63 protein-coding genes and 3 pseudogenes (1 of these 66 cut by a window edge) are annotated in these 53,372 nt (G+C 70.4%); 22 read left to right on the top strand and 44 right to left on the bottom strand.

Annotation, left to right across the window (positions count from 1 at the left end; genetic code table 11):
• Nucleotides 1–3 precede the first annotated feature (3 nt).
• The 3 genes from KVT45_RS10855 to mshA form a co-directional block, all read right to left on the bottom strand.
• Nucleotides 4–1,656, bottom strand: a complete 1,653-nt coding sequence (locus KVT45_RS10855; RefSeq protein WP_254646590.1) for a glycoside hydrolase family 55 protein — start codon at nt 1,654–1,656, stop codon at nt 4–6.
• A gap of 132 nt (nt 1,657–1,788) precedes the next feature.
• On the bottom strand, nt 1,789–2,298 hold the full coding sequence (locus KVT45_RS10850; RefSeq protein WP_217546374.1) for a YbjN domain-containing protein: 510 nt from the start codon (nt 2,296–2,298) through the stop codon (nt 1,789–1,791).
• Nucleotides 2,291–3,628, bottom strand: coding sequence for a D-inositol-3-phosphate glycosyltransferase (gene mshA, locus KVT45_RS10845; protein WP_217546372.1), 1,338 nt, complete (start codon nt 3,626–3,628; stop codon nt 2,291–2,293). The genes KVT45_RS10850 and mshA overlap by 8 nt, the downstream gene beginning before the upstream one ends.
• A 356-nt stretch (nt 3,629–3,984) precedes the next feature.
• Here mshA and KVT45_RS10840 point away from each other — a divergent pair, with 356 nt between their 5' ends.
• From KVT45_RS10840 to KVT45_RS10830, 3 genes are all read left to right on the top strand, one after another.
• Nucleotides 3,985–4,752 carry a class I SAM-dependent methyltransferase gene (locus tag KVT45_RS10840; RefSeq protein WP_217546370.1) on the top strand — a complete coding sequence of 256 codons (768 nt, stop codon included), beginning with the start codon at nt 3,985–3,987 and terminating at the stop codon, nt 4,750–4,752.
• 197 nt (nt 4,753–4,949) lie between these two features.
• Nucleotides 4,950–6,062, top strand: a complete 1,113-nt coding sequence (locus tag KVT45_RS10835; RefSeq protein WP_217546368.1) for a C40 family peptidase — start codon at nt 4,950–4,952, stop codon at nt 6,060–6,062.
• 290 nt (nt 6,063–6,352) lie between these two features.
• On the top strand, nt 6,353–7,663 hold the full coding sequence (locus tag KVT45_RS10830) for a PP2C family protein-serine/threonine phosphatase (RefSeq protein WP_217546366.1): 1,311 nt from the start codon (nt 6,353–6,355) through the stop codon (nt 7,661–7,663).
• A gap of 134 nt (nt 7,664–7,797) precedes the next feature.
• Here the strand turns inward: KVT45_RS10830 and KVT45_RS10825 are convergent, their stop codons facing one another.
• From KVT45_RS10825 to KVT45_RS10810, 4 genes are all read right to left on the bottom strand, one after another.
• On the bottom strand, nt 7,798–8,148 hold the full coding sequence (locus tag KVT45_RS10825) for a DUF2516 family protein (RefSeq protein WP_217546364.1): 351 nt from the start codon (nt 8,146–8,148) through the stop codon (nt 7,798–7,800).
• Between the two features lie 111 nt (nt 8,149–8,259).
• On the bottom strand, nt 8,260–8,892 hold the full coding sequence (locus KVT45_RS10820) for a hypothetical protein (protein ID WP_217546361.1): 633 nt from the start codon (nt 8,890–8,892) through the stop codon (nt 8,260–8,262).
• A 77-nt stretch (nt 8,893–8,969) separates the two neighbouring features.
• On the bottom strand, nt 8,970–9,440 hold the full coding sequence (locus KVT45_RS10815) for a helix-turn-helix domain-containing protein (RefSeq protein ID WP_217546359.1): 471 nt from the start codon (nt 9,438–9,440) through the stop codon (nt 8,970–8,972).
• Between the two features lie 243 nt (nt 9,441–9,683).
• Nucleotides 9,684–10,115, bottom strand: coding sequence for a DUF1062 domain-containing protein (locus tag KVT45_RS10810; RefSeq protein WP_308310700.1), 432 nt, complete (start codon nt 10,113–10,115; stop codon nt 9,684–9,686).
• 233 nt (nt 10,116–10,348) lie between these two features.
• On the opposite strand from KVT45_RS10810, the gene KVT45_RS10805 reads away from it, so the two are divergent.
• Nucleotides 10,349–11,008 (top strand): class I SAM-dependent methyltransferase, encoded by a 660-nt coding sequence (locus KVT45_RS10805; RefSeq protein WP_217546355.1) that lies wholly within the window; start codon nt 10,349–10,351, stop codon nt 11,006–11,008.
• A gap of 44 nt (nt 11,009–11,052) precedes the next feature.
• Here KVT45_RS10805 and KVT45_RS10800 read toward each other — a convergent pair whose 3' ends face one another.
• Together KVT45_RS10800 and KVT45_RS10795 are read right to left on the bottom strand one after the other, a co-directional pair.
• Nucleotides 11,053–11,424, bottom strand: a complete 372-nt coding sequence (locus KVT45_RS10800) for a VOC family protein (RefSeq protein WP_217546824.1) — start codon at nt 11,422–11,424, stop codon at nt 11,053–11,055.
• Nucleotides 11,425–11,475: 51 nt separating this feature from the next.
• Nucleotides 11,476–12,027 (bottom strand): annotated as a pseudogene (locus KVT45_RS10795) (DUF6817 domain-containing protein); the annotation flags it as partial.
• 179 nt (nt 12,028–12,206) lie between these two features.
• On the opposite strand from KVT45_RS10795, the gene KVT45_RS10790 reads away from it, so the two are divergent.
• Nucleotides 12,207–13,115 carry a LysR family transcriptional regulator gene (locus KVT45_RS10790; RefSeq protein ID WP_217546353.1) on the top strand — a complete coding sequence of 303 codons (909 nt, stop codon included), beginning with the start codon at nt 12,207–12,209 and terminating at the stop codon, nt 13,113–13,115.
• 4 nt (nt 13,116–13,119) lie between these two features.
• Here KVT45_RS10790 and KVT45_RS10785 read toward each other — a convergent pair whose 3' ends face one another.
• The 4 genes from KVT45_RS10785 to KVT45_RS10770 form a co-directional block, all read right to left on the bottom strand.
• Nucleotides 13,120–13,596 (bottom strand): HAD domain-containing protein, encoded by a 477-nt coding sequence (locus KVT45_RS10785; protein WP_217546351.1) that lies wholly within the window; start codon nt 13,594–13,596, stop codon nt 13,120–13,122.
• 154 nt (nt 13,597–13,750) lie between these two features.
• Nucleotides 13,751–15,754 (bottom strand): AAA family ATPase, encoded by a 2,004-nt coding sequence (locus KVT45_RS10780; RefSeq protein ID WP_217546350.1) that lies wholly within the window; start codon nt 15,752–15,754, stop codon nt 13,751–13,753.
• Nucleotides 15,755–15,806: 52 nt separating this feature from the next.
• Complete coding sequence (locus KVT45_RS10775; protein ID WP_217546348.1) at nt 15,807–16,412, bottom strand: TetR family transcriptional regulator; 606 nt, start codon at nt 16,410–16,412, stop codon at nt 15,807–15,809.
• A 194-nt stretch (nt 16,413–16,606) separates the two neighbouring features.
• Nucleotides 16,607–17,710, bottom strand: coding sequence for an aminoglycoside phosphotransferase family protein (locus KVT45_RS10770; protein WP_217546346.1), 1,104 nt, complete (start codon nt 17,708–17,710; stop codon nt 16,607–16,609).
• Nucleotides 17,711–17,964: 254 nt separating this feature from the next.
• On the opposite strand from KVT45_RS10770, the gene KVT45_RS10765 reads away from it, so the two are divergent.
• Entirely contained in the window at nt 17,965–18,708 is a 744-nt protein-coding gene (locus tag KVT45_RS10765) for an HAD family hydrolase (RefSeq protein WP_217546345.1), read from the top strand.
• A gap of 192 nt (nt 18,709–18,900) precedes the next feature.
• The gene (locus KVT45_RS10760) at nt 18,901–19,794 is read left to right on the top strand and encodes a hypothetical protein (RefSeq protein ID WP_217546343.1); all 894 of its coding nucleotides are present in this window, start codon (nt 18,901–18,903) and stop codon (nt 19,792–19,794) included.
• A 5-nt stretch (nt 19,795–19,799) separates the two neighbouring features.
• Here the strand turns inward: KVT45_RS10760 and KVT45_RS10755 are convergent, their stop codons facing one another.
• The 3 genes from KVT45_RS10755 to KVT45_RS10745 all read right to left on the bottom strand — a co-directional run bounded on the left by KVT45_RS10755 (nt 19,800) and on the right by KVT45_RS10745 (nt 22,429).
• Nucleotides 19,800–20,672 carry a winged helix-turn-helix domain-containing protein gene (locus KVT45_RS10755; RefSeq protein ID WP_217546341.1) on the bottom strand — a complete coding sequence of 291 codons (873 nt, stop codon included), beginning with the start codon at nt 20,670–20,672 and terminating at the stop codon, nt 19,800–19,802.
• A 144-nt stretch (nt 20,673–20,816) separates the two neighbouring features.
• A complete protein-coding gene (locus tag KVT45_RS10750; RefSeq protein WP_308310699.1) occupies nt 20,817–21,530 on the bottom strand; it encodes an HAD-IA family hydrolase in 714 nt (237 codons plus the stop codon).
• Nucleotides 21,531–21,559: 29 nt separating this feature from the next.
• Nucleotides 21,560–22,429 carry a FadR/GntR family transcriptional regulator gene (locus KVT45_RS10745; protein ID WP_217546338.1) on the bottom strand — a complete coding sequence of 290 codons (870 nt, stop codon included), beginning with the start codon at nt 22,427–22,429 and terminating at the stop codon, nt 21,560–21,562.
• A 145-nt stretch (nt 22,430–22,574) separates the two neighbouring features.
• Between KVT45_RS10745 and KVT45_RS10740 the strand changes: the two genes are divergently transcribed.
• Nucleotides 22,575–22,766, top strand: a complete 192-nt coding sequence (locus tag KVT45_RS10740; protein WP_217546336.1) for a hypothetical protein — start codon at nt 22,575–22,577, stop codon at nt 22,764–22,766.
• Between the two features lie 46 nt (nt 22,767–22,812).
• On the opposite strand, the gene KVT45_RS10735 is transcribed toward KVT45_RS10740, so the two are convergent.
• The 3 genes from KVT45_RS10735 to KVT45_RS10725 all read right to left on the bottom strand — a co-directional run bounded on the left by KVT45_RS10735 (nt 22,813) and on the right by KVT45_RS10725 (nt 26,030).
• A complete protein-coding gene (locus tag KVT45_RS10735) occupies nt 22,813–23,733 on the bottom strand; it encodes a winged helix-turn-helix domain-containing protein (RefSeq protein WP_217546334.1) in 921 nt (306 codons plus the stop codon).
• A gap of 356 nt (nt 23,734–24,089) precedes the next feature.
• Nucleotides 24,090–25,334 (bottom strand): GNAT family N-acetyltransferase, encoded by a 1,245-nt coding sequence (locus KVT45_RS10730; protein ID WP_217546333.1) that lies wholly within the window; start codon nt 25,332–25,334, stop codon nt 24,090–24,092.
• A gap of 102 nt (nt 25,335–25,436) precedes the next feature.
• Nucleotides 25,437–26,030, bottom strand: coding sequence for an aerial mycelium formation protein (locus KVT45_RS10725; RefSeq protein WP_217546331.1), 594 nt, complete (start codon nt 26,028–26,030; stop codon nt 25,437–25,439).
• Between the two features lie 158 nt (nt 26,031–26,188).
• On the opposite strand from KVT45_RS10725, the gene dtd reads away from it, so the two are divergent.
• Complete coding sequence (gene dtd, locus KVT45_RS10720) at nt 26,189–26,614, top strand: D-aminoacyl-tRNA deacylase (protein ID WP_217546329.1); 426 nt, start codon at nt 26,189–26,191, stop codon at nt 26,612–26,614.
• Here the strand turns inward: dtd and KVT45_RS56195 are convergent.
• The 9 genes from KVT45_RS56195 to KVT45_RS10675 form a co-directional block, all read right to left on the bottom strand.
• On the bottom strand, nt 26,592–28,421 hold the full coding sequence (locus tag KVT45_RS56195; protein WP_308310698.1) for a helix-turn-helix transcriptional regulator: 1,830 nt from the start codon (nt 28,419–28,421) through the stop codon (nt 26,592–26,594). The two genes, dtd and KVT45_RS56195, sit on opposite strands and share 23 nt — an antisense overlap.
• A gap of 156 nt (nt 28,422–28,577) precedes the next feature.
• The gene (locus KVT45_RS10710; protein ID WP_217546328.1) at nt 28,578–29,543 is read right to left on the bottom strand and encodes a folate-binding protein YgfZ; all 966 of its coding nucleotides are present in this window, start codon (nt 29,541–29,543) and stop codon (nt 28,578–28,580) included.
• A 10-nt stretch (nt 29,544–29,553) separates the two neighbouring features.
• A complete protein-coding gene (locus KVT45_RS10705) occupies nt 29,554–30,030 on the bottom strand; it encodes a Fur family transcriptional regulator (RefSeq protein WP_089101763.1) in 477 nt (158 codons plus the stop codon).
• A 34-nt stretch (nt 30,031–30,064) separates the two neighbouring features.
• A complete protein-coding gene (locus tag KVT45_RS10700; protein ID WP_217546326.1) occupies nt 30,065–30,640 on the bottom strand; it encodes an FABP family protein in 576 nt (191 codons plus the stop codon).
• A gap of 226 nt (nt 30,641–30,866) precedes the next feature.
• On the bottom strand, nt 30,867–31,838 hold the full coding sequence (locus tag KVT45_RS10695) for a hypothetical protein (RefSeq protein ID WP_254646588.1): 972 nt from the start codon (nt 31,836–31,838) through the stop codon (nt 30,867–30,869).
• Nucleotides 31,835–32,704 carry a hypothetical protein gene (locus tag KVT45_RS10690; RefSeq protein ID WP_308310697.1) on the bottom strand — a complete coding sequence of 290 codons (870 nt, stop codon included), beginning with the start codon at nt 32,702–32,704 and terminating at the stop codon, nt 31,835–31,837. The genes KVT45_RS10695 and KVT45_RS10690 overlap by 4 nt, the downstream gene beginning before the upstream one ends.
• On the bottom strand, nt 32,701–33,348 hold the full coding sequence (locus KVT45_RS10685; protein ID WP_308310696.1) for a hypothetical protein: 648 nt from the start codon (nt 33,346–33,348) through the stop codon (nt 32,701–32,703). Before KVT45_RS10685 ends, KVT45_RS10690 begins: the two co-directional genes overlap by 4 nt.
• Nucleotides 33,349–33,602: 254 nt before the next feature.
• The gene (locus KVT45_RS10680; protein ID WP_217546324.1) at nt 33,603–33,962 is read right to left on the bottom strand and encodes a DoxX family protein; all 360 of its coding nucleotides are present in this window, start codon (nt 33,960–33,962) and stop codon (nt 33,603–33,605) included.
• On the bottom strand, nt 33,959–34,456 hold the full coding sequence (locus KVT45_RS10675) for a cupin domain-containing protein (RefSeq protein ID WP_217546322.1): 498 nt from the start codon (nt 34,454–34,456) through the stop codon (nt 33,959–33,961). The genes KVT45_RS10680 and KVT45_RS10675 overlap by 4 nt, the downstream gene beginning before the upstream one ends.
• Before the next feature lie 80 nt (nt 34,457–34,536).
• On the opposite strand from KVT45_RS10675, the gene KVT45_RS10670 reads away from it, so the two are divergent.
• From KVT45_RS10670 to KVT45_RS10660, 3 genes are read left to right on the top strand one after another with little or no spacing between them, the layout of a single operon-like run.
• A complete protein-coding gene (locus KVT45_RS10670; protein ID WP_217546321.1) occupies nt 34,537–35,394 on the top strand; it encodes a LysR substrate-binding domain-containing protein in 858 nt (285 codons plus the stop codon).
• Between the two features lie 42 nt (nt 35,395–35,436).
• Nucleotides 35,437–35,685 (top strand): antitoxin MazE7, encoded by a 249-nt coding sequence (locus tag KVT45_RS10665; RefSeq protein WP_217546319.1) that lies wholly within the window; start codon nt 35,437–35,439, stop codon nt 35,683–35,685.
• A 2-nt stretch (nt 35,686–35,687) separates the two neighbouring features.
• Nucleotides 35,688–36,080, top strand: a complete 393-nt coding sequence (locus KVT45_RS10660) for a toxin Doc (RefSeq protein WP_217546317.1) — start codon at nt 35,688–35,690, stop codon at nt 36,078–36,080.
• On the opposite strand, the gene KVT45_RS10655 is transcribed toward KVT45_RS10660, so the two are convergent.
• Both KVT45_RS10655 and KVT45_RS10650 read right to left on the bottom strand, forming a co-directional pair.
• Entirely contained in the window at nt 36,052–36,342 is a 291-nt protein-coding gene (locus KVT45_RS10655; RefSeq protein WP_217546316.1) for a DUF397 domain-containing protein, read from the bottom strand. The genes KVT45_RS10660 and KVT45_RS10655 overlap by 29 nt on opposite strands.
• Nucleotides 36,324–37,166, bottom strand: coding sequence for a helix-turn-helix transcriptional regulator (locus KVT45_RS10650; protein WP_217546314.1), 843 nt, complete (start codon nt 37,164–37,166; stop codon nt 36,324–36,326). The genes KVT45_RS10655 and KVT45_RS10650 overlap by 19 nt, the downstream gene beginning before the upstream one ends.
• 176 nt (nt 37,167–37,342) lie before the next feature.
• Between KVT45_RS10650 and KVT45_RS10645 the strand changes: the two genes are divergently transcribed.
• Both KVT45_RS10645 and KVT45_RS10640 read left to right on the top strand, forming a co-directional pair.
• Entirely contained in the window at nt 37,343–37,717 is a 375-nt protein-coding gene (locus KVT45_RS10645) for a hypothetical protein (protein WP_217546312.1), read from the top strand.
• The gene (locus tag KVT45_RS10640) at nt 37,714–37,947 is read left to right on the top strand and encodes a hypothetical protein (RefSeq protein WP_217546310.1); all 234 of its coding nucleotides are present in this window, start codon (nt 37,714–37,716) and stop codon (nt 37,945–37,947) included. The genes KVT45_RS10645 and KVT45_RS10640 overlap by 4 nt, the downstream gene beginning before the upstream one ends.
• Before the next feature lie 44 nt (nt 37,948–37,991).
• Here KVT45_RS10640 and KVT45_RS10635 read toward each other — a convergent pair whose 3' ends face one another.
• From KVT45_RS10635 to KVT45_RS10615, 5 genes and pseudogenes are all read right to left on the bottom strand, one after another.
• Nucleotides 37,992–38,588: a hypothetical protein gene (locus KVT45_RS10635; RefSeq protein WP_217546309.1), complete on the bottom strand. Its 597-nt coding sequence runs from the start codon at nt 38,586–38,588 to the stop codon at nt 37,992–37,994.
• A 348-nt stretch (nt 38,589–38,936) separates the two neighbouring features.
• A complete protein-coding gene (locus tag KVT45_RS10630) occupies nt 38,937–39,677 on the bottom strand; it encodes an SDR family NAD(P)-dependent oxidoreductase (RefSeq protein WP_217546307.1) in 741 nt (246 codons plus the stop codon).
• A gap of 120 nt (nt 39,678–39,797) precedes the next feature.
• A complete protein-coding gene (locus KVT45_RS10625; protein WP_217546305.1) occupies nt 39,798–40,229 on the bottom strand; it encodes an Rrf2 family transcriptional regulator in 432 nt (143 codons plus the stop codon).
• Nucleotides 40,230–40,296: 67 nt separating this feature from the next.
• Nucleotides 40,297–40,428, bottom strand: a pseudogene (locus KVT45_RS10620) (transcriptional regulator); the annotation flags it as partial.
• An 80-nt stretch (nt 40,429–40,508) separates the two neighbouring features.
• Nucleotides 40,509–41,561 carry a LacI family DNA-binding transcriptional regulator gene (locus KVT45_RS10615; RefSeq protein WP_217546304.1) on the bottom strand — a complete coding sequence of 351 codons (1,053 nt, stop codon included), beginning with the start codon at nt 41,559–41,561 and terminating at the stop codon, nt 40,509–40,511.
• 212 nt (nt 41,562–41,773) lie between these two features.
• Between KVT45_RS10615 and KVT45_RS10610 the strand changes: the two genes are divergently transcribed.
• Complete coding sequence (locus KVT45_RS10610; RefSeq protein WP_217546302.1) at nt 41,774–42,556, top strand: TIM barrel protein; 783 nt, start codon at nt 41,774–41,776, stop codon at nt 42,554–42,556.
• 8 nt (nt 42,557–42,564) lie between these two features.
• On the opposite strand, the pseudogene KVT45_RS56190 reads toward KVT45_RS10610, so the two are convergent.
• Nucleotides 42,565–42,810 (bottom strand): annotated as a pseudogene (locus KVT45_RS56190) (RNA polymerase subunit sigma-24); the annotation flags it as partial.
• A gap of 70 nt (nt 42,811–42,880) precedes the next feature.
• Between KVT45_RS56190 and KVT45_RS10605 the strand changes: the two are divergent.
• Nucleotides 42,881–43,243: a DsrE family protein gene (locus tag KVT45_RS10605; protein WP_217546300.1), complete on the top strand. Its 363-nt coding sequence runs from the start codon at nt 42,881–42,883 to the stop codon at nt 43,241–43,243.
• Here KVT45_RS10605 and KVT45_RS10600 read toward each other — a convergent pair.
• The 8 genes from KVT45_RS10600 to KVT45_RS10570 form a co-directional block, all read right to left on the bottom strand.
• Complete coding sequence (locus KVT45_RS10600) at nt 43,237–43,497, bottom strand: DUF3099 domain-containing protein (RefSeq protein WP_217546299.1); 261 nt, start codon at nt 43,495–43,497, stop codon at nt 43,237–43,239. The two genes, KVT45_RS10605 and KVT45_RS10600, sit on opposite strands and share 7 nt — an antisense overlap.
• Before the next feature lie 137 nt (nt 43,498–43,634).
• Nucleotides 43,635–43,922, bottom strand: a complete 288-nt coding sequence (locus tag KVT45_RS10595; protein ID WP_150956794.1) for a DUF1416 domain-containing protein — start codon at nt 43,920–43,922, stop codon at nt 43,635–43,637.
• 33 nt (nt 43,923–43,955) lie between these two features.
• Nucleotides 43,956–44,795, bottom strand: coding sequence for a sulfurtransferase (locus tag KVT45_RS10590; RefSeq protein WP_089101745.1), 840 nt, complete (start codon nt 44,793–44,795; stop codon nt 43,956–43,958).
• Nucleotides 44,796–44,914: 119 nt separating this feature from the next.
• Nucleotides 44,915–44,995 (bottom strand): Ms5788A family Cys-rich leader peptide, encoded by an 81-nt coding sequence (locus KVT45_RS58385; protein ID WP_350751515.1) that lies wholly within the window; start codon nt 44,993–44,995, stop codon nt 44,915–44,917.
• Between the two features lie 201 nt (nt 44,996–45,196).
• Nucleotides 45,197–45,934 carry a DUF2993 domain-containing protein gene (locus KVT45_RS10585; protein ID WP_217546297.1) on the bottom strand — a complete coding sequence of 246 codons (738 nt, stop codon included), beginning with the start codon at nt 45,932–45,934 and terminating at the stop codon, nt 45,197–45,199.
• Between the two features lie 279 nt (nt 45,935–46,213).
• Nucleotides 46,214–47,308: a hypothetical protein gene (locus tag KVT45_RS10580; RefSeq protein ID WP_217546295.1), complete on the bottom strand. Its 1,095-nt coding sequence runs from the start codon at nt 47,306–47,308 to the stop codon at nt 46,214–46,216.
• A 9-nt stretch (nt 47,309–47,317) separates the two neighbouring features.
• Entirely contained in the window at nt 47,318–47,572 is a 255-nt protein-coding gene (locus tag KVT45_RS10575) for a MoaD/ThiS family protein (RefSeq protein ID WP_217546294.1), read from the bottom strand.
• An 83-nt stretch (nt 47,573–47,655) separates the two neighbouring features.
• Nucleotides 47,656–48,504 carry a S9 family peptidase gene (locus tag KVT45_RS10570; protein ID WP_217546292.1) on the bottom strand — a complete coding sequence of 283 codons (849 nt, stop codon included), beginning with the start codon at nt 48,502–48,504 and terminating at the stop codon, nt 47,656–47,658.
• A 179-nt stretch (nt 48,505–48,683) separates the two neighbouring features.
• Between KVT45_RS10570 and KVT45_RS10565 the strand changes: the two genes are divergently transcribed.
• The 6 genes from KVT45_RS10565 to KVT45_RS10540 all read left to right on the top strand — a co-directional run.
• Nucleotides 48,684–49,463 (top strand): response regulator transcription factor, encoded by a 780-nt coding sequence (locus KVT45_RS10565; protein WP_217546290.1) that lies wholly within the window; start codon nt 48,684–48,686, stop codon nt 49,461–49,463.
• Nucleotides 49,464–49,570: 107 nt separating this feature from the next.
• On the top strand, nt 49,571–50,593 hold the full coding sequence (locus tag KVT45_RS10560; protein WP_217546288.1) for a LacI family DNA-binding transcriptional regulator: 1,023 nt from the start codon (nt 49,571–49,573) through the stop codon (nt 50,591–50,593).
• A gap of 240 nt (nt 50,594–50,833) precedes the next feature.
• On the top strand, nt 50,834–52,018 hold the full coding sequence (locus KVT45_RS10555; protein ID WP_217546287.1) for a S1C family serine protease: 1,185 nt from the start codon (nt 50,834–50,836) through the stop codon (nt 52,016–52,018).
• Nucleotides 52,019–52,053: 35 nt separating this feature from the next.
• A complete protein-coding gene (locus KVT45_RS10550) occupies nt 52,054–52,287 on the top strand; it encodes a hypothetical protein (RefSeq protein WP_217546285.1) in 234 nt (77 codons plus the stop codon).
• 116 nt (nt 52,288–52,403) lie between these two features.
• Nucleotides 52,404–53,138 carry a response regulator transcription factor gene (locus KVT45_RS10545; protein WP_217546283.1) on the top strand — a complete coding sequence of 245 codons (735 nt, stop codon included), beginning with the start codon at nt 52,404–52,406 and terminating at the stop codon, nt 53,136–53,138.
• Nucleotides 53,135–53,372, top strand: the start of a protein-coding gene (locus KVT45_RS10540) for a HAMP domain-containing sensor histidine kinase (protein ID WP_217546281.1). The gene runs 1,190 nt beyond the window's last position; only the first 238 of its 1,428 coding nucleotides appear in the window; the start codon lies at nt 53,135–53,137; its stop codon lies beyond the right edge, outside the window. Before KVT45_RS10545 ends, KVT45_RS10540 begins: the two co-directional genes overlap by 4 nt.

Below are 53,372 nucleotides of genomic sequence, written 5' to 3'. Positions count from 1 at the left end.
CGCCTAGAGCCTCCGCTGGGCCTCGTACAGGTTCCGCGGCCGTACCGCGTCCCAGGTGCCGTACAGCTCCAGGCGGGAGTTCAGGTCGCCGGTGAAGTCCGGTACGTCGATCTGGTCGAACTCGGTGACCGTGTTGAGGCCGACCGTGGCGGAGTACGGGGCGAGTCCGTCCAGTCTCATCAGGCCCGCGCGGCCGTTGGTCACTCGAACGTTCCAGTGGGTGAAGCGGGCGCCGAACAGCGGCCCGGCGTTGGCGTCGCCGCCGTGCCGGCCGTTGTTGTCCACGGTGATGTCGGTGCGGACGTTGGCGAAGGGCAGCCCGCGGTGCGAGTCGAAGGTGCCCATCTGCATCTCGCCGCGCGACCAGACGTTGTAGGAGGACAGGCCTTCGACGTTGATGCCGTGGAGCTGGGTGTCGGCGGGGGCCGGGACCGTGCGCTGTTCGACCGTGAAGTCCTCGATCAGGTTGTCGTGCGAGCCCTCGCGGCAGAAGTAGGGGTGGTGCTCGCCCCGGCCGCCGACCCGGGTGCGGCGCAGGGTGCAGGCGGAGGCGGCGACCAGGCCGAAGCCGTTGTCGACGTTGCGGACGGTCACGTCGTCCACCCAGCAGTCGTACGCGCACTGCAGGACGACCCCGTTGTAGCCCTTGTCGAGGAGGTGCGGGGACTGCGGGGTCTCCATGACGTCGAGGGTGAGGCCCTCGACGCCGGATCCGGTCAGTTCACGGACGTGGGTGGTGAGCAGGGGGTTCCACTCGGGGCGCAGGTCGACCGGGAGAGGCCGCTCCAGCGTCACCCTGCGGCCGCGCACCGCCGTGACGCGGACGGGCCACTCGTAGGGGACGTACGACAGCAGCTTGGTCTTGTCCTCCCAGTAGTACGACGCCGGGCCCGGACCGCCGCCGGACATGTGCTGGAGGAGGGTGTGGGCGGTGTCGTCGGCGACCCGGAGCAGGACCAGGCGGCCGGGGCGCAGGCGGGAGGGGTCGGTGACGGTCACCGTCCGGTCGCCCTGCCGGGCCGGTTCGACGGGCGTCAGCTGCTCCCACTCGTCCCGTTTGTTGCCCGTCCAGCCCTCGAAGGGCCAGGCCTGCGCCTTGATCGCCGCGACCAGGGAGTCCCAACGGGACTTCGGCGCCAGCCAGATGAGCCCGCCCGCCCAGGACCACGCCGACTTCGTGCCGCCGTAGCGGGAACCGTACGGGCCGATCAGCTCGGTGAGGTTCTTCGTCGCGTACAGCGTGGTACGACCGCTGCCGGCGCCGCGCAGCACCACGTTGTCGTGGCCGAGGAGGATCAGGCCGTCGATGCGGAAGGTGCCGGGCGGGATGGTGACCGTGCCACCGCCGGCCCTTCCGGCAGCGGCGATGGCACGGTTGATCGCGGGGGCGCAGTCGGTGACGCCGTCGGCCACGGCGCCGTACGCGCGGACGTCGGCCACCACGGGGAGCCGGCGGATACGGGCGGCCCCGGCCCGGCCGATGTACGGGATCTGCGGGTGGGTGAAGGGGGTGCGGGTGAACTCCCGCCAGAGGGAGGGGACTTCGGCGTCCGATGCGCGGGCCGTGCCACCGGCCACGGCGGTCGCGGCCACCGCGGTGGCACCGGCGAGGAGGCTCCGTCTGGTCATGCCGTGGTCGTGGTGCGTGGTGCTCATTCCGTACGTCCTTCCCATGGCGGCTTTCATGGTTGTGAACGACGTTCATATCTGCGTCGGCCGCGAGCATGCCATGGCGTCCCTGCGCCCCGAAAGAGTCGTGCAGGGGTTATTCAGGTACGGACCCGTACGTCAGTCAGCGGGACGTTCGATCAGATGGGTGAACGCGTCCAGATTCCGCGTCGACTCGCCCCGGGACACCCGCCACGCGTACTCCTTGCGGATCGCGGCGGCGAAGCCGAGCTCCAGGAGGGTGTTGAAGGCGCCGTCCGCGGCCTCCAGGACCTGGCCCAGGAGGCGGTCGACCTCGTCCGCGGTGACGGAGGCGAGCGAGAGCCGCCCGGTGAGGTAGATGTCGCCGAGGCGGTCGACGGCGTAACTCACCCCGTACAGCTTGAGGTTGCGCTCAAGGAGCCAGCGGTGGACGGCCGGTTCGTTCTCGTCCGGGTGCCGGATGACGAAGGCGTTCAGGGAGAGGGAGTGGCGGCCGACGAGGAGGGAGACGGTCGTCTTCAGCTTGCGGGTGCCGGGGAGCTGTACGACGTAGGTGCCGGACTCGGGGCTCTCCCACTCCAGTTCGGCGTCCTTCAGGACACCCTCGATGACCTGCGCGGCCTGCCGTTCCTGTGAAGCATCACCCATGGGCCGAGCGTACGCGACGGCGGTGCGACTGGGTCGCGGCCAGGTAGACGTCGGCGGTGGCGGCGGCCGCCGTGTCCCAGCCGAAGCACTGGGCGTGCCGGGCGGCGGCGCTGCCGAAACGGTCCGCCAAAGACGCGTCGTCGGCGAAACGGCTCAGCACGCGCGCGTAGTCGGCCGGATCGTGACCGCACACCAGGAAGCCGGTCTCGCCGTCCCGTACGGCCACCGGGAGGCCGCCGACCGAGGCGGCGAGGACGGGGGTGCCGGCCGCCTGGGCCTCTATCGCCACCAGGCCGAAGGACTCGCTGTAGGAGGGCATGACCAGGACGGAGGCCGCCCGGAACCAGTCCGCGAGCTGCTCCTGGCCGACCGGCGGGCGGAACCGGACGACGTCCGCGACACCGAGCCGCGCGGCCAGCTTCTGCAGGCCCTCCGGCTTGGCGAGACCGCTGCCGCTGGGGCCGCCGACGATCGGCACGACGATCCGGGAGCGGAGTTCGGGGCGCTCGTCGAGGAGGACGGCCACGGCGCGGAGCAGCACGTCGGGGGCCTTGAGGGGCTGGATGCGGCCCGCGAACAGCGGGATCAGGGCGTCCTGGGGGAGGCCGAGGCGGGCGCGGGCGGCGGCGCGGCCGTCGGCGGGGCGGAACCGGTCGAGGTTCACGCCGGGGTGGACGACGGCGACCTTGGCGGGGTCGGCGCTGTAGTGGCGTACGAGTTCGTCGGCCTCTTCGGAGGTGTTCGCGATGAGGCGGTCGGCGGCGGCCACGATCTGGGTCTCGCCGATGACCCGGGCGGCGGGTTCGGGGGTGTCGCCGTCGGCCAGGTTGGCGTTCTTGACCTTGGCCATGGTGTGCATGGCGTGCACCAGGGGGACGCCCCAGCGCTGCGCGGCGAGCCAGCCGACGTGGCCGGAGAGCCAGTAGTGCGAGTGGACGAGGTCGTAGTAGCCGGGGCGGTGGCCGGCCCAGGCCTGCATCACACCGTGCGTGAAGGCGCACAGCTGGGCGGGGAGGTCCTCCTTGGCGAGGCCCTCGTAGGGGCCGGCGTCGACGTGCCGGACGAGGACGCCGGGGGCGAGCTCCACGGTGTGCGGGAGGCCGCCGGAGGTGGCCCGGGTGAAGATCTCGACCTCGATGTTGATCGCGGCGAGGCGCTGCGCGAGCTCCACGATGTAGACGTTCATGCCGCCGGCGTCGCCGGTGCCGGGCTGGTGGAGCGGTGAGGTGTGCACGGAGAGCATCGCGACGCGGCGGGGGCGACGGGCCCGGCGAAGCCGGGTGGCGGCCGACGGGGAGTGGCGCCCGAGCCTGCTGATGTACTGGCTCACGTGGCGGTCCTCCTTTGTGCGGGCATGCCGGTGGGAGGACGTCGAGGGCCCTCCAGGGGACTGCAACGCGGAGGGGAGGATTCCCATTCCGGGGGAGGGCGATTTTGCCGACACATTGCCTGCGGTCGCTCAACCGTTCGAGGGGTCGGTGCGTAGGGGCGGTTCGGTTGTGGGCCGGGTGCGGGTGGGTGGGGGCTGGTCGCGCTCACGCGGCGGTAGCCGCATGTCGATACAGCCCCGCGCCCCTTACGGGGCGCCTCACCTCGGGGCGTTCACTGTTTACCCTCTTAGGCATGAATGCCCGCGCCGCTTCCCTCCCCCACTCTCGGCTTCGCTCGAGCGGGGGGACCCCCATCGTGGGAACGGTGACGCGCGGGACCACCAATCCCAATCGGCTGCGCCGTATGGACCGGTGGATCGCCGCCGTGCACGGCGGCGCCCTGCGTCGCGCCGTCGACCCCGTCGCCGTCGACCTCGGTTACGGCGCCGCCCCCTGGACCGCCGTCGAACTGCTCGGCCGGCTCCGTACCGTCGCTCCGGGCGCGCGTGTCGTCGGGGTCGAGATCGAGCCCGCGCGGGTCGCCGCCGCCAGGCCGTACGAGCGCGAGGGGCTCGCCTTCCGGCACGGCGGGTTCGAGATTCCCGTCTCCGCGCGGCCGTTGCTCATCCGCGCGGCCAACGTGCTGCGGCAGTACGACGAGGGCGAGGTCGCCGACGTGTGGCAGCGGCTGTGCGGGCGGCTCGCGCCCGGCGGGCTGCTGGTGGAGGGGACCTGTGACGAGATCGGGCGGCGGCACGTGTGGGTCGCACTCGGCCCGGAGGGGCCCCGGACGGTGACCTTCGCGACCCGGCTCGGCTCCCTGGAACGCCCTTCGGACCTCGCCGAACGACTGCCGAAGGCGCTGATCCACCGCAATGTGCCGGGCGAACCGGTACACGCGTTCCTGCGGGACTTCGACCGCGCATGGGCGGCGGCCGCGCCCTACGCGTCGTACGGGGCCCGGCAGCGCTGGATCCGGGCGGTCCGGGATCTGACGGCCGACTGGCCGGTGACGGACTCGGCGGTGCGCTGGCGGCAGGGCGAAGTGACGGTGGCGTGGGAGGCGTTGGCGCCCTCGGACTGACGGGGCGGCCGGCCGGGAACGATCTCGATGAGTCGTTCGTCACAAAGGCGGGAAGATCGTCATGCTCGGGGGGAAACCGGGGAGGAAACCGCCTGTCGTCACCCCTGTCGCACCTCTGTCGCTTTGCGGCACTACGTGGCACGATCCTCCACGTACCGTAAGTTACTGACGGTTAATCAGTTTTGGGGGGTCGGGTCATGGGACCGGACAAGCACACCGTCCGGCCGAGTGGGCGCGGGATCCTGGCGACGGCGGTGACCGTGGTCTGCGCGGTGACGGTGCTGGCGGCACCCGGCACGGCGTTCGCGGCACCCAGCCCGACACCCTCCCCCACCGCCTCGGCCTCGGCCGGCGCTTCCGCGACCCTCCCGCCGGACAAGGACCTTGAGGCCGTACGCGAGAAGCTGGACGACCTCTACCACGACGCGGCCGTCGCCACCGACGCGTACAACGCCGCCGAGGAGGCGGCCCAGAAGCAGTCCGCCGAGATCGTCGACCTGGCCAAGAAGATCGTCAAGGGGCAGCAGAAGCTCGACGAGTTGAAGGAGCGGGCGGGCCGGGCGGCCGCCGCCCAGTACCGCACCGGCGGACTGCCGGACACCGCCCAGCTGATACTGAGCGACAGCCCCTCCGAGTTCCTGGACGGGGCCGGGCGGGTGCTCCAGGGCCAGCGGGCCACCAAGGCCCTGATCAGGGAACTGACCCAGACCCAGCAGGACTTGAAGCAGTACGCGGCGGACGCGGCCTCCCAGTGGAACAGGCTGGAGGCCGGCCGCAAGGCGAAGGCCGCCGCGAAGAAGAAGATCAAGCAGCGGATCGCCGCCGCGGAGAAGCTCGAGTCGACGCTGGAGAAGAAGCAGAAGGAGCGTCTCGCCGAGCTGGAGCGGGAGGCCGCCTACAAGGCGCAGACCGCCTGGCTGGACACCGGGATACTCGACGAGATCCACACCAAGGCGTCGGCCGCGGGCAAGAAGGCGGTCGCGTTCGCCACCGCCCAGCTCGGCAAGCCGTACGTGTGGGGCGCCGAGGGCCCGGACTCCTACGACTGCTCCGGGCTGACCTCGCAGGCCTGGGCGAGCGCCGGGCAGCCGATCCCGCGCACCTCCGAGGAGCAGTGGAAGCAGCTCAAGCACATCGACGCCAAGGACATGCGCCCCGGCGACCTGATCATCTACTACGACGACGCCAGCCATGTCGCGATGTACATCGGGGACGGCGCGATCATCCAGGCCCCGCGTCCGGGGCGGACGGTGTCGATCGGCGGCGCGGGCTCGATGCCGATCCTCGGGGTGGTACGACCGGACGCCTGAGCGTTGCAGTCGAGTTTGAGCGTGATGTCCCTTTCGTGAGTTGCGCCATGTGACCCAGTGCACGCCAACGCCCTCTCAAACCCGGGCGGCACGTGACCTTCGTCATTCCCGCCGGGCGACTCTCTTGCCCAACTGCGGTAGGGCACGCGGCATATGACAGAGGCCTGAGACAGAGCGACGCGGCTCACACCATTCCGTTGCGGTGGCCAGTACCGCTATGGTCCCCCCTCGGGTGGGTCGAGGTCCCTCGCCCCGCCATGCCCTCGGGGGGAGGGAAGGAACCCAACACGATGCCCGTACCCGTACCGCGGCAGAGAGCGATCCCGGCCGTGGAGAGTGGTCAGGCGCCGGCCGCAGCGCCCGCACAGGACGGCGGCCCCCTCAAGGAAGAGGCCAACCGCACGGAAGCCGTCGCCCAGAACACCGGCGGCACCACTCTCACCCTGCTGCTGATCGAGGACGATCCGGCCGGTTCGCCGGTCCTGCCCGAATTGCGCGACGCGTCCGGCACCTCGATCCGCGTCCGCACCGCGCGCAACCTCACCGAGGCCGAGCGGCTGCTGACCGACGACGTCAACTGCATCCTGCTGGACCTGGCGCTGCCGGCGCCGGGCGGCAAGGACGCGGAGGGCGAGCTGGCCGTGCTCAAGCACGTCCTGGAGCTCGCGCCCCGGCACGCCGTGCTCGCGCTCACCGCCTCCGGTGACACCGAGCGCGGCACCGAGGCCGTGCGCGTCGGCGCGCAGGACTACCTCTTCCGGGACGAACTGGACGGACGGCTGCTGAGCCGTGCCATCCGGTACGCCGTCGAGCGCAAACGTTCCCTCACGACCGAGCGCAAGCTCGCGGAGGGGCGGCTGCGCGCGCAGGAGAACCGCCGTCTTGAGCGGGGCCTGCTGCCCACACCCCTGCTGGAGGGTTCCTCGCTGCGGTTCGCCGCCCGCTACCGCCCCGGCCGCTCCCGTGCGCTGCTCGGCGGTGACTTCTACGACACCGTGCGCACGCCCGACGGGACCGTGCACGCGATGATCGGTGACGTCTGCGGGCACGGCCCGGACGAGGCCGCGCTCGGCGTGGAGCTGCGGATCGCCTGGCGGGCGCTGACCCTGGCGGGGCTGAGCGGCGACGAGCTGCTGGGCACGCTGCAGGAGGTGCTGGAGCACGAGCGCTCCGACGAGGAGATCTTCGCGACGCTCTGCACCGTCGACATAGCGCCGGACGGGCGCCGGGCCGGGCTGTGCCTGGCCGGTCATCCGGCGCCGCTGGTGGCCAGGCCCGGGCGGCCTGCCGAACTGCTGCCGTACGAGAACAACGGCCCGGCGCTGGGGCTGCTGAAGGGGGCCCGCTGGCCGCGGATGCAGGTGAAGCTGGGCGCCGAGTGGAGCCTGATGCTCTACACCGACGGCCTGATCGAGGGCCGGGTGGGCTCGGGCGGGGAGCGGCTGGGGCAGGACGGGATGGTCGAGATGGTCCGGCGGCAGCTGGCCTCCGGCCTGACCGGGGAGGCGTTGTTGCGGGCGGCGGTGAATGAGGTGCGGCAGCTCAATGGGGGCGAGCTGACGGATGACGTGGCCGTGGTGCTGCTGGATCGGGGAGTCTGATCGGCTGCTCGCCGTGGGGGACCTGTCGCCAGCCGGATGCGGGTGCGTCGTGGCTTGTCGCGCAGTTCCCCGCGCCCCTTACGGGGCGCGTTGTTGCGGGCGCGTCCTGAAAGTCGACGGCAAAATCACTGAGGTCAGCGGCCGCCGTTGTACGGGCCGTACGGGCCGTCGCTGCTGCTTCCGCCGCGGCGGCCTCGCCAGCCGCCGCCACCGCCCGACACCTGCTTGACCGCGGGCCGGACGTCGACGAGGTAGACGATGCTCGCCACCAGGCCCGCGATCGGGAGGATGGAGAGGATCGAGAAGAGGTAACTGACGACCAGGGCGATGGCCAGGATGATCAGCCAGAACATCTTGTTCTGCTTGTCGGCCGCGCGGAAGGCGTCCTCACGCCGGAACACGGCGTCGACCAGCCCGAACGCGGCCAGGACCATCAGGACGATCTTCAACAGTCCCAGGAACCCTGCGAACCCCAACATCAGCATGCTGCCACCGCCCGCTCTCTCCCGATCCCTACTCGGCCACCGTACCCGTAGAACGGACCGGGCACCCTCAAGGTGCCCGGTCCGTACGTTCTGCTGACGCGCACGCCGCGGTTACTTGGCCGGCGGGGTGGTCTTCCTGACCGGGGTGGCCTTGCGGGGGGCCGGGGTCTTCTTGGCGGCCGGGGCCTTCTTCACCGCGGTCGGCTTGGCCTCGGCGGCCTTCGGCTCCTCCGCCTTCTTCTCCTCTTCCTTGACCACGACCGGCTCGGGCTTGCCCTCGACGGCGATGGCCAGGTCCTCGATCTCGTCGGCGGCCTCACCACGCCAGGTCTTCACGGCCTGCTCGCCGTGCTCGGCGACCTTCTCGTAGGTCTCACGGGCCTTGACCGCGTACTCGGCGGCCACGCCGACCCCGCGCAGGGCGAAGTCCTGGGCGGACTCGCCGAGCTTCTTGAGGTCGCCGTCGAGGGAGACGATGAAGTCGTTGACCTTGGACTGGAGGTTGACCTGCGCCTCCTTGGCCTTGGCACCGGCCTCCTTGGCGCGGGCGGTGGCCTTCTCCTGCACGGCCTTCGGGTCGGTGTGGCGGACCGCCTCGATGCGGGCCGGGGCCTCGGCGCGCAGCTGCTCGACCAGGCCGGGGACCTTCTTGGCCTGCTGGAGGGCCAGGTCGGCGGTGCCGGCGGCGAAGTAGAGCGGAGTCGGGTCGCTGAGGGTCTTGCGCAGGTCGTCGGTGATGGCCATGGTGATGGTCCTCCCGTATTAAAGTTCGGCTGAGGGTTTTGTGGTCCGCGGCGCGGCGGCCGGCGCGCTTGGCCGGCTCATCCGGCCGTCCGCCGCGGATCGGTCTCGCTGTCGTCGGTGTCGCTGTCACCGGTCTCGCCGCCGGCGTCACCCTTGGCGCCGGGGGTGTCCGTGTCGCTCGCGCGCTCCTCGCCCGACCCGAAGCCGTTCTCTTTCCTGAACGACTCGTAGATCTGCAGCAGCACCTGCTTCTGCCGCTCGTCGAGGGTGGGGTCGGCGAGGATGACCGCACGGGTCTCCACCTCGTTCAGATCCCGCTCGGCGTCGAGGATTCCGGCGCGGACGTACAGCGTCTCGGCGGAGATCCGCAGGGCCTTGGCGACCTGCTGCAGCACCTCCGCGCTCGGCTTGCGCAGCCCGCGCTCGATCTGGCTCAGGTACGGATTGGACACCCCGGCGGCATCGGCGAGCTGCCTGAGTGACAGCTGCGCGTTGCGCCGCTGTTCACGCAGATACTCACCGAGATTGCCGACGTTCAGCGATGCCATGTCTCCACAGTGCCCCACCCCCGCTAACAATTGCAAGCACCCGCTTGCAAAAGTGTGCCGCGCCATACCCGGATGGCCGTGCGGCCGAGCCCGTAGACGTCGCAATTGCGGGCCGACCGACATCGCCCCGGCTCCGGCGTGCCGCCAGGGCCTGACCGGCGGATCGGATACCGCCGGACAGGCCCCGGGCCGGAAGGACTCAGCGCTTGAGCATGAAAGCGGAGTCGCCCGGGAGCTCGCCGCTCAGACGCACCGGTCGCACAGGTATCCCCGCCGCAAATCGGACGGGGACCAGGCCACCCCCGGCACAGGCGCCCACCGGCCGCGGTGTGCCCGGCGCCGCGGCGGACCGTACGGCGACTGCCAGGCCGGCCGCCCGGTCCGCCGCGAGCCGCCCACGTCGCGGCGCCGTACGACCGGCCACTGAAGCAGCCCGGCAGCCGGGCCGGGGGCGCTGCCGTACAGCAGGTTCAGAACCTCGGGCCGTACGGAGCGCACGTTCATCCGCTCCAGGACAGCGGCCTTGGTGGTGCCCCCGCGCCCGGTGCACAGCGCGAGGAGCCAGGCGTCGAGGGGCTTGTGGTTCGGGTTGACCCGGAACTCGCCGTTCGCCCGGAAGCACCCGGAGGCGCACCTGTGGCAACGGCGGAGGACCAGCGATAGGCAAGTGGGCACGACCACCCGGTTCTTGGACACAGAAATACACCGGTTCCAGTGAGAAGACCGCAGCGAAAAGGAGCGCGTGGCACATGTGCGACGCGCGACGGATCAGCGCTCGGGGGTTCTCACTTGGTGTACAACGGCACGTCCTTGACGGGGTGACTACGGGCAGATTGACGGTAACAGCCCACGAGGGTGCGGTTCCACGGGTTTCCGGGCTGTTCCAGAGTGCGACGGAGGTATCCGCCATGTCCGCCCCAGACAGCCAGACCGCCTACTGGGACGCCGCCGCGACGACCAAGACGTTCACGCACCCACTGCACATGCCGTGGCTGGACGGCATCGACCGGCATGCCGCGCTGCTGGACTACGGGTGCGGCTACGGCCGGACCATGCACGCCCTCGAACAGCGGGGCTTCACCGACCTCTCCGGCGTCGACACCTCACCGGGGATGACCTCCCGGGCACGCACCCTGCATCCCACGATGCGCTTCGCCGTACTGGACCCGCCGCCGGAGACGGCCCTCCCGGACGCGAGCATCGACGTGGTCCTCCTCTTCGCGGTGCTGACCTGCGTACCCGGCGACGACGCACAGCGACGACTGGTCGGCGAACTGAGCCGCGTGCTCAGGCCGGGCGGAATGCTCTACCTCAGCGACCTGCTGCTCCAGGACGACGAGCGCAATCGTGACCGCTATGCCAGGTTCGCGGAACGCCACGGCACCTACGGGGTGTTCGAGACCGGCGACGGCGCGGTCTGCCGCCACCACCCGGGCGAATGGTTCACCTCCCTGCTCGCGGACTTCGAGATCGCCGGCACCCGCCGCATCACCGTCGCCACCATGAACGGGCACGAGTCCGAGGGAATCCAGATCCTGGCTCGCAAGCCGACCCGCCTCGCCCGCTGACGCCACGCATGCGCACGCGGAGGTGCGTCAGCCGGCAGCGCCGATCAGCGCGTGGTGATGCAGAACGGATGGCCGACCGGATCGGTGAGGACCCGTGCCTTGTCGCCGTGCGGCTGGTGATCCGGCTTGCCCGCGCCCAGCTCCAGCAGCCGGGCTTCGGCCTCGGCCAGGTCCTCGTCGACCTTGAAGCAGATGTGGAGCTGCTGGGGAACGGTCTGGCCGGGCCAGTTCGGCGCCCGGTAGTCGTCGACCCGCTGAAAACCGATGAGAAGTCCGTGCTCACCGTTGAGACCCGCGAAGTCGGCGTCCGACTTCGGATGCGGCTCAAGACCGGTGGCCTGCTGATAGAACGCCGCCAGAGCCAGCGGATCAGGGCAGTCGAGCGTTATAGCGACCAGCTTCATCTGCAGGGACATGGCGCCTCCGGGCCGATCAGTGGACTTCCGCGCTGAACACCCTAGGTGCGGAGCGAGAACGGCGCGGCACGCGGACCAGGCCGGCCGGCTCAGCAGGGGGCGGAAGCGGGTGAACAGGGCCAGGAGTCGGGCTCCCCACTCCTCGCGGAAGGACGGGTCGACGCGGGCGAGATCGAGTTCGTTGGCGGCGGACAGCTCGGCGAAGTCCCGGCGCAACCCGGGTTCGGGAACACGGGCATGTCCGGTGAAGCGGTCGTGGAAGGCCCCGTCGGGGTTCGCGAGCGCCGGGTAGGTGGCCTTCCGGTCGCACGAGGCGTAGAGGTACACGATCGCCTCGGCCTCCGCACCGATCACCGCCACGAGTTCGGTACGGCGGTCCAGCGGGAGCAGGGCGGTGGGGAAGCCGTCGGTGCCGTAGAACGCGTGGCACAGGCCCGCGAGTTGGAGGGCGGGGCGGGCGCCCCAGGCGGCGAGTAGCTCCTGGACGCGCTGGAGGTGCACGAGAAGCGTGCCGCCGGGGTGGTCGATCTCGGCGGCACCGAGCGCACGCAGGAGCGCGACGGCACGAGCTGAGGCATCAGGAGGTACGGGGGAAGCGGACACGAGGCGGGTTCCTTCCGTCGCTCGGGTCGGCACCCGTCCGTGCCTCCGCCAGGGGTCCGGACCCCGCGAAGGCGCCGGACGGGTTGCCGCCCAGGGCCCTGCGCCGATCATCGCGAGTACCGCCAACCCCAGTCAATCCTAAGGATTTCTAGACAGACCCAAGCTGTAGCTTGGGGTACATGACTCTGGACGACCTGCGTGTCTTCGTGGCCGTGTGCCGGGCGGGCAGCCTCAGCGCCGTGGCCCGGGAGCTGGCCTGCACCCAGTCCGCGGTCAGCCAGCACGTGAAGCGGCTGGAACGGGAGACCGGCGTGAGCCTCCTGGAGCGCCAGTCACGAGGCGTCGTACCCACCCACGCCGGACGGATCCTGTGGGACGCGGCCGCCGACGGCATCGCCGGTCTGGACTCGGCGCTGCGGCGCCTCGGCGACCTCGTCGACGGCGACAGCGGCTCGGTACGCGTCACCACGGGCGGAACGACCGTACGGCACTTCATGTCCGAGGCCATCGTCGCCTTTCGGCAGCGCTACCCGAAGGTGAGCCTGGAGTTCCAGACGGAGACCTCCAGCCGCAGCTGCTTCGACGCCCTCGCCGCCGGCCACCTCGACCTCGCCTGGGTCACCCTCGGCAGCCCGGTCCGCGGCATCGAGCAGCGCCCTGTCGTGGACCTGCCCTGGGTACTGGCCGTCCGCACCGACGACCCGCTCGCGCATCGGGCCCGTATCGAGGTGGCCGATCTCGCCGGCATCCGCCTCATCCGGCTGCCGCAGAGCTCCACCTCGGGTGCCCGCCTCGACGCCGCGTTCACCGAACTGGGCGTCCGGAGCAGCTCCGACACCGGCGTCGCCGACTGGGACACCGCCCTCCTGCTGGCGGAACTCGGCCTCGGCCACGCCGTCGTACCCGCACTGCCCGGCCGCCGGGCACCCGGCGGCGACGACCCTCTCCGGCTCATCCCTGTCCCCGACCTGCCTCCCCTGACCGTCGGCTGGGCGGTGCGCCGCTGGGACGCGCTCTCCCCGCTCGCCCGGGTCTTCGCCGACACCGTCGCGGACTGCGTCACCGCGAGCGCGCCGCGCCGGGTGTGAGGCGTCAGCGCCGGCTGGCCAGCCAGTCCTCCAGCACCGCGAAGTCCGCCTCCGTCAGACCGAACTGGTGGTCGACGCGGTGCAGCAGGGCGGGCGCGTGGTGGTGGGCGGCGACCCAGGCGCGGTCGGCCTCGGTGAGCTCGTCGTCGATCCAGATGAACGGCCGCTGCCCGGCCCACGCCACCAGGGGCCGGGTCTTCCAGTGCAGCAGGGCCGGCGGCGCCTCCTCGTCCGGCCACTCCACGACCGGCAGCGGGGGCAGGCCCAGCCAGGGGGCGACGCAGTCGTTGGCGTCGTCCATCCAGGTGGTGGCCCAGACGAGGTCGCAGCGGAGGGCGGCCAGGCGGGGGCCGAGGGCGGGGTCGATGCGGGTGAGGAGGGGGGCCGATGAGGTTGGGGCGGCCCCGTAGACCGGGTAGGGGTGGTCGGCGGGGGCGCCGAAGGGGATGAGGGTTCCGTCGATGTCTAGGAAGAGGAGCATCGGGGGACAGGATCGCATCGCAGAGAGTGCCGGGAAAGGTTGCAGGGCGGCTGCGGGTGCGTGGGGGCTGGTCGCGCCCACGCGGCGGAGCCGCATATTGATACGGCTCCGCGCCCCTTAAAAGCCAGAAGCAGGGCGTTGCCCCCACCGTCCCCTAGAACGGCAACGGTCTCGCATGCACCACGTCCAGCCGGGACACCGCCCTCGTCAGGACCACGTACAGCCGGTGCAGCCCCCGTTCCTCCCCCTCCGCCACCGCCGCCGGTTCCACGGCCACCACGTGGTCGTACTCCAGGCCCTTGACCATGCTCGCCGGGACCACGGCCACCCGTGCGCCCAGTTCGTCCGGTCCCGCCGGTTCGACGCCGGCGGCCGTCAGCGCCTCGCGTACGGCGGTCACCTGGGCGTCCGCCGCCACGACCCCCACCGACCCCTCGTGGGCCAGGGCCTCCCGGACGGCGGTGACCGTCGCCGCGTGCACGTCGTCGGCCGGGCGGATCCGCACCTCGCCGTCGCCGCGGTACGACTCGGCCGGGGGTACGTCCGTGCCCAGGCGTTGCAGCAGCCGGTTGGTCAGGGCCACGACCGCCGCCGGGACGCGGAAACCGGTGGTGAGCGGGACGACGGCTGCGTCCGGCTTGCCCAGGTGGCCCAGTACTGTGTCCCAACTCCGCGCCGACCAGGGCGTGGTGGCCTGCGCGAGGTCGCCGAGGACGGTGAGGGAGCCGAAGACGGCCCGCCGGGCGATCGCCCTGCACTCCATGGGAGACAGGTCCTGGGCCTCGTCGACGACGATGTGGCCGTACCCCTCGGGGTGTTCGACGAGCCCCGCGACCTCGTCGAGGAGGACCAGGTCGGCGGCCGACCAGCGGGCGGACTTGTACGAGCGCGGCGGGCGGGCCCAGCGCAGGTCACGCTGTTCGCCGGAGGTCAGGAGCCCTTCGGCGGCCGCCGCCAGCACCCCCTCGTCCGTGAGGAGTTCGGCCACCACCTCCTCCGGGCGCACCTTCGGCCAGACGGTGTCGAGGTAGGCGCCCATCGCACGGGAGCGTTCCAGGCGCCGGGTCCAGGCGCCGGGCTGCGGACCCGCCCGCCGTTCGGCCTGGAGCTGTACGGCCCGCATCGCCCGCCCCCGCACCCGCTCCCGTCCGACGGCGTACGGCGGCTCCTCGTCCCGTACCCCCTCGACGATCGCCGTCAGAGTGCCGGCCGGCACCCGCCAGGTGTACGTGCCGTCGGAGAGCGAGAGGGGGGTGACGGCGTCCGTGCGGATGTGGGCGTACAGGGCGCGGCGCAGGACCTCGGCCATCCGCGGGTCGTGCTTGAGCGCGGCGGTGCGGTCGGGGTCGGTGCCGGTGACCGGGTGGCGGCCGATCTCCTCGGGCAGGGTCGTCTGCCGTACGCCGGTCTCGCCCAGGGCGGGGAGGACCTCGGAGATGTAGGAGAGGAAGGTGCGGTTGGGGCCGAGGATCAGGAGGCCGGAGCGGCGGATGCGCTGCGGGTGGGTGTAGAGGAGGTAGGCGGCGCGGTGCAGGCCGACGGCGGTCTTGCCGGTGCCCGGGGCGCCCTGGACGCAGACGGAGTCGGCGAGGCCGGCGCGGACCAGGTCGTCCTGGTCGGGCTGGATGGTGGCGGCGATGTCGCGCATGGGGCCGACGCGGGGCCGTTCGATCTCCCGGGTGAGCAGTGTCCCGGTCCCGGACTCCCCCTTGCCGAGCCGCTCGTCCTCCATCCCCGTGAGGTCGGCGGAGGCACCGCGGCTGCCGGGCGCCCAGCCGAACCGCCGGCGTACCGCCACGCCCTGCGGGTCGTCGGGGCCGGCCTGGTAGAAGGCGCGGGAGACGGGGGCGCGCCAGTCGACGACGAGGGGCGGGGCGGTCGGCTCCTCGCTGATCCGCAGCCGGCCGATGCGGTAGCTCTGCCCCGCGTGCTCTCCCGCGTCGAAGTCCAGTTTGCCGAAGAACAGCGGTCCTTCCGGGAGCTCGCGCATCTCCTTGGCCCGGCTGCGCAGCCGGTACCCGAGCACTTCGGCGTCGGCACCGGACGCGGAGACGTCCTCACCGGTGACGACGTGCTCGACGGCGCCTTCGACCATGCGGGCGAGGGCGGCTCGGCAGATGTCGTGGTAGGCGCGTTCGCGGTCGAGTTCCTGCTGCATGGGGAACAGCGTAAACGAGAAATCGTGACCGGGTTAAATTTTTTACCGGAACTCAGCCGGGGTCCGCCAGTGACCGCTCCAGCCGTCCGAACGCCTCCTCCGCCGCCCGCACCGCGCCTTCCCGCACGTCCTCGACCCGCTCCCCCGCCGCGATCCGCCGCCAGTTGTCCTGCGCGAGGATCCGCTGTACGGCGATGATCTGGCCGGCGGCCAGCCTGGCCTCCAGGGTGCCGCCGAGGGCCTCGGCGAGCGCGGCCTCCGACCGCTCCAGGTAGGCGTACTGCCGGGCGACCAGGGTGGGGGTGCTGTTGAGCAGAGTGTGGAAGGCGAGGACCTGCGGGTGGTCGTTGAGCCCGGTGATCGGGTCGCTGCGCCGGAGTCCGTCCAGGAAGTGGGCCCTCAGCACGCCGACCGGGGAGTCGGCCCCCGCGACCAGCCGCGCGGCCTCCGTCTCGTGGTCGGCGATCCGGTGCAGGACCAGGTCCTCCTTGGCCGGGAAGTACCGGAACAGCGTCGGCTTGGAGATCCCGGCGGCGGCGGCCACCTCGGCGACCGACACCGCGTCGAACCCCTTCGCCAGGAACAGCCGCACGGCGATGTCCGACACGTCCTCGTACATCCGCCGCTTCTTGCGCTCACGCAGGCCCATCTCACCCATGGGGGGAGCCTACGCAGCGGTGGTCAGAGCGAGGTCTCCTGCCGCCGCTGCGGGAGCTTCGCGAGGCTCCACAGATCGTCGAAGTGTTTGGTTCAGGTCGCCGCCGCGGCCTCGGCCGCGCCCTCCCGGGACCACACGTTCAGGTCGGTCCGGAGAGCCGGTACATGGCGCACGAGTCCACAGCCCGTCCGGTGTCACGGCACGTTCTCAGCGGGGGCGGAGCCGTGTTCGCGACACCATCGCATCAATGCCGTCACGATCCTGCGGGTTCCGGGAACCTCTTCGAGTCCCAAGGACGACGCGGCGACGGCCAGCACCTTGCGAACCTTGAATGCGGCGGGCGCGATCTGCCACCAGCTCGGCTCCGGGTCGGTGTCCAGTTCCAGGGCGGTGCGGATCACGTCGGTGAAGACGGACTGGGCCTTCTTGTAGGTGAGCAGACGTTCCAGGTCGTCCCCCCAGCCGTTCGAGCTGCCGGCACGGACGCCTTCAACAGTCTCGCACCAGCGCTGGGCGACAACACGCTCCTGTCGTGCCGGATAGCGCATCAAATGGAGATGCGTTGCCAGGTCGTACAGCGGGTCGCCCAGCATCGCGAGTTCCCAGTCGATCGTCCACAGCGTGGACTCGGCATCAACGATGAAGTTCTCGCGATGCAGATCGGCGTGGAGCAGGCAGAAAGGGCGTCTCTCCAGCCCGAAGACGTTTTTCCGGAGATGCCTGAACGAATCTTCACCCAGCCAGAGATCCTCGAACAGGCTGGCGAACCTCTCCAGGTTCGCCCGGTAGACCCGCTGCTCGGCGAAAAGGACGAGCCGCTCCAGGAAACCGTCCGTGTCACCGTCATCGGGACGGTCGTCGAGCTTGCACCGCCGTTCGACCGAAAGGGAATCGGGCCGAATGCCGACCATCTGCCGGAACAAGTCCATGATCTGATCAAGAAAATGACCGGGGATCACGGTCCCCGATTTATGAAAATAAGCGAGGGTATCCCCCTCGATAAAACTCTGCAACCCGATTCCATCAACATCGATAATATCCGGAATTCGGAGAACCTGACCGTGGAGAGCTCTCAGCAAGTTCTCCTCGGAAGAGAAGCATCGACGATCGAACCAGAGAAGGTCGGCACGCGGCTCCCGGCATTTCCAGCGCCCCGATCGCCCACCCTCCATTTCCCCGGACAGCGGAAAGACATACGTCTCGTGGTGGTAACCGTGGAGCGGCCCTTCGACCACACCCTCGTCGCCACTCATCTCGACCGCGTGCAGCCGAGCAAGGGAAGCCAGTTCGAGTGACATTGCCCGTTTCTTTCGCCGTGACCCTTCCGAAGGGTGCAGAAGTGGGAGCACGGTACTCCTGTGCTGGCGTGCATCGTGCCAGACGTCCACGACTCGTCGAACCTGGTCTCGCGGGACAACGATTGGACGCACGTATGTGCAACGATGAATCACCCTGCGTCCGCTCACTCCGGGTCCCTCGCGCGCCATGAGCTGCGGTGCTGGCCGCCGCGCGCGACGTGGTCCACACTGGCCGAGGCGACAGGAGGAAGCCCATGAGCAGCGCAGCCGATCACGGTGCGGCTCTGCGGGAGTTGCTGACGGACGTGCATGCCGTACTGCTCGACTTCGACGGACCGGTCACCGACCTGTTCCGCGGTCGGTCGACGGCCCCCGTGGCCCGCGAGATCAAGGCGGCCGTACGGGTGGTCTGGGGCTACGTCGATCCAGAGGTCGACGCATGCGACGATTCGCACGGCATCCTCCGCCTGCTGCGGGAGATGTACGACCGGTCGGCCCCCGAACGGCTCGATCCCCAGGGACTCGTCGAAGCCGAAAAAATCGTCACCGGATACGAGTACGAAGCCGTCAAGACAGCGATGCCGGCACCCCATCTGGTCCGCCTCGTCGACGTGCTTTCCAAGCACGGTCCGCCCCTCGTCATCGTCAGCAACAACTCCGACGGGCCCATCTGGGAGTTCTTCAAGGGCGAGCGGGTCCAGCGGCAGGAGAAGGTCTACGCCGTCGCAGGCCGCGACCCGCTGCTACGAGACATGAAGCCCCACCCCGGTTCGGTGGAGCGCGCCCTGAAGTACGTCGGCCTGCCGCCCGAGGCGGCTCTTCTCATCGGCGACCAGTTGACCGATCTCAGTGCGGCACAGCAAGCCGGAACCCCCTTCCTCGGTTACACGCAGTCGCCCGAGCGCGCGGCGCAGATGCTGGACCTCGGCGCGAAGTACGTCGTGTCCTCCCATAAACCCCTCATCGAGGCCGTGGAAGGCAGATCGAGTCCCAACTGACCTTCTGGTGCTGCGAAGTGACGCCGGGCATGATGGCTGCACGGAGAGCTACCGGGCAGCGTCGGCGCCACGAAGCCGCGGCGCCCACAGGGGGTTTGGGTGTCTTCTCGCAGTCCAGCCGGCAATGGCCCGACCAGACTCGACCGTATCCGGTCCACGCTGAGCAGCTGGAAACCCCGCATCGTCAAGTCGGTGCTGGGACTGACCGCCGTCCTGCAAGGCGCCGGCGCTCTGATCGGTCCGCTCGGCGACGCCCTCAAGGATCAGCAGCTACTGGGGGGTTCCTTCGCATCGCTGATCGCCCTCATCCTCTACGACGCCATCAGCGAGTCCGGCTCCAAAGAGGCCGCGGGTGTCTATGTGTTCGCCGACTCGGACACATTGCACGATGAATTCAGGGAAGCCTTCAGCGCCCGCAGCGTACACGTCGATTTCTCCGGCTTCACCATGGAGACACTGCTTGAGGCGATTGCCGTACCGATGCGGAAGATGGCCGACCGAGAAGTACACACGGTCGAGCTGCATCTTCGCATCATCATCGCCCACCTGAACCTTCCGATGGGGCTGCCGGGAGGCCTCGTTCCGGCACCACGAGCGAGCGAATCAGACACTACGAAGTATTATTTCGCGGACTCCCCGAAAAATCGCGAACGCATGCGCGACGAGTTCACCAAACCCAATTGGACGAGGCTCAAGGGCATGCTCAACGCCATACAGGCAAAAAATCCGAAAATGGCCATATCGTGCGAGATCCGGGAGGCGACACAGATACCGGATCGGAAGCTGTACATCCTGAACCGTGAGCGAGTCTTCACCACTCCCTACGGGATCGAGCCGGACACCGTCGGACCGCAGGAGAATCAGTACGAGATCCTCGACGCCCAAGGATTCGCGCCGCTCTACGGACGAGCCCGTTACATCGGCTGGGATCTGAAATCGAATTCCCATCCGGTCAGAGAGATCGCGGATCACCACATCGCGTGGTACGAGAATCTGTGGCAAAAGCTCGCCGAGATCAAACCAGAGCACCCCGTGATCGGCGACCCCCGGTGGACACGTCCGAGACAGCAGAGCACGTCCGCATAACGAGCCTAACTCGCGAGCAGGTGCCAGACCGACTCGTACCAGGCCTTCATCTTCAGCACGAAGACCGATCCCGGCGAGTTCGGGTCGGCGTCCTCGACGTGGTGGGTCAGCATCGCGCCCAGACCCAGCACGTCGAGCGCGTCGATCTCCTCGCCCGTGCCCAGGATGATGGGCCGTCCGATCACCTCGTAGAGGCCGTGCAGCACTTCTGTCCTGTTGATGACGTAGAGCTTGAAGGCCGGCACCAGCCGCACATGCCTGATCTGTACGTCGACGGACGGCACAAACCCCTCGACCTGCAGGTCCCTCAGCACGGTGCGCAGCGATTCCGTGTGCCGGTCGGTGATGGCGCGCAGCCGCTCCCGCAGGCGCGGATCGTCCTTGTCCTGCCTGCTGACGGGATACGGCAGGTCTAGCGCCGGGTCAGGCAGCAGCATCCGTACACCGATTCTGCGCGGAGCGATGGCACCGGCGCGGATGCGCTCGGACTGCACCCGGATGTGTGCGTCCAGACTCTCCGAGGTCAACGTGAAGACGTCCAGGGAGACGTCGGGCTGCTCGAACGCCTCGCTTATCAGCGGCCCCAGCGTCAGCACCTGCCGTGACCTGCTGGCCTTGGCCGTGGTGGACTGCACGCGCTGGACCTTGACGACCCGTGCCGGGCTGCCCTGACGGGATTCGATCCACCCCTCGTTGCCCAGTTCGCGCACCACACGCTGGACCGTGTCACGGGACACCCCGAACTCCTCGGCGAGCCTGCCCTGCGCGGGCAGTTCGGTACCCAGCTGGTACGTCCCGTCCATCATCCGGGCCCGCAGCGCCTCGGAGACCTGCCGGAACGCCCTGCCACCACCGTCACGCGCTTGCCTGGCCGCCATACAGCGAACGTCCCCTTCCCAACCCGCCGTGCAAACACGCCTCGGTCAGGCAGGAGGCCCTGCTGCCGTACCCGGTTAACGGATCAAGCTGCCCGGACCTGCCTGATATTGACCGACAACCAGGCAGGCATGCCCGGGCGCCGCCTAGTGCCGGAGTATCTCCAGCAGCGGCCACAAGGACCCCACCACGTACTCGGCGCCGGCCTCGGTCAAGAGCTTGGCTTTCCGTGCGTTACGCGCGTAGCCCAGAAACGGCACCCCGGCCGTCCGGGCCGCCTGGAAGTCCGTCGGCGAGTCGCCGATCATCAGGGCCGCGGCGGGGGCGGCGCCCATCGCGTTGAGGGCGCGGTTGAGGCAGTGCGGGTCGGGCTTGAGGCGGTGCAGGTCCTGGGTGCGGCCGTAGATGTGCGGGGCGAAGCAGGGGGTCAGGGCACGGTCGTCGAGGTAGGCGCGGACCACCCGGGGGGAGTTGTTGGTGGTGACCGCCATGCGGGCGCCCCGCGCTCGCCACGTCTGGATGACGATGTCCGCGAACGCCGTGGGCATCGCCGTCGACGTGGCCCGCAACTCCTCCTTGGTGAGACGTTCCTCCAGCTCCGCGACCAGGTCGCTGCCGGGGCGTCGGCGGTCCACCGCGCGCAGCACGAGGTGCGGGTCGAGGGAGTCCCGCTCGGTGTCCGTGACCAGGCTGTGCAGGCCCCGGCTCGCCAGCCACTCGACCAGCTCGCCGGCCACGCCCGCCGCCGAGTGTCCCGCGAACAGCCGACAGATCGGCCCGTCGAAGTCCCAGAGGACGACACGGGCGCTTCCGACCAGTTCCGTGAGCTCTTCGGTCGCGTTCTTGCGCTTGGCTGCCACCAGTTCAGTCTGCGTCGTATCAGAAGTCACTAAGAGAGTGTCAGGTCCGTCGTGATGGTTTCCCAGAGGGCGTCGAACCACTTCTGGGATTGGTCCACGAACGCGGCGTCCCGCTGGCCGGTCCGTTTCTCGAACGAGAAGAGGAGGGATTCCGAGCCGACGGCGTCGTACATGTCGAGCGGGCCGTCCTCCGTCTGCTCCTCGCGGCGGGTGACCGTGTAGTACGCGAAGAGCGCCTCCGCGCCGTTGAGCAGGTACAGCTTGATCGGCGGGGTGAACGGCAGGGCCCGGAAGGTGACGTTCACGTCGATCTTGTGCGTGGAGCGCAGGCCCTGGAGGTTGTACTGGAGGACCTGGCCCTGGGCGTTGCGCATGCCGAGCCAGCGGTTGTGGACCGTGTCGTCGTCGCCGTCGACCGCCGTCGGGAAGGCGAGCGGGATGTCCCGGCTGGGCAGCAGGACGCGGACGTCGATGCGTTCGGGACGGATCCGGCCCTCGTGGATCATGCGCAGGGGCTCGGCGAGCGCCGGCAGCAGGCTCTGGGCGGTGAGGCAGGCGGCGTCGATGCGAACGTGCGCGGCGGCGAACGCCTCCGTCATGCGGGGGCCGAGGCCGACCATCGTCGGCTGGGGTTCGTCCAGCGCCGGGGGTCGCGGGCCGGCGATGCGCGGCGGGCTGCCCTTGCCGACGTCGACGAGGAAACCGTCGTCCTGCAGTGCCCGCACGACCTGGCGAACGGTCCCCCGCTCCACCCCGAACTCCTCGGCCAGTTCGGCCTGGGTGGGCAGGCGGTCGCCCACCCTGAGGTCGCCCGAGCGGATCCGCTCCCGCAGGATGTCGGCGATCTCCTTGGGTGTGCTGCCGGCGTTCACTGCCACGTTCTCCTGAGTCACGACCAAACGCTACAACTTTGATCCATCTAGCGGGAGTTGTTTGAAGGTTGTTTATAAGTAGTAGCCAACTGGGGACAACTTAATCAGAGTTGGTTACCAACTTGATTGAGTTGGCGGAAGCCTCGCTTCCCGACTGATGGGGGGAACCACCATGCCTGCCGCCCTCGCTCTCGTCTCCGCCGTCTTCGTCATCGGCTTCGAGCAGATGGTCCAGTCGAAGTACGGTGCCACTGGCATTATCGGTCTGCTGTTGCTCACCGTGGGGGTCAAGGCCAAGAGCCCGGCGTTCAGCTCCGCCGGCGCCGTCCTGCTCGCCCTGATGCTCACCGGGCCCGCCCTGTAGGCATCTGGGCCCGTGTCCGGTCCTGGACCCGTCCGGTCCCCGGACCCTAGGACGTCAGGTGCAGCTCGGAACTGATCGTCTCCCACAGGGCGTCGAACCACCTCGTGGACTGGTCCACGAACGTGGTGTCCCGCAGCCCCGCGCCCTGTTCGAAGGCGAAGAGCATCGACCGCGTGCCCTCGGCGTCGTACGTCTGCAGGTGCTCGTGGTCGATCTCCCGCTCGTGGCGCCCCAGCGTGTAGTAGGCGAAGAGCGCCTCCGCCCCGTTGAGCAGGTACAGCTTGACCGGCGGGGTGAACGGCAGGGCCCGGAAGGTGACGTGCACGTCGATGCCGTGCGTGGCGCGCAGCGCCAGCAGGTTGTGCCGCAGCACCTGGCCCTGTGCGTTGCGCTGGGCCAGCCAGCGGTCGTGCACCGCGTCCCCGGCCGAGGTGTCAGCCGCCACCGCCGTCGGGAACGCGAGGTCGATGTTCCGGCTCGGCAGCAGCACCCTGACGTCGATCTTGGCCGGTTCCAGACTCCCCGCGTGAATGAGCCGCAGCGGCCCGCCGAGCGCGAGGTTGAGCGAGACCGAGGTCAGGCAGAGCGCGTCGATCCTCACGTGCGACGCCGCGAAGGCCGCCTCTATGCGGGGGGTGAGGGCCACCATGGTCGGTTGCGGCGGCGCCCCCGAGCCCACCGCGGACCGTGCCGGGCCCGGACCCTGGGCCACCGTCGCCGGAGCACCCTTCGACACGTTGGTGAGCAGGTGCTCCGACTGCAGGATGCGCAGTGCCTGCCGAACGGCCCCGCGCTCGACGCCGAACTCGTCGGCCAGCTTGGCCTGTGTGGGCATGCGCTGGCCCGGCCGCAGCACCCCGGACCTGATCCGGGTGCGCAGTTCGTCGGCCACCTCGCGGTGTGACGCCTGAGGCCGCTGTGACCTCTTCCGCCCATTGACGGAGGCGAGTTCCGGGTCCACGGACAAACAGTACAACTTCCCGCCATCTTTCGGCAGTTCACGGGAAGGTGGTTATGAGTCGCATCCAAGTGGAGATAAGTACTGTGGAGTTGGTCACCAACTCATGCAACATGGTCATACTTCCTCGGCGGTTGGCCATCCGGGTTCCCTTCCGGAGGGGAGCCGGGAGCCCGGTCCACCAGGGCCGGCTGTCGGGGCGCACGACCAGCACAGTCACAACTGAACACCGACAACCGAACACAGGCAGACCCGCACAGCCACAACTTCACAGCTCGCTACGGATGAGCAGCACAGGCTCAACAGCACAGACACAACTGAACAAGGTGATTCAGGCACCCGTCCCCGGGAGGAAGGAGACCGTCTCAGAAGATGTCCGGGCACCAAGGACGCCCGGGCGCGCGCAGCAGGGCGTCGGCCTCCCGGGCGGCGCCCACTCGCTCTTCCTGGACCCGTCCGAGCGCGTGCAACCGTGCCACGGACTGGTCACCGAGCCAGACACTCGCCAGCTCGGCGACGCCGAGGGCGAGGTCGGGGGTGTCGGTGGTCGGGGTGCAGGACGCCCCATCGGGGGAGGCGTCCAGCCTGAACCGGCCGCCGGCCAGCCCCTGCCGGTCCGCCACCTCAAGGACCAGCGATCCCGCCCTGTCGTACGTCCGCGCCTCCAGAGCCCGTGCGACGTCCAGGATCCGCACCCACAGCCAGTCCGCCTGGTTGGCGACGCGTGCGGCGCGCGGGTCGGGCAGGTAGTGCGGCAGCAGGTCGTCCGGCGACCGCCAGCCGGTCTTCACCCGGGTGATCCAGTCGATCGAGCACAGGTAGTGCCACAGCGCGCGCTCGGCCGCCGGGGTCGTGCCGAGCAGCCAGTGCACCTCGGCCGTGTTGTACGGCTGCTTGCCCTGCCAGTTGTCGTCCGACTCGTAGGACGCGATGCCCTCCACCTCGCCGGCCGCCGAGCGGTACACCGCGAAGTAGGGCTCCTTCCACGACTCGTCGAAGCGGACCACACCGGTACGCAACTGCCACCACAGATCGCTGCGGCTGACGGCGCCGGGGGTGCTGCGCCGGATGCGTTCATGCAGGTCGGGGCCGAGCTTGCGGATGTCCTCGCCGTCGACGAGGTCGATACGGCCGCCGTCCCCGGGGCCCGACCAGCGCGGGTCCAGACCGGTCCGCGGGACCTCGATCGTCCACTCCGTCAGCGTGGTCGCCGGGCCGAAGCCGTAGCGGCCGTAGATCGGGTACTCGGCGGCGATCAGGGTCGCGACCACGTCTCCGCGCTCCTTCGCCGCGGCCAGGTCCTGGCTCATCATGCGGGTGAGCAGACCGCGGCGGCGGTGGGTGGCGGTCACGGTGACGTTCGAGATGGCGTCGGCGGGGACGGTCGCGCCGCCGACCGCGGTCAGCTCCTGGTCGAAGGAGCGGAACGTCGCCACACAGCGGGGGCCGTCGAAGGCGCCGAGAAGCCTGCCCGGTACGAACTGCCTTCGGCGGGCCTCGAGTTGGTCGGCCGAGAGGGTGGGTGTCTGGAGGAAACCGGTGGACAGGGCCCGGTGCCAGTCGGCCAGCTCGGGTTCGGATATGGGGCGGACTTCGACGGCGTCAGTCATGACAGCACGGTAGGTGTTGGGTAGGGGTGGTGCCGATTCAATTTTGGCTGCGGGCCGGTGGGGGCTTGTCGCGCAGTTCCCCGCGCCCCCAGACAGTCGGCCTTACGTCAGTAGATCGTCGACCTGTGCCTCGCCCTCCCGGTAGCGCCTCGTGATCTCCCCGCTCGAATCGTCGGCCGTCCGTTGCAGGCGCTGCCTGCGCCGCGACACCTCCTGCTCGTAGCGGACCAGGCGCCCCATCGCCGCCGTCAGCTCGGTGTCCGTGCGGGCCTCCAGGTCGGAGAGTTCGACCTCGGCCAGCATGTCGGCCGCCAGCCTGCCGTACTCCTCGTTGTGCGGGGTGCCCAGCGTGACGTGGCGGGCGGAGGAGCGGTGGCGGGCCGGGGCGTCCGTGAGGATCTCCGGGAGGCGGTCCACGACGGAGGCCGCGCCCGCCGGGGAGCGGCGGGCCAGTTCCGCGCGCAGGATGTCGATACGGCCCTGGAGCAGCCGTCGTACATAGCTCAGGTCCGCCTCGTCGCGCTGGGCGTCCCGGCGCAGGACGCGCAGCTCGGGCAGGCTCAGGCGGATCAGGTCGTGCTCCGGCGGTTCCACGGGCAGCGGGATGTCCTCGCCGCGCTGTGCGGGCGGCCGGTGCAGGCTCTGCACGCTCTGCGTGCCCTGCGTCTTCAGTCGCCCGGTGCTCGGTGTGCTCATGCGTATCTACCGTCCCCTCGACCGGCGTGTGGAAGCATGGTGCCACCCCAAGTGGCTGCAATGTGACCGAGTGCCCCCGAACGGCCCTAGTTGGGACGTTAAGGATCAATAATGGGCCCCCTGTGAGGGCCACCCGGGCACCGGGCATGATGGTCCGCATGCGAGCGGTGGTACAGCGGGTGGACGGCGCGAGCGTCGTCGTGGACGGCGAGACGGTGGGCGCGATCGAGGGCGAGGGGCTGTGCGTGCTCGTCGGCGTGACCCACGACGACACGAAGGAGAAGGCCGCCCAACTCGCCCGGAAACTCTGGTCGGTCCGCATGCTGGCGGACGAGAAGTCGTGCAGTGACATCGACGCGCCGCTGCTCGTCATCAGCCAGTTCACGCTCTACGGCGATGCCCGCAAGGGGCGGCGGCCGACCTGGAACGCGGCGGCGCCCGGGGATGTGGCCGAGCCGCTGGTGGACGAGGTGGTGGCGCAGCTGCGGTCGCTGGGGGCGACCGTGGCGACGGGGCGGTTCGGGGCGCAGATGCGGGTGTCGCTGACGAACGACGGCCCGTTCACCGTCCTGCTGGAGATGTGAGCAGCTCCCGGCAGTCCCGGGCCAGGGCCGTCATGCCGAGTTCCTCCGCCGTGCCGAGCGCGGTCCGGGCCAGGCCGTGGGCGGTGGCCAGGGCGGCGGGCGACAGGGCGGCGGGCGAGCCGGTACGGAGCCGGACGCGGGCCTCGTCGAGGCGGAGCCGGGCCATCTGCGCCGGGTAGCGCTGCGCCAGGCGTACGGCGCGGGCGAGGTGCCCGAGCGCGGTCTCCGGTTCACCGGCGACGAGCGCGAGCAGGGCGCTGAAGCGGGCGGCGGGGCCAAGGAGCACGGTGGGCCAGCCGGCCAGCACCAGTTCGTCGCCGTGCGCGTCGAGGAGGGCACGCAGCGCCGGGACGTACGCCGACACCTCGGTACGGCGGCCGGTGCGCTCCGCGAGCTCGGCGCAGACCAGGGCGAGGGTCGCCGCGGTGGGCAGGGCCCAGCCGCTCGGCGGGAACCGGGTGAAGTCACCGGCGTCGGCGGCGAACGCCCGGAGCTGGTCCGCGGCCTGTTCGTACCGTCCGGTCGCGCACAGGGCCAGGGCGAGGCCCGCCCGCCACACCGGGAAGTAGCCGCGGCGCTGGACGCCGGCCATGCGCGGGGAGGCGAACAGCTCGGCCAGGCGGCCCTGTTCGTGGCGCAGCCAGTACTCCTGGCCGAGCACGGTCTGGCTGAGGGCGTCCGCGGGCATCGAGAGCCCGGCCTCCATCGCCGCCGCCACCTGCCCGGCCTCCCCGAGGATCCAGCCCTCGGCGGCGGCGAACTCCCCGCGCCACAGGCTCATCAGGGCGTCCAGCGTGCCCTGGTGCCAGTACGCGAGCCGGCTGCGGTGCCGGGCCGCGTACTCCCGGTGCCGGCTGAGGGTCGCCTCGGCGGCGGGCACCCGGCCGGTGCGAAGCTGGTCGATGGCGAGGGCGACCAGCGCCTCGCCCTGGAAGTAGGCGGAGTGGGAGCGGACGGCGAGGTCGCGGAGTTCGGTGGAGAGGGCGAGCAGGGTGCGGGCGGGCTCGAAGTCGTACAGGGCCCAGCGGGTCTCGGTCAGGACCTCGCAGCGGGCTTCGTCGCCCACCCCGCCGGGTGTTCCGGCCGGCCGGCGGTCGCGCTCGCGCAGCTCCGCCAGCGCCTGGCGGGCCAGCCGGGCGCCGGTGCGGGGTTCGGCGCCGGTGACCGCGGTGTCGTCGCCGATGGCCATGGCGAGCTTCTTGGCCCGGTGGGCGGTGAGCTGGAGCCGCAGCTCCACCGCCCGGGTGTCCTCGCGGCCGGCCAGCGCGGCCAGGCAGGCGTCGATGCGGAACAGCAGGTCGCGGTCGACCTGTCCGGGGTCCGACCAGCGCCGGGCGCTGCGGACGACGGCGTGCGCGCGGGCCAGTTCGTCGCCGCCGGCGGCCTCGTAGGCGGCCTGGTAGTGCCGGCCCGCCTCGTACATCTCGCCGAGCAGGTGGCGGGTGTCGCCGCGCCGGATGTGCTGGTCGAACCCGGCGCCGTAGCCGCTCGGCCGGGCCGGCGGGGGCGCGGCCGGGGCCGGATCGGGGGGTGGGCGGCGCCGGGTGCCGCGGACGGGCTGGTCGGCCTCGTCCCGTCGCTCGTGCTGCTCGGGTCCGGGCGGCAGCAGGGCGAGCAGGGCGCCGTCGGCCCGCAGGGCGGCGTCACAGCGCTCGGCCAGCAGCCGGCCCGGGGGCCGCAGGCCGTTCTCCACCCGGCTGAGGTAGCTCTTGCTGTAGTGGACCCGGCGGGCCAGCTCGGCGAGGGAGAGGTCCGCGGCCTCCCGGCGGACGCGCAGCGCCTCGGCGAACTCCTCCTGCGGTGTCACGGCGCCTCCCCCCGAGGGCACGCCGCTCGCCGGGTCGAACACGTGCACACCGTGTTCAAGTGGTCGCCGCCCGTTGCCAATTATGGAGTGTCAACGGCATATCTCGCAGCGTGCTTACGGAGATCCACAGCCTGTGGACCGATTCCCGCGGCGGGGCTACGGCTCGACGATCACTTCCTGTGCCGCGGCCGTCTCCCCCGCGATCAGCCGGGCGTCCGCCGGGATGTTGCGCTTGACCAACGCCAGGGCCACCGGCCCCAGTTCGAAGTGGCGTACCGACGTCGTCACGAAGCCGATCTTCCGGCCGTCCTCGCCCTCGTCGGCCACGCGGATCTCGGTCCCGTGCGGCGGCAGGTGGACGTCGCTGCCGTCCAGGTGGAGGAAGACCAGGCGGCGCGGCGGCTTGCCGAGGTTCTGCACCCGGGCCACGGTCTCCTGGCCCCGGTAGCAGCCCTTCTGCAGGTGCACCGCGGTGCCGATCCAGCCCAGCTCGTGCGGGATGGTCCGGTGGTCGGTCTCGAAGCCGAGCCGGGGCCGGTGGTGCTCGACGCGCAGCGCCTCGTAGGCGAGCAGCCCGGCGGCCGGACCCGCCTTCCCGGCGAACGACTCCAGGTCGGCGCGGGGCAGGAAGAGATCACGGCCGTACGCCGTCTCGCGTACGACGGCGCCGTCCGGGACCTCGGCGATCGAGCCGGCGGGCAGGTGGACGACCGCGAAGTCGTCCGTGCGGTCGGCGACCTCCACCCGGTAGAAGAACTTCATCGACTCCAGGTAGGCGATCAGCGCCTCCTGGGTGCCGGGCTCGACGTGGGCCCAGACGGTCGTACCGTCGTCGACCAGGTACAGCGCGTGCTCGATATGGCCGTGCGCGGACAGGATCAGCGCCTCGGTGGCCTCGCCGACCGGCAGCTCGCTGACGTGCTGGGTGAGCAGGAGGTGCAGCCAGCTCAGCCGGTCCTCGCCGGTGACGGCCACGACGCCCCGATGGGAGAGGTCGACGAAACCGGCGCCGTCGGCGAGGGCGCGCTGCTCGCGGAACAGGTCGCCGTAGTGCGCGGCGACGCCTTCGTCCACGCCCTCGGCGGGCACCGCGCCGGGCAGGGACAGCAGGGGGCTCTTCATATGAGTAAGCCTACGACTCGGTAATTGAAGTCTGGACGGATGCGGATGCGGGGGACGCCGCCTTGGCTCTCTTCAGCGTGCAGTCCTTGCAGCGCCCGAAGATCGCGAAATGTTTCATGTCCGTCTCGAAGCCGAAGTCCCGCCGCAGCTTGGCGGTGAACTCCGCGGCCACCGCCACATCCGCCTCGATCACGTTCTCGCAGTCGCGGCAGACCAGGTGGATGTGGTGGTGCCGGTCGGCGAGGTGGTACGTCGGCGCCCCGTGCCCGAGATGGGCATGGCTGACCAGCCCCAGCTCCTCCAGGAGCTCCAGGGTCCGGTAGACCGTCGAGATGTTGACCCCCGACGCGGTCTTCCTCACTTCACCGAGGATGTCGTCGGGGGTCGCGTGCTCAAGGGTGTCCACGGCTTCGAGCACGAGTTGCCGCTGCGGCGTCAGCCGGTAGCCGCGCTGCCTGAGGTCGCTCTTCCAGTCGGTGCTCACCACACCGAAAGTCTAGAACTACTTCTAATGTTCAGAACTACTTGAAGAACGCGATGCCGTCGTCCGGCATGTCGTCGGGAAGGGCCTTGGCCCAGCGCTCGACGTCCTCCGGGGTGACGACCTTCTTCAGATGGGCCGACATGTAGGGGCGCAGCTCGACCTCGGGGGTCTGCTTCTCGCCGACCCACATCAGGTCGCTCTTGACGTAGCCGTAGAGGCGCTTGCCGCCGCTGTACGGGGCGGAGGCGGCGGTCCGGGCCACGGCGTCGGTGACCAGGTCGATCTGGGGCTTCTTGACGGCCATCTCGCCATACCAGATCTCGATCACGCCGTCGTCGCGGACCATCGTGACCTCGACCTTGCGGTCGGCGTCGATGCGCCAGAAGCCGGACTCCGACTCCAGCGGACGGACCTTGTTCCCGTCGTTGTCCAGCACCCAGGTGTGGGAGTGGTACTCCAGGAAGTCCCGCCCATCGTGGCTGAAGGTGACCTCTTGGCCGAAGTTGCACTTCTCCGAGCCCGGGAAGTCGTGGACACCCGCGCCTGCCCAGCTGCCGAGCAGGAAGGCGAGTGGGACCAGGTCCTTGTGCAGGTCGGACGGAATCTCGATCATGAGTGGTGGTTCCTAGACTCGGACTCGGTTCAGCGCTGGCCCTGGTACAGCTTCTTCACGGTCAGCCAGGCGAAGGCGAGGACGCCGACGCAGACCAGGACCAGCAGGGTTTCGAAGAAGGCTTCCACGGATGCTCCTTGAGCGAGGGTGGGCGTACGTACAAGAGCCGGGCCCCAGCTTACGCGGCCCGGGCCCGGCCCTCTTGGCGAGGTACGCCCGCGCCGGGTCAGCCCAGCAGCTCGCTCTGCAGCGTCACCGTCTGCTGGAAGGGGACGGCGAGCGCCTCCCCCTTCCGGGACTGGACGATCACGCCGAAGGTGTCGCCGGCCGCGAGACAGACCAGCCGCACCTGCTCGGCGCCGTACGGCTTGTCCTCCACGTACGGTGCCAGGAGGACGTCCGTGATCCGGGCGGCGTCCGGGAACTCCTCGTCCCGGAGGAAGGTGTCGGCGCCGCGCACGGTGTAGGCGGGCGCGTCATCGACGATCATCTCGGTGTTCAGCAGCTTCTCCGTGATCGTGGCGCTGCCGAACTGCAGCAGGTAGATCCCGGTGTGCGTACCGTCCGGGGTGGTCCAGCCACGGGCCGCGATGTGCCGGAGCCCGTAGTCGGCCAGCTTCCCGGCGAGCTCCTCGCGGTCCGCCTTGTCGGCGTAGAGCGCCAGGAAGTCCTTGGTCGCCAGCCAGCCGTCCGCGCCGCGCAGGGCGCCGTCGGCGGTGGCGCCCCGGGGCGCGGGCAGCACCAGTCGGCGCAGGTCGGCGTAGTGCGCGTTCACCTTGTTGGCCTCGGCGAACGGCGCCGGGCTGCCGGACGGCAGCGGCGGCTTCACCAGGGTGGGGTACTCCCAGCGGCCGTCGGAGTGCGTGGCCAGGCCGGGTACGTCCGTCCGGTCCGCGCGCGTGATGCCGTACGCCGTACCGGTCCCGACGACCGCGAAGACGGCCACGGCCGAGACCCAGCGGGCTGCGGCCCGGAGCCGACGACGGTCCTTCTTCGCGGGCTGCGGCTCGGACGGCGGGAGGTCGATGGCCGACTCCGGCTGCACGGCCTGCACGGCCTGCAGGGCCTGCAGGGGCTCCACGGCCTGCACGGCCTGCACGGGCTCCACGGCCTGCTCCGGCTGCTCGCCCTGCACGGCCGGCTCGGGCTGCACGACCGGCTCGCCCTGCTCGGCCTGCTCGGGCTGGTTCATGGTCATACCGCCACTCCCGGGTTCTTGATCCGGTCGAGCTGCTCGCCGAGCAACAGCGCCACACCCTTCTCGTCCAGCGGCTTGGCACCGGTGGCCGTGGCGCTGACCAGCACGTCACCCACGTACGCGGAGCACACCATCATGTCGAGCTTCTCGGCCGAGTCGGCGGGCGGCAGGAAGCAGGCGGCGTCCTTGTGGCCCTTCACCTCCGGGCCCTTGCGGAAGACCTTCAGCGCGTCGAACAACTCCTGCTGGGCCGTGGCGACGGTCCGCACGGTCCGCTGGTCGCCCAGCTGCGACAGCACGATGTCGACGGTGTAGGCGTGGTCCGAGTACGACGTGCCCTCCGTCGGCGTCTCGGTGCTCAGGTAGCTGCGCATCGCCATGCCCTTGGTCTGCTGCTTGTCGATCAGCCGCTCCAGCTCCTTGCGCTGGGAGCGGGGCAGATCCTTGATCGACTCCTTGCGCAGGTCGGTTGCCTGGCGGCCGGACAGCCGGGCGTCGGAGCCGAACTCCCCGATGTCCGGGCCCCGCCCGAACCCCTCGGTGCCGTAGGGCAGCAGCAGGGCCTGCAGACCGGTTCCCCCGGCCGCCGCCTCCTTCGCCTTGCCCTTGGCCGTCTTCGGCAGGTCCCAGCCGGGGACTCCCGGATCCCGGTCGGCGCCGGTCACCCTCACGGCGGTGCCGGCGACCCCCGCGACGACGGCGACGAGCAGCACGCCGATCCCGGCGATCCGGGCTATACGACGCCGCCGACGACCACCGGTCTCACCGATCTCACTGGCCTCACTGATCGCACCGATCTCCTCGATCCCACCGGCCTCACCCACCCCGTCGGCCTCACCGGCCACGCCGGACAGTTCCTCGCTCACAGCCGCTCCATCTGCCGCTTCGCCAGATCCATGATCTTCGCCTTCGGGACCGGCTTCGTGTCGTAGACCCAGATCTCCATGGCGATGTCACCGCGCCAGGCGTGCGCCTCGGCCGAGTACACGTCCACGTAACCCGGCTCGCTGTGGGGCTTGTTGTGGACGTACGCCATACCGTCGCCGGTGCCGGGTATCGGCCGGCCGTCCGTGCCGGCGTCCTTGCCGGCCCAGTAGTAACCGCCGTCGGCCGCGTCGGCCGCCCCGAGCGTCTCCTCCTGGCGGTACTGGACCAGGCGGATCTCCACGCTGTACGTGCCGCCCTCCCGCCAGTCCGTGACGGCCGCCCGCCGGAACTCGCCGGCGACGAGGTCCGCGAAGCCACTCGCGGGCTTGTCGTACGTCTCCGCGTAGTCGGCGAGGCTCATCCAGCCGCCGCTGTCCGGGTAGAAAGCCGCACGCGCGCCCCTCGGCTTCTTCAGCAGCAGCTTGCGCAGATCGCCGTCGGCCTTGACCTCCCGGTCCTGGGCGGCGGACAGCGGCTCGGGACCGGCACCCTTCGCCTGCGCGGCGGACGGCTGGGAGAGGGGCGGCAGGGCGGTGGGCTCGCGGTCGGCCTGGACGAGGTAGCCGACGCAGGTGCCCGCCACGATGCCGAGTACGGCGGCGGTGGCGATCAGTGTGCCGGTACGGCGTCTTTTCGGTATTTCGGGTGGAGTTTCCGGTGCCGTTTCCCCGGACTCTTCCGGCGGCGCTTCGGATGGTGTCTCTGGTGGTGTCTCTGGTGGTGTCTCTGGTGCGTCCATTTCGCCCCCCTGTGCACAACGGGAGCGCGGTTTCCTTGATCCGCGCTCCACAGGAGACTCATGGTCGACTCAGCGAGTTGTCCAAAGATTAATTACGATCAGGAAACCGCCGCCAGCCACACGGTCGCCGCCGCCGCGAGGAGAAGCGTGAGATTGAGGGCGATCTGACGGTCCCCCATCCTCAGATGGACCCTGATCGCGCCGATCTGGAGGACGACGAACCCGGTCGCGGCGGTCAGGGCCGCCCAGGACGCGACACCGGTCAGGCGCGGGAGGACCAGGCCGACCGCGCCGAGCACCTCCACCACCCCGATGGCCCTCACGGCAGGCATCGGCGTGCTGTCCACCCACGCCATCATCGGCACCAGCCGCTCCCTGCTCCGTACGACCTTCAGCCCGCCCCCGTAGAGGTAGAAGAGGGCGAGCAGACCGGCCGTGATCCAGTACGCGACGCTCATGAGACGTCGGCGGGCTCGGTGGCGTAACGGCTCATCACGTCGATGTTCGCCTGCCGGCTCGGCGGCCCGTCGGCCGCGAACATGTCCCGCAGGTCCCGGAAATACTGCACGTACAGATCGGGCGTGAACGTGCTGAGCATGACGGCCGGTTCGCCGGTGACGTTGGCGAAGGTGTGCGGGGCACCGGGCGGCACCATGACGAGCGTCCCGGCGCCGGCGTCGTACTCCTCGTCCCCCACCGTGAAGCGGACCGAGCCGGAGATGACGTAGAAGCCCTCGTCGTGCCGGGCGTGCCGGTGCTGCGGCGGACCGGGGGTGTGCGGCGCGAGGACGGACTCGGCGAGGCCGAGGCGGTGACCGGTGGTACGCCCGTCCTCCAGGACGCGCATCCGGGTGGTACCGAGCATCAGCACCTCGCCGTCGCCGGGGCCGACGACGGATACGGATACGGATACGGGTGCGGGTACGGCGGGGTCGTTGTCGTGAGTCGTCATGCTCCGATTCGACGTCCTGGGCGGTACGGCCGTCCAAGACCTGTTCCGCCGCCTCGATACCCGATCGGTATCGTTGCTGTATGGAGCTACGGACGCTGCGCTATTTCGTGGCGGTCGCCGAGGAACTCCACTTCGGCAGGGCCGCCGCACGGCTCCATATGAGCCAGCCACCGCTGAGCCGTGCGATCAAGGCGCTGGAGACCGAGATCGGCGCGCGGCTCTTCGAGCGGTCGCCGGCAGGGGTCGCCCTGACCCCGGTGGGAGCGGTCCTGCTGGACGAAGCCCGGGCGCTCCTCGACCAGGCCGACAGGCTGCGCGTGCGGGTCGCGACGGCGGCGGGGGCGGGGGCCGGGGTGCTCACCGTCGGTCTCCTGGGCGACAGCACGGATCCGGGCGTACGGCGCCTGGCCCACGCGTACCGCGAACGGCACCCGGGCGTCGAGATCCGTATCCGCGAGACCGACCTGACGGACCCCACGTGCGGGTTGCACGCCGGTGCCGTCGACATCGCCCTGACCCGCGCGCCGTTCGACGAAACGGGCCTGGTTGTAAGGGAGTTGCGCGCCGATCCGGTGGGGGCGCTGCTCCGTGCCGACGATCCGCTGGCCGACCGGGAGAGCCTGGAGCTGGCCGACCTCGCCGACCGGCGCTGGTTCCGGTTCCCGGAGGACACGGACCGGCTCTGGCAGTCGTACTGGAACGGCGGGGAGGTGCGGGAGGGGCCGGTGGTGCGCGCCGTTCAGGAATGCCGGCAGGCGGTGCTCTGGAACGGCACGGTGGGCATGACACTGGCCGGCCATGACCCGGGAGCCGGGCTCACGGTGGTCCCGGTCGCCGACATGCCGCCGAGCCGCGTGGTGGTGGCGTGGGCGGAGGGGAACGGGAATCCGTTGCTGCGGTCGTTCGTGCAGGTGGCAATGGGGGCCTACCGCACCTGAAAACGGTAGTCGAACAAGTATTCTTCACGGTATACTCGCCATATGGCCGACACCACAGTCAAGATCGACGACACCACCAGGGACATACTGCGGGAGCTCGCCGATGCCCAGGGGCTGACCATCAAGGACTACCTGGCCCGACTGGCCGACGAGAAGCAGCAAGAACGAGCCCTCGCGACGGCCACTGCGGTCTTCCGGCGCGTGATCAACGAACCCGGGACCATTGAAGCGTTCGACGCCAAGTACGGCGGCCTTCCGCCCCGCGCCAGGGACACCGGGCAGGCGGCCTGACCGTGGAACTGAACGTCGATCATCGCTGGTTCCTGGAGCGCCAGGAAGAGATCCTCCGGGGCGACCTGACCGTCAACGACCTGTCCATTCTCGTCGGAATGACGGCCCGGCATCGGGTCAACACCCCACGTCCGGACCGCGCTGATCCGGACGCCTGTTGGAGGGCAGCCACCTTCCTGGAAGAGATCGTCCTGCTGCGTCCGCTGCCGGCCCGCAACGAGTTGTACGGCTACGGCGTCGCCCTTGCCTACCTCGAAGCCTCCGGGGAGCGCGTGGAGGCGAAACCCGAGCTGTGGCAAGACGTCATCGACGACATCCGCGCGCTGCGGCTCGACTCGTACGGCATCGCCGAGCGGCTGCGCTCGTTCAGTCGGCCAGGGGACCCCGCCGCTTGATTCCGTCAACGAAGGCCGCCCAGGCGGAGGCTTCGAAGAGGAGGGCTCCGCGGGAAGGTGCCTTGCTGTCACGGACGGGGACGAGGGAGGGGAGACCGGCGGCCACTTCGAGGCACTGGCCGCCGTCCGAGTTGCTGTAGCTGCTCTTGTGCCAGGAGGCGAAGGCCAAGACATCGTCGGAGACCTCGACACAGTCGCCGCCACTCGTGTTGCTGTAGCTGCTCTTGCGCCACGTGACGCCACTCAGGTCGACGGCTCGCACGGCACTTCCTCCAACATCCGCAGGATGATCTTGCGTGACTCGGCCGGTGAAAGCGCCAGGTCGCGCATCGCATCGTACCTACGCAGTAGCAGCTCAACTGAGGCGTTTTCTTCGACCAGTTCACCACGCAAATCGTTCTCGGTGTAGGCGACCGTACGGCCATCAGGCAACCGTAGGAACTTCACCGAGGTGTTCATCAGGCCGTGCGGTCCAGCGCTGAACGGCAGCACCTGAAGCGTGATGTTCGGGCGATCTGCGGCTTCTGCCAGGTGCTCCAATTGTTCCCGCCACGCCCTCAAGTCGCGCAGCGACGTATGCAGCACGGCCTCGGACAGGATGACGCGGAACATCGGAGGATCGTCCCCCTCCAAAAGTTGGCGGCGCCCTACCCGTGCCTCTACCTGCTGCTCCAGTTCAGCGCCCTCGATCCAGCCCACCGAGAGCGCCTCACGGGCGTATCCCGCCGTCTGAAGCAAACCCGGCGGCGAACTCACGGCGTAGTGCCACAGGCTGGTCGCCTCCGCCTCCAGCACCATGTACCGCCGATACTGCTCCTTGAACTGCGACGGATCCCCAACCGCCAGCTCCCACAAGGCCAGCAACAGCCCAGGCGTCCCATAGAACTGATCCAGCGCCTCCACGATCTCCGGGCTCCCCAGACTCCGGCCGCTCTCCATCTTCCCGAAGTTGGACGCGTCCCAGCCCAGTTCCTCGGCCAGCCCCTTTAAGCTCACCCCCCTCTCCGCCCTCAGCAACCGCAACTCCTCCGCGAACCGCTGCCTGGGCTCCTGACTGCGTCCCGTCACCACCCGCCTCTGCGGCACCGCACCCCTCCCTGATTCCCCATGGAATTTGTGGAATTAGCGCCGCCAGACGGGGAAGAACCGCTCCTCCTCGGCGCGCCGACCCCACCTCCCGGCCATCCTCGTAGCAGCCTCGACACGCAGAGTAGTCCAACTCTCGCATTTCGTATAGATGTTGGACAAAAGGAGCGAATGCCATGGAGCCCGGAACCCTGCTCTACGACACCGCCACCGACCAGGTCGGCGAATACCGGGACCAGTCGGGGCCGTACGCGATGCTTCGTCCGGTGGGGGGAGGGAGAGAGTGGCAGGCCCATCCCTCGACGCTGCGGCCCGCCACCGACAGAGAGCGGCTCAGCGCGGGCGTACGCGCGGCGAACGACCGTAGTTCGTGGGCCGTGCCGCCGAACCCCGACGACCTGAGCCGCCCGCCCTGGCCGATCCCCGGCTGCACCGAGTGCACGGAGCTGGGCGGTCGCCGGGAGACCGCACTGGTCGCCCACGACCACAGCGCGGCCACCGACGCGAACGTGCTGCTGCGCCAGCACCAGCGCGCGGAGCACCAGCCGTGACCCGCCGTGTCTTCCGGTACGTGCCGTACGTGATCGCGCAGGACGCGAGCGCGGCGCCGGAGTACGCGGCGCGGTGCGTGTCGGGGGACGAGGAGGACTGCGGGGCCGAGTCGGGGGTGTGCGGGCATCCGGCCGAGGTCGAGGAGTGGCAGCGCAGGCACACGCAGGAGACCCGGCACCTGCGGTACCGGCGGGTCTTCGCGGACTACGCGGCGCTGACCCCGGTCTGAGCCGTTCGACGGGCGCCTACGGTTGTCTGCTGACCGCGGCGCACTCACACCACCGCGGAGCCCTCGCCCGGAGGGCGGCGGATCAGGTGCAGACAGACGACCGAGGCAACGACGGTCTGCCGTTCGGAGGCGTCCAGGCTGGGGGCCATTTCGACGTCGTACCGCTGCAACCCGGTCCACAGGTCGATGGTGCTCATCGTGACCCGGCCGAGGATCTCCGGCGCCGGGCCGTCTGCAGGGTCGGCCTCGGTGAGGTGCCATTCGACGGACAGGCCCTGCCGTGCGAGCAGGAGCCGGCGTCCACGCTCCGTCCGTAAGCTCAGCTGCCGGGACTTGACGAGTCCACGGGCACCGGCGGTGCCGACCTCCTGGTCCGCTCCGTCGATGAAGTGGAACCGCACCGGTCCGAACTGCTCGAACGGATCGGACCAGGAACGCTTCTCGATTCGCACGATGAACTCGCCGGACGTTCTCGCGAGGACGAAGTGCTTGTGGTCCGCGTCCGTGTCCGTGACCTCGGCGAGCGGTGTCCCCTCCACGGTGGACACGGCCAGGACCGGGCCCAGGTATCTGCGCCACATCGAACGCTTCGGCTGCCCCACCACGACGGCTTCCAGTGCGAACAGATCGGGTTCCGTCATCGGCCTTCTCTCCCCCCGCCCCGGTTTCCCCTCGACCGAGTACGCCCACTGTGACCGAGAACCCGCCCGACTCCCACCCCTCGGGCACACATCCACGCCACGCCGGCGAGGTGCTGTGGTGCCCCGGACCACCAGTCGCGGGGCGACGGGGAATGTCCTGGGCCACCGTCGTGAGGTCGATGTGGGGCAGGCGGGCCACGCGGCTGTCGTCGAAGCCGGCCACGGAGACCTCGCCGGGCACCGAGCAGGCCGGTGGCGCAGCCGTCGTTGAAGGCGAGGACGGCGAGGACGGCGAGGACTCCGAGGACTGCGGGGCCGAGTCCGGGGTGTGCGGGCATCCGGCCGGGTCTAGAGCTGGGTGGCGCCGCCGTCGACGAGGAGTTCCGCGCCCGTGGTGAAGGAGCTCTGGTCCCCGGCGAGGTAGAGGGCGGTGGCGGCCACCTCGTCGGGACGGCCGGCCCGGCCGAGCGGGGTCGGCGCGGCGGGCGCCTGCCCTCCCTGCGGGAACGCGGCCCGCAGTTCGTCGCCACCGGGGGTCTCGACGGGGCCCGGAGTGAGCGCGTTGACGCGGATGCCGCGGCCGGCGAGTTCGGCGGCCCAGGTGCGGGCGAGGCTGCGGATCGCGGCCTTGGTGGCGGCGTAGACGCCCAGGCCCGGGGCGCCGCGCAGGGCCGCACTGGAGGAGAGCAGGATCACCGAGGCGCCGGCCGGCAGCAGCGGAAGCGCCTTCTGGACGGTGAAGACCGTGCCCTTGAGGTTGACGGACGTGGTGCGGTCGTACTCCTCCTCGGTGATCTCGCCGAGCGGACCGAAGTCCCCGACGCCGGCGTTGGCCACGACGACGTCGAGCCGACCGCTGCGCTCGGCGATCTCGGCGAACAGCCCGTCGAGGTCGTCGAGTTTCGACACGTCGCCCTGGATGCCTACGGCGCGGCCGCCGACCTGCTCGACCGCGGCCTCCAGCTCGGCCTTGCGGCGACCGGTGAGGTAGACGGCGGCGCCCTCGGCGGCGAACCGGCGCGCGACGGCCAGGCCGATACCGGTCGAGGCCCCGGTCACCAGCGCGGTCTTGTTGTCCAGCTGTCCCATGACGTTCTCCATCTCCTTGACGTAACTATTTTTGTTACATTCAGCGCGGCACTAAACGCCCGCGGTCAACGGTCGGTAGTCGGCAGTCCGCGCTCCGCAGCCGGCGGTCGACAGGCGGAGTCAGGCGGCTTTCAGCACGTCTCGCAGCACGTCCTCGAGCGTGGTTCTCGCCAGCTCCTTGCGGAGAGTGGCTTCGATCCCGTCGTAGACGGCGGTCAGCGCCGGGGCCATGCCGTGGCCCACGACGCACTCGGGGTCGGGGGTGGCAGGGTGCAGGGCGAAGACCGGCCCCGGCTCCACCGCCTCGTAGACATCGAGCAGGGTGATCGCCGACAGCTCCCGCGACAGCGTCCAGCCGGCGCCGGCGCCTCTGCGCGAGTCGGCCAGGCCGGCCTTGCGCAGCTGGGCCAGCAGGCGGCGGATCACCACGGGATTGGTGTTCACACTGGTCGCGATCTGCTCGGAGGTGGCTACCTCGTGACCACGGCGCTGATACAGCCCGATCCAGGTCAGGGCGTGCGCCGCGACGGTCAGCCTGCTGTTGGCGCTCATGTCACTCCTCACCTCCGACCACGTTGTAACTGTAATAGTTACGACTGCTCGCGGCAAGCAAGCCTCATCAGCGCGGCCGGCAGGCGTCGAGCAGGGCCAGCCGGTCGGCGTCGGGGCTACCCGGTTCCGCGGTGCCGACCAGGAGGTACTGACCAGGCGCGTCCTGCACCTCGAACGTCTGGTAGGTGAGGGCCAGCCGCCACGCCATCAGCCAGCCCGCCGACGTGGACGTCAACGAACTCGTCGTCCGGCCCACGGCCCAGGGCTGAGAACCAGGGCTCATACGGGCGCCGTAGTGCCCCGGACGACCAGACGCGGGGCGACCACGTCCTCGCTCTTCACCGTGGCAGTGGCTGGGGCAGTGGCGGTGGCTGTCGTCGTCGCGTCCAGGCGGGCCGTTGCCGCCGCGACGGCGAGCTCGGCGATCCGGGAGATGTCCTGCGCCACCGTCGTGAGGTCGATGTGGGGCAGGCGGGCCACGCGGCTGTCGTCGAAGCCGACCACGGAGACCTCGCCGGGCACCGAGACCCCGGCACGGAAGAACGCACCGAGCAGGCCGGTGGCGCAGGCGTCGTTGAAGGCGAGGACCGCGGAGGGCCAGGGATCGGCGTCGAGGATCGCGCGGGCGGCCGTCGCGCCGTCCTGCTCGGTCAGGCCGCCGGGCAGGACGCGGACGCGGTCGGCGAGACCGTGGTCGTTCATCGCGGTGCGGTAGCCGCGGCGGCGTTCGGCCGCGCCCGGTGCCCGGCCGCCGTCGATGTGGAGGATGTCCCGGTGGCCCAGGGACACCAGGTGGTCGACGGCCTGGCGGGCGCCCTCGTCGTCGGCGGTGCGGACGACCTGGACGCCGGGGACGGCGGGACGCAGCCGCCGGGCCACGGAGACGACGGGCAGGAGGGCGGCGAGTTCGGCGAGGCGGCCGGCCGGAGCCCGCGGGCCCAGCAGAACCAGCGCCTCGCAACGGTCGCCGAGCAGCGACTCGACAGCCTGGCGCTCACTGCGACCGGCCGCGACCGCGCTGAGCGCGAGCTGATAGCCCGCCGACTCGGCGGCGGCGTACAGGCGCTCCACCAGGTCGGTGTGGAACGGTTCCTGGATCTCGAACTGCACGCCGATCAGGTGGGTGCGGCTGCTGCGCAGCAGCCGGGCCCGGGAGTCGGGGCGGTAGCCGATCTCCCGGGCGGCCTGGAGGACGCGTTCGCGGGTGGCCGCGCTCGCGCCGGTCACGCCGCGCATCACGATGGAGACCAGCGCGGTGGAGACGCCGGCGCGGGCGGCGACGTCGGCGAGGGTCGGCCGACGGCCGTCGGGAACCGCGGGGGGCGGTGACACGGCGGGTCTCCCTGGGCAGGCGTGTTGTGGTGTCGAACGATCGTAGACGAGGGCGAACCCTCAGATCAGAGCTACTGCAACGTTCTACTGCATCGTTCTACTACAACGTTCTAGAAACCATGTCTTGACATAGTCGCCGCGCGCTGGCGTACTGGCGACAGCCATCTAGAACGTTCTAGATGCCGGCTTTCGGATGACAGGGGCGAACGAGGATGTTCACACTGGCGGTCTGTGCCGAGATGGTCTTCCGGGACCTGCCCGTCGACGAGCGGGCGCGGCGGCTGCACGACGAGGGGTTCCAGGTCGAGATCTGGGACTGGACCCGGCACGATCTCGACGCGCTGGCCCGCACCCCGGCCGAGTTCGGCTCGATGACCGGCTATGTGCGGGGCAACCTCACGGACCCGGACGGCGTGGCCGAACTGCTGCGCACCGCACAGGAGTCGATCGACGCGGCCGACCGGCTCGGCTGCCGGCGCCTCAACCTGCACGGCACCGGCCTGGACGGGGACGGGCTGCCCGTGGACCCGGTGAAGGGCGAGCCCACGGAGGAGATGTGGGCCGCCGCGCGTGACACGCTCACGCGCGTGGCCGAGCTGGGTGAGCAGGCCGGTGTCGTCTTCACGCTGGAGAACCTCAACACGGCCGTCGACCACCCCGGAGTGCCGTTCGCGAAGGCCGCCGACACCCTGGCCCTGGTCGCCGCCGTGGACCGGCCGGGTCTGCGGATGAACCTGGACCTCTACCACGCCCAGATCGGCGAGGGGAATCTGATCGAGCTGGTCCGCAAGGCGCACGGCGCGGGTCTGATCGGCGAGATCCAGGTGGCCGACGTGCCCGGCCGCCGCGAACCCGGCACCGGCGAGATCAACTACCCGGCGGTCGCCCGCGCCCTGGCCGGCCTCGGTTACGACGGCACGGTGGCGATGGAGGCCTGGGCGAGCGAGGACAGCGACAGCGCACTCCGTCGTTTCCGCACCGCGTTCACCGTCTGACCGTAGGCACGGGCGATCCGCTCGCCGCCCACGATCGGGTCCAGGTGGGTGACGGCCAGCCCGCCGCCGTCGGCGGTCGCGGTGGCGTCCGGGTCGAGCAGGCCGATCAGGGCGTCGATGTCCTTGGTCTCCCACGCGACCCTGAACCGCCTGACGATGCCGGCCTGTCCGGCATCCGGACCCGCGGGGAGCCGCGCGGTGCGGATGCGGCGGCGGGCGGACGAGGCGAGTTGGCGGCACGCCGCCGGGGTGCGGCACCGTGCTGCTGCTCCGCGAAGCCGTCGGATACTGATCGCCGCGCCGGGCGGTGGTTACGCTTCCGGCATGGCGAAGAAGCTGGTGATCAAGGTGACGGCGGGGGCGGACGCCCCTGAGCGGTGTTCGCAGGCGTTCACGGTGGCGGCGGTGGCCGTGGCGAGTGGCGTCGAGGTGTCGATGTGGCTGACCGGCGAGTCCGCGTGGTTCGCGCTGCCGGGCCGGGCCGCCGAGTTCGAACTCCCCCACGCGGCCCCGCTCCCCGACCTGATCGAGTCGATCCTCGCCGGGGGCACCCTCACGCTCTGCACGCAGTGCGCGGCCCGCCGGGACATCACGGAGAAGGACGTCATCGAGGGCGTACGGATCGCGGGCGCCCAGGTCTTCGTCCAGGAGGCGATGACGGACGGGACCCAGGCGCTGGTCTACTGACGGCGCTTCTTGCCGTCCAGCTCGTCCCACCACTCGTCGGACTGCGGATCGCCGGAGGGATCGTCCCACCAGCGGTCGTCGGGCCCTCGGCGGTTCGCGACCATCGCGGCGACCGGCGGGATGACCATGGCCACCACGCACATCCCCACCGCGGCGGGGACCGACCAGATGCGTACGACGCTCCACGCCAGGACGAAGAGACCGATGCAGATCCCCATCATGACGAAGTAGACGCGACGGCGGCGGGCCAGCATGCATCCAGGGTAGGTCGGCGCAGCGGGTCCGGCGCCACGGCGGAACCGGCGGCCTACGCCCACCCAGAAGGGGCGACGGCGAAGGGCCGCGCCTCCGGTGTCGGTACCGGTGGCGCGGCCCTTTGCTGCCGCTGGTCTCAGACCGCGATCGCGACCTCGGCCAGGCCGCCCTGCTGGGCGACGACCGTGCGGTCGGCGGTGGCGCCGGGAACGAGGGCGCGGACGGTCCAGGTGCCCTCCGCCGCGTAGAAGCGGAACTGTCCGGTGGCGGAGGTGGGCACCTCCGCGGTGAACTCGCCCGTCGAGTCCAGGAGGCGGACGTAACCCACCACCGGCTCGCCGTCGCGGGTCACCTGACCCTGGATCGTGGTCTCACCGGGCTTGATCGTCGAGGGGTCCGGGCCGCCGGCCTTCGCTCCACACATACTGATGCTCCAGAGGTCTTGAAAGGTCGGGTCTTACTTGTTGGCGCCGAGCTCGATCGGGACGCCGACGAGGCTGCCGTACTCGGTCCAGGAGCCGTCGTAGTTCTTGACGTTCTCGACACCGAGCAGCTCGTGCAGGACGAACCAGGTCAGGGCCGAGCGCTCGCCGATCCGGCAGTACGCGATGGTGTCCTTGGCGAGGTCGACCTGCTCCTCGGCGTAGAGCTCCTTGAGCTCGTCGTCCGACTTGAAGGTGCCGTCGTCGTTGGCGTTCTTCGACCACGGGATGTTGCGCGCGGACGGGACGTGGCCCGGACGCTGCGACTGCTCCTGCGGCAGGTGGGCCGGGGCGAGCAGCTTGCCGGAGAACTCGTCGGGGGAACGGACGTCGACGAGGTTCTGCGAGCCGATGGCCGCCACGACGTCGTCGCGGAAGGCGCGGATCGCGGTGTTCTGCGGCTTGGCCGTGTAGGTGGTCTCGGTGCGCTCCGGGACCTCCTCGACCAGCTCGCGGGCGTCCAGCTCCCACTTCTTGCGGCCGCCGTCGAGGAGCTTGACGTTGTCGTGGCCGTAGAGCTTGAAGTACCAGTAGGCGTAGGACGCGAACCAGTTGTTGTTGCCGCCGTAGAGGATCACCAGCGTGTCGTTGGCGATGCCCTTCGCCGACAGGAGCTTCTCGAAGCCCTCCTGGTCGATGAAGTCGCGGCGGACCGGGTCCTGCAGGTCCTTGGTCCAGTCGATACGGATCGCGTTGCGGATGTGGTTCTTCTCGTAGGCGGACGTGTCCTCGTCCACCTCCACGATCGCGATCTCGGGGTTGTCCAGGTTGTCCTGGACCCAGTCGGCGTCGACGAGGACGTCGCTGCGGCTCATGCTCTTTCTCCTCCGGGGCAGTTGCGGCGGGGCGTGCGAGTGCGGTGGGTGCGCGTCGTGGCGCACAGATGCCCTCGACCAGGGAGGGCGGGGGGATGCGGAGGCAGCGGCCTCCGCCGTCAGAAGGGGCGACAGAGCATGGCGGCGACGCGGCACAGGTCGACTGCCCGCCGCTTCGTGAGATCCGCCTGACGCTTCATGGGCTCGATCGTAGGGACGGATAAGCGGGCATGTCACCGGCATGTCGTATGCTGAGACGCGATCGTCCGAATTGTGGGACGGGGTGCGGGTCCGGGGCCTGGTTCCGAGGCGGCCGGGCGCCTGTATCGGTCATCACATCTACTGTACGGACGCGACCGTCTCGCGTGCTGGAACGGCACCGGGCCCCGCCGTGCCGCTTCCTACCCGGCCAGCCTGACGTTGGAACCCTTCACCGCGATCTCCACACCGTCCTGCGCGGCCTCCACCTTGTCCAGCTTGATGCCGCCGGGGAGCTGGTCGATCGCCTGCTGGAAGTCGGAGGCCTGGCGGAAGCGGTCCTCGGCGAGGCCGACACCGGCGAGCTTGGGGAGGTTGTCGGCGTGCACCTGCACGGTGTTGTCCTTGACGGCGACCGTGCTGAGGACGGTCGCCTTCTGGTGGGCGCTGACGCCGGGGATGGTGACGTCGACGGTGACCTTGATCTTGCCGTTGCCGCCATAGGCGAGGCCGACGACCTGGCCGGTGAAGCCGAGGCCGAGGTCGGTGGGCTCCGTCTGGGCGTCCTTCAGCAGATCCGCGTAGGAGATGTGCGCGGTGCCGGTGGCGGTCCGCGCGGTGGCGGAGCTGTAGTCGCCGGTGAAGGTGACGTCCTTCATGTCGGCGTTCAGGTCCTCGATCCGGATGGTCTTGCCGGTGGTGCCGGTGGTGGCGTCGTACTCCTTGATGCCGACCTCCACGTCGTCGAGGGTGCCGCTCGCGACCTGGGTGAGGAACGGGAAACCCTTGATGGAGACGTCGGGAGTGCTCGCGAGGTCCTCCGTCGTCCTCAGCTTGTCGGCGGCCTCGCCCTGGGCGAAGTGCACGGCGACACGGTCGACGACCACGAAGAGGACGCCGAGGACGACGACAACGATCAGAAAGATTCGCAGGGCACGCATGTGGTCGGTTTCCCCCGGGGTCGGCTGCTCACGTCGGTCCCGCCACGCTAACCCTGCGGGAGCGGGCCGACGGGGGATTGTCGAGCACCTGTGACAGTGAGGGGGCTGGTGGTGCTGGGGGCGCGCCCCCAGACCCCCGCATCAGGGGTGAACCGGTCCGTTTTCGGGTGCGGGCCGGTGGGGGCTGGTCGCGCAGTTCCCCGCGCCCCTTTGGGGGCGCTGCACAGTCGGCGCCCCACTGCCAACCGAGTCGGGTGGGTGGGTGGGTGGGCAAAAAGGTCAGTGGAGGATCCAGACCACCGGCGCCGCCGCCGTCAGCGGCAGGGCCACGCCCGCTGTGAAGTGGACGAACCTCGACGGGTAGTCGTAGCTCGCCGCCCGGTGGCCGACGAGGGCGCAGACCGCGGCCGACGCTCCGATCAGCGCGCCCTTCGTGCCCAGCCCCGTCATGCCGCCCACCGCGATGCCCGCCCCGGCCGCGGCCAGCAGGGACACGGCCACCGACGCCGGGGTCGGCAGGGGCAGCGCCCGTGCCAGGACCGCCACCGCGACCGCGGCCGCGCCGACCGACACCGCGTCCGGGTCCGCGCCCAGGTAGCCGGTCGCGAAGATCGCCAGCGCGGAGGAGGCGACCGTGGCCATCAGGCCGTACATACGGGTGTCGGGGTCCGCGTGCGAGCGGAGCTGGAGGACGAGGGTGAGGAGCACCCAGATGCCCAGGGGGCCGAGGATCGCCGCCGGCGCCTGGTCGCGGCCCGCCACCAGTACCGCCACGTCCGCCGTGACCCCGCCCAGGAAGGCGAGCGCGATGCCCTGCCGGGCCGGCCACATGCCGTTCAGGCGGAACCAGCCCGCCGCCGTCACGGCCTGGAGGATCACCAGGGGGACGACCAGGGCGTACGAGGAGATCGGCGCCGCCACCGCGAGCAGCAGGCCCAGCAGCGCCGTGAGCAGCGCCGGCTGCATGCCCGGCTCGATGATCGGCGAGCGGCCCTCCAGGCGGGCCCGCTGGGCGTCCGTGATCCGCGCGTTGCCGGCGAGGGTCGCGGGACCGAAGCCCTGGGCGGCGGGCTCAGGGGAGGCCGAGGTAGGGGCAGGGGGCTGAGGCGACGCGGGGTACGCCTGCTGCTGCTCGGCGACGTACGGCCGCTCGTACGACTGCGGCGCCGGGTACGCCGTCTCAGGGGCCGCCGCCTGCGGAGCGGCCGCCGTCGGCACCGGGGCGTGCGTCTGCGTCTCCCAGGTCTGCCCCTGCCACTGCTGGGTGGCGTACTGCTGCTCCTCGTACCCCCACTGCGGCTGGGCCGGGGGCTGCTGCTGGTACGGGTCGTAGCCCTCGTACGGTTCGTACGGTTCGTACGGCTGGTTGGTCATCGCTCTCGCTCACCCTCCTGCGAACGGCGGGAGCACCTCGACCGTGCCGCCCTCGGCCAGCCGTACCGTCTCATGTTCGCGCGTGCCCACGGGGTCACCGTCGATGAGGAAGGAGCATCGCCGCAGGACGTGCGCCAGTTCCCCGGGGTGTCGCACGCGTACCTCCGCCAGCGCCTCGGCGAGGGTGTCCGCGTCGTACGGCTCCTCGGCGATGCCGGCCGCGGCCTTCGCGGCGGCCCAGTAGCGCACCGTGACCTTGGGCATCGGCTTCCTATCAGCTTCCTCAGGAGACTCGGCAGGAACAATCGGTCGGCTGTGTACCTGTGTACCTGTTGTACAGGGTCAGGCTAGCCCGCCCGGGAGGCCGCCCAGTCGCCGATCCTGGCCAGCAGCCGGTCGTCCGCCGCGTGTTCGGCGTGGCCCATGCCCGGCTCCAGCCAGAGCTCGGCCGCGCCGCCTGCGGCGTCGGCCAGCATCCGGGGGTGGTCGACCGGGAAGTAGCCGTCGCTGTCGCCGTGCACGATCAGCAGCGGGGTCGGGGCGATCTTCGGCACCGCCTCCACCGGGGACAGCGGTACCGGGTCCCAGTCACGGTGGTGGATACGGGTGTGGAAGCCGTAGCGGCCGACGAGGCGGCCCTCCGGTCTGGTGACCAGCCAGTGCAGGCGGCGCATGGGGGCGGTGCCCCGGTAGTACCAGCGGGCGGGGGACGACACGGAGACCACGGCGTCCGCCGCGGCGTCCGATCCGGCGTTCAGCGCCGCGTGCCGCAGGACCACCGAGCCGCCCATCGAGAAGCCGACGGTGACGACACGCGGGTGGCCGAGGGCCCGGGCCCACGCCACCGCCGCCGCCAGGTCGAGGACCTCGCGGTCGCCGACGGTGGTCCGGCCGGCGGAACGGCCGTGGCCGCGGAAGGAGAAGCTGACCACCGGCGCGTAATCGGTCAGGGCCGCCACCACCCGTCGTACGTGTGGCCGGTCCACGTCGCCGGTGAAACCGTGGGCCAGGACGAACACAAGGTCACGGGAGAGTGGCCGGGAGCCGTCGTATACGACCGCGGCGGGATCGTATACGGAATCGATGGAAACCCCGTCGTCCGTGCACAGAAACGTCCGCATAGAGCCGTTTCTGCTCGTCTCATATGCCGGACGAACGATGGAACGTGCCACATGACCTGCCGGACCAATGCTCATGTGGGCTATTCTGCTGGGCAGAGGACTCGGGCAGCGCCGCCACCGGGTCCTTTTGTGCTTTCGGAAGGGCTGTATACGAAGCGGGAAACTCCAGGTGACCGCCCGTGTATGGAACCTCGGGAGCGCAGCGCAGTGTCATTGCACACAGTCCTCGCAGGGACCGAGGAGGAACCAGACATATGAGTTCTCTGCTGCTCCTGACCAACGCCCTCCAGCCATCGACGGAGGTGCTGCCGGCCCTCGGCCTGCTCCTGCACAACGTGCGGGTCGCACCGGCCGAAGGGCCCGCACTCGTCGACACCCCCGGTGCCGACGTCATCCTGATCGACGGCCGCCGTGACCTCCCGCAGGTCCGCAGCCTCTGCCAGCTGCTCCGCTCGACCGGCCCCGGCTGTCCGCTCATCCTCGTCGTCACCGAGGGCGGGCTCGCCGCCGTCACCGCCGACTGGGGCATCGACGACGTACTCCTCGACACCGCGGGTCCCGCCGAGGTCGAGGCCCGGCTGCGGCTCGCCATGGGCCGGCAGCAGATCGTCAACGACGACTCTCCCATGGAGATCCGCAACGGCGACCTGTCGGTCGACGAGGCGACGTACAGCGCGAAGCTGAAGGGACGGGTCCTCGACCTCACCTTCAAGGAGTTCGAGCTGCTGAAATACCTCGCCCAGCACCCCGGCCGGGTGTTCACTCGCGCACAGCTGCTCCAGGAGGTCTGGGGGTACGACTACTTCGGCGGCACCCGGACCGTCGACGTACACGTACGACGGCTGCGCGCCAAGCTCGGCGTCGAGCACGAGTCCTTGATCGGAACCGTCCGGAACGTCGGTTATCGATTCGTTACGCCGGAGAAGGGCGACCGGCTCAGCGACGAGGCAAGGGCGAAGGCGGAGCTCGCAAAGGCGGAGGATGCGGACGCATCGGCGGCCCTGGACGCGGTCGAGGTGCCCACGGAGGCATAGTCGTCGTCCGGGCGAGGCATGGGCGTCGCCCGGACGGGGCATTGCTTCCGCAAGCGAAGCTTCGATACGCCCTGCCCAGAGCGGGTCCATCCGCGTAGACTCCGCGCGTGGCCAAGGTGACTCGGGATGATGTGGCGCGGCTGGCGGGGACTTCCACCGCCGTTGTCAGCTATGTCATCAACAACGGACCCCGGCCGGTCGCCCCGGCCACGCGCGAGCGTGTCCTCGCGGCGATCAAGGAACTGGGGTATCGCCCCGACCGGGTCGCCCAGGCGATGGCCTCGCGGCGCACCGACCTCATAGGCCTCATCATCCCGGACGCCCGCCAGCCGTTCTTCGGCGAGATGGCGCACGCGGTCGAGCAGGCCGCGTCCGAGCGCGGAAAGATGGTGCTGGTCGGCAACACCGACTACGTCGGCGAGCGCGAGGTCCACTATCTGCGCGCGTTCCTCGGGATGCGGGTCTCGGGCCTCATTCTCGTCTCGCACGCGCTGAACGACCTGGCCGCCGCCGAGATCGAGGCCTGGGACGCCCGGGTGGTGCTGCTGCACGAGCGGCCGGAGGCGATCGACGACGTGGCGGTGGTGACGGACGACCTCGGCGGCGCCCAGCTCGCCGTCCGCCATCTGCTGGAGCACGGCTACGAGTACGTGGCCTGTATGGGCGGCACCGCCGACACCCCGGCCGTCGGCGACCCGGTCTCCGACCACGTCGAGGGCTGGCGCCGGGCCATGGCCGAGGCGGGCCTGCCGACGGAGGGCCGGCTGTTCGAGGCGCCGTACAACCGGTACGACGCGTACAAGGTCGCCCTGGACGTCCTCGCCGGACCGCACCGCCCGCCGGCGATCTTCTGCTCCACCGACGACCAGGCGCTCGGCGTCCTGCGGGCCGCCCGCGAGCTGCGCCTCGACGTGCCCGGGGAGCTGGCGGTGGCCGGCTTCGACGACATCAAGGAGGCGGGTCTTGCGGACCCGCCGCTGACGACGATCGCCTCCGACCGGCCGGCGATGGCCCGGGCGGCGGTGGACCTGGTCCTCGACGACGGTCTGCGGGTGGCGGGGTCGAGGAGGGAACGCCTGAAGACGTTTCCTTCTCGGCTGGTGGTGCGTGCTTCTTGTGGGTGCCGGTAGTACTTCGGCGAACTGTGCGTCGTGGCTGGTCGCGCAGTTCCCCGCGCCCCTGAAGGGGCGCTCACCGCGGCGCCCCTTTCGTTCAGGGGCGCCCGCGCCCACAGGAAACCCTTCATGAAGCCTTTCTGAGAACGCGCCCCGACCTGCGAGAAGCTTCCTTATATCGGGCAAACGCGCTTCTCGCGGCGTTCTCAGCGGGCACTCAGGAGGCTCTCATGGTCGCGGGACAAGCTATTTGTCATGACCGAGAGCTTCCGCCGCAGCGGCGAGTACGAGAACCCGCAGGGTCCCCAGGGTGACGCCTACCAGGGCGCGTACCCCCAGCAGCAGCACGCCTCCTCCCCCGTCAACCCGGAGTGGCCGCCCCCGCCCACCCACCAGCCGGCGCAGCAGCCGGCGGTCGCGGAGCCGGCGGCGGACGGCGGCGGTCAGGGCGGCTACGGCGGCGGTACGGCCGTACTCCCCACCGTCGGCCCCGAAGCGGAGCACCCGGCGGAGCACCCCGCGGAGCACCCGGAGCACTCGGCCCACGCCAAGAAGAAGCGCACCCGGGGCCCGATAGCCCTCCTCGCCGCGGTCGCGATCGTCGCGGCGGCCGTCGGCGGCGGCACCGCGTACGCCTTCCAGGAGCTGACCGGCAAGAACAACGTCGTCTCCAGCAGCACCACCACCAACGTGGTGCCCTCCAGCAAGAAGGGTGACGTCGCCGCGATCGCCGCCGCCGTCAGCCCGAGCGTCGTCGAGGTCAACGCGACCCTCAGCAACGGCACCTCCACCGGTTCCGGCATCATCATCACCAGCGACGGCGAGATCATCACCAACAACCACGTCATCTCCGGCGCCCAGTCGATCAAGGTCTCCACGAGCGACGGCAAGTCGTACACCGCCAAGGTCGTCGGCACCGACAGCTCCAAGGACCTCGCCCTCCTCAAGCTTGAGGGCGCCTCCGGTCTCCAGGTCGCCACCCTCGGCAACTCCGACGGGGTCCAGGTCGGCGACTCGGTCGTGGCGATCGGCTCCCCCGAGGGCCTTACCGGCACCGTCACCAGCGGCATCGTCTCCGCGCTCAACCGGGACGTGACCGTCTCCACCGACGAGGGCCAGCAGGAGCAGCAGCAGGGCAGCGGCGGCAGCGGCCAGTGGCCGTTCTCCTTCGGCGGCCAGCAGTTCAACGGTGACACCGGTTCGTCCACCACGACCTACAAGGCGATCCAGACCGACGCGTCCCTCAACCCCGGCAACTCCGGCGGCGCCCTGATCGACGCCAGCGGCGACATCGTCGGCATCAACTCGGCGATGTACTCGGCCAGTTCGGACTCCTCGTCGTCCTCCTCGGACGCCGGCAGCGTCGGCCTCGGCTTCGCCATCCCGATCAACACCGTCAAGTCCGACCTGGCCAAGCTGCGGGCGGGCTCCACCAGCTGAGCAACGGCACGGCACCAAGAGCAAGGGAGTACGTCATGATCAAGCAGGTTTCGCACACGATGGCCGCCGACAGCCCGGCCGGTTTCAGCCTGGCCCTCGCCGTGGCGTACGAGCTCCACGCCCCGACGGAGGCGCCGGTGGCCCCGACCCCGGCCCCGCGCGCTCCGGAGGTCGCGCCGGCCCCGCAGCTGATGGGGCTCCGTACCTCCGCGGCCCGGCCGCACCAGCGCAAGGTGCCGCTGAGCCGCATGACCCTGGTACGCGGCTAGGGGCGTTCCGTCCCACCAGCGCGCATACCCGACAGCCCGGAAACATGCGAGGCTGAGAGGCGTCCCACCACGAACCACCGCACCCCGATCCATCACACCCCGAGGAAACGCGAGCGATGAGCCCCGCCGATGGCGACCGTGAACCCCAGCGCATCCTGATCGTCGACGACGAGCCGGCCGTACGCGAAGCCCTCCAGCGCAGCCTCGCCTTCGAGGGGTACGAGACCGAGGTCGCGGTCGACGGCGCGGACGCGCTGGAGAAGGCGACCGCCTACAAGCCGGACCTGATCGTCCTCGACATCCAGATGCCCCGCATGGACGGCATGACGGCCGCCCGCCGCATCCGCGGGGCCGGCGACACCACCCCGATCCTGATGCTGACGGCCCGCGACACGGTCGGCGACCGCGTCACCGGGCTCGACGCCGGGGCCGACGACTACCTGGTCAAGCCGTTCGAACTCGACGAACTCTTCGCCCGCATCCGGGCCCTCCTCCGCCGCAGCTCCTACGCGGCGACGCTCTCCGACGGGGCCCAGGAGGACGAGGCCCTGACCTTCGGCGACCTGCGCATGGACCTGGCGACCCGTGAGGTCACCCGCTCCGGCCGCCAGGTCGAGCTGACCCGCACGGAGTTCACGCTCCTGGAGATGTTCATGGCACACCCGCGCCAGGTCCTCACCCGCGAGCAGATCCTCAAGGCCGTCTGGGGCTTCGACTTCGAACCGTCCTCCAACTCCCTCGACGTCTACGTCATGTACCTCCGCCGCAAGACCGAGGCCGGCGGCGAGCCGCGCCTCGTCCACACCGTGCGCGGCGTCGGGTACGTCCTGCGCCAGGGCGGCGCGGAGTGAACAGGCTCGCCCGCCGCTTCCGCAACCTCCCGCTCCGGTCCCGCCTGTCGATGCTGGTCGCGGCGGCGGTGGCGTTCGCGGTGGCGGCGGTTTCGGTGACTTGCTGGTTCATCGTGCAGGGGAAGTTGTACGACCAGCTTCGCAACGACTTGCAGAGGGAACAGCGCGGGCCGGCGATTTACGGGATCCTCAGCAACGCCATCGCCGACTGCTCCGAAACGCCCCAGGACGCCA

Source organism: Streptomyces sp. GbtcB6, assembly GCF_019091475.1.
In the GTDB taxonomy this organism is placed as follows: Bacteria; Actinomycetota; Actinomycetes; order Streptomycetales; family Streptomycetaceae; genus Streptomyces; species Streptomyces hyaluromycini.
This window is presented reverse-complemented; position numbering and strand designations above follow the sequence as displayed.

Coding starts and splice junctions, on each gene's coding strand:
- KVT45_RS10855 (WP_254646590.1), bottom strand. CDS start 1,656: ATGAGCACCACGCACCACGACCACGGCATGACCAGACGGAGCCTCCTC.
- KVT45_RS10850 (WP_217546374.1), bottom strand. CDS start 2,298: ATGGGTGATGCTTCACAGGAACGGCAGGCCGCGCAGGTCATCGAGGGT.
- KVT45_RS10835 (WP_217546368.1), top strand. CDS start 4,950: ATGGGACCGGACAAGCACACCGTCCGGCCGAGTGGGCGCGGGATCCTG.
- KVT45_RS10830 (WP_217546366.1), top strand. CDS start 6,353: ATGCCCGTACCCGTACCGCGGCAGAGAGCGATCCCGGCCGTGGAGAGT.
- KVT45_RS10825 (WP_217546364.1), bottom strand. CDS start 8,148: ATGCTGATGTTGGGGTTCGCAGGGTTCCTGGGACTGTTGAAGATCGTC.
- KVT45_RS10820 (WP_217546361.1), bottom strand. CDS start 8,892: ATGGCCATCACCGACGACCTGCGCAAGACCCTCAGCGACCCGACTCCG.
- KVT45_RS10815 (WP_217546359.1), bottom strand. CDS start 9,440: ATGGCATCGCTGAACGTCGGCAATCTCGGTGAGTATCTGCGTGAACAG.
- KVT45_RS10805 (WP_217546355.1), top strand. CDS start 10,349: ATGTCCGCCCCAGACAGCCAGACCGCCTACTGGGACGCCGCCGCGACG.
- KVT45_RS10800 (WP_217546824.1), bottom strand. CDS start 11,424: ATGTCCCTGCAGATGAAGCTGGTCGCTATAACGCTCGACTGCCCTGAT.
- KVT45_RS10790 (WP_217546353.1), top strand. CDS start 12,207: ATGACTCTGGACGACCTGCGTGTCTTCGTGGCCGTGTGCCGGGCGGGC.
- KVT45_RS10785 (WP_217546351.1), bottom strand. CDS start 13,596: ATGCTCCTCTTCCTAGACATCGACGGAACCCTCATCCCCTTCGGCGCC.
- KVT45_RS10780 (WP_217546350.1), bottom strand. CDS start 15,754: ATGCAGCAGGAACTCGACCGCGAACGCGCCTACCACGACATCTGCCGA.
- KVT45_RS10775 (WP_217546348.1), bottom strand. CDS start 16,412: ATGGGTGAGATGGGCCTGCGTGAGCGCAAGAAGCGGCGGATGTACGAG.
- KVT45_RS10770 (WP_217546346.1), bottom strand. CDS start 17,710: ATGTCACTCGAACTGGCTTCCCTTGCTCGGCTGCACGCGGTCGAGATG.
- KVT45_RS10765 (WP_217546345.1), top strand. CDS start 17,965: ATGAGCAGCGCAGCCGATCACGGTGCGGCTCTGCGGGAGTTGCTGACG.
- KVT45_RS10755 (WP_217546341.1), bottom strand. CDS start 20,672: ATGGCGGCCAGGCAAGCGCGTGACGGTGGTGGCAGGGCGTTCCGGCAG.
- KVT45_RS10740 (WP_217546336.1), top strand. CDS start 22,575: ATGCCTGCCGCCCTCGCTCTCGTCTCCGCCGTCTTCGTCATCGGCTTC.
- KVT45_RS10730 (WP_217546333.1), bottom strand. CDS start 25,334: ATGACTGACGCCGTCGAAGTCCGCCCCATATCCGAACCCGAGCTGGCC.
- KVT45_RS10725 (WP_217546331.1), bottom strand. CDS start 26,030: ATGAGCACACCGAGCACCGGGCGACTGAAGACGCAGGGCACGCAGAGC.
- dtd (WP_217546329.1), top strand. CDS start 26,189: ATGCGAGCGGTGGTACAGCGGGTGGACGGCGCGAGCGTCGTCGTGGAC.
- KVT45_RS10710 (WP_217546328.1), bottom strand. CDS start 29,543: ATGAAGAGCCCCCTGCTGTCCCTGCCCGGCGCGGTGCCCGCCGAGGGC.
- KVT45_RS10700 (WP_217546326.1), bottom strand. CDS start 30,640: ATGATCGAGATTCCGTCCGACCTGCACAAGGACCTGGTCCCACTCGCC.
- KVT45_RS10695 (WP_254646588.1), bottom strand. CDS start 31,838: ATGACCATGAACCAGCCCGAGCAGGCCGAGCAGGGCGAGCCGGTCGTG.
- KVT45_RS10680 (WP_217546324.1), bottom strand. CDS start 33,962: ATGAGCGTCGCGTACTGGATCACGGCCGGTCTGCTCGCCCTCTTCTAC.
- KVT45_RS10675 (WP_217546322.1), bottom strand. CDS start 34,456: ATGACGACTCACGACAACGACCCCGCCGTACCCGCACCCGTATCCGTA.
- KVT45_RS10670 (WP_217546321.1), top strand. CDS start 34,537: ATGGAGCTACGGACGCTGCGCTATTTCGTGGCGGTCGCCGAGGAACTC.
- KVT45_RS10665 (WP_217546319.1), top strand. CDS start 35,437: ATGGCCGACACCACAGTCAAGATCGACGACACCACCAGGGACATACTG.
- KVT45_RS10645 (WP_217546312.1), top strand. CDS start 37,343: ATGGAGCCCGGAACCCTGCTCTACGACACCGCCACCGACCAGGTCGGC.
- KVT45_RS10635 (WP_217546309.1), bottom strand. CDS start 38,588: ATGACGGAACCCGATCTGTTCGCACTGGAAGCCGTCGTGGTGGGGCAG.
- KVT45_RS10630 (WP_217546307.1), bottom strand. CDS start 39,677: ATGGGACAGCTGGACAACAAGACCGCGCTGGTGACCGGGGCCTCGACC.
- KVT45_RS10625 (WP_217546305.1), bottom strand. CDS start 40,229: ATGAGCGCCAACAGCAGGCTGACCGTCGCGGCGCACGCCCTGACCTGG.
- KVT45_RS10610 (WP_217546302.1), top strand. CDS start 41,774: ATGTTCACACTGGCGGTCTGTGCCGAGATGGTCTTCCGGGACCTGCCC.
- KVT45_RS10605 (WP_217546300.1), top strand. CDS start 42,881: ATGGCGAAGAAGCTGGTGATCAAGGTGACGGCGGGGGCGGACGCCCCT.
- KVT45_RS10600 (WP_217546299.1), bottom strand. CDS start 43,497: ATGCTGGCCCGCCGCCGTCGCGTCTACTTCGTCATGATGGGGATCTGC.
- KVT45_RS10595 (WP_150956794.1), bottom strand. CDS start 43,922: ATGTGTGGAGCGAAGGCCGGCGGCCCGGACCCCTCGACGATCAAGCCC.
- KVT45_RS10590 (WP_089101745.1), bottom strand. CDS start 44,795: ATGAGCCGCAGCGACGTCCTCGTCGACGCCGACTGGGTCCAGGACAAC.
- KVT45_RS58385 (WP_350751515.1), bottom strand. CDS start 44,995: ATGAAGCGTCAGGCGGATCTCACGAAGCGGCGGGCAGTCGACCTGTGC.
- KVT45_RS10585 (WP_217546297.1), bottom strand. CDS start 45,934: ATGCGTGCCCTGCGAATCTTTCTGATCGTTGTCGTCGTCCTCGGCGTC.
- KVT45_RS10580 (WP_217546295.1), bottom strand. CDS start 47,308: ATGACCAACCAGCCGTACGAACCGTACGAACCGTACGAGGGCTACGAC.
- KVT45_RS10575 (WP_217546294.1), bottom strand. CDS start 47,572: ATGCCCAAGGTCACGGTGCGCTACTGGGCCGCCGCGAAGGCCGCGGCC.
- KVT45_RS10570 (WP_217546292.1), bottom strand. CDS start 48,504: ATGAGCATTGGTCCGGCAGGTCATGTGGCACGTTCCATCGTTCGTCCG.
- KVT45_RS10565 (WP_217546290.1), top strand. CDS start 48,684: ATGAGTTCTCTGCTGCTCCTGACCAACGCCCTCCAGCCATCGACGGAG.
- KVT45_RS10555 (WP_217546287.1), top strand. CDS start 50,834: ATGACCGAGAGCTTCCGCCGCAGCGGCGAGTACGAGAACCCGCAGGGT.
- KVT45_RS10550 (WP_217546285.1), top strand. CDS start 52,054: ATGATCAAGCAGGTTTCGCACACGATGGCCGCCGACAGCCCGGCCGGT.
- KVT45_RS10545 (WP_217546283.1), top strand. CDS start 52,404: ATGAGCCCCGCCGATGGCGACCGTGAACCCCAGCGCATCCTGATCGTC.